Raw genomic sequence first — 50,216 nt, 5'->3', positions numbered from 1 at the left:
ATCTCGCTAGCCCAGCATGCCCCCACGAACTATCATTGACCCCGGAACCGTGATCGGGGGCTGGCCAGAGCCAAAGGCGCACTGGGCTGCGCGTTGGAAAGATCACAACAGCCATTTGTGAGGGGCACCTGGATATCCGAAGGCGCCAAAGCGTCGACGGCTACACGAGCTTTGTGATCTCCAAGTCCGCAGCCGACGAGGTCCGGCGGAACTCCAGCCAGCCGCTGCTCCTGGCGACGGAGTTCGGCCGAAGAGTTGGTCTACGAGATAACAAGCGGTTCTCAGCCTTCCTTACCGCTGGACACTGCCCGGCGCAATTTGTTCGGAATCCGAACACAGGCGTCGATCGGGCCTACATGACACACGCTGACATGGACGCCTTCCATCGGCGCTTCCTGACCCATGCCACCATCTCAACCCGGTTCGGCGAGCACAGGAACACGATCCTGGCGCGACTCAAGGTGGCGGGCGTGGCCCCGTTCCGACCGGGCCGCCAGGACTACGGTGCAATCTACCTGCGCCAGGACGTCGAGGCGCTGTACGCCCGAAACGGCCGGTGATGCGCGGCAACCTTGGTCGTCGAACGGCGCGACAGCCGTTTGGGCAGGTGCTTTCCCGAACTGATCCAGACACTTGCGCCAAAAAGGCTTGGCAGCACGTGCCCCTTGTCAGCATTTCGCTTGACAAGGGGTGTGCATGAGAACTGGCCAAACGTGCATACTTATGCCCCGTTGGCAAGCTGGGCGCTGCGGAATGGCGGTAGGCCGGGAGGGACTCGAACCCCCAACCAAAGCGTTATGAGCGCTCGGCTCTAACCATTGAGCTACCGGCCCGCCACGCCCTCCCGTCGCATCCGGCCGCCCGCGCGTCAAGCCGCTCTGGCCCCTCGCGCCGGCTTGGGCTAACGGAGGCGCACCAGATCGAGGGGGAACGGCATGAGCGGGCTGACCTACGCGCAGGCGGGCGTGAACATCGACGCGGGGAACGCGCTCGTGGAGCGGATCAAGCCCCATGCCCGGCGAACCGAACGGGCCGGGACCATGGCGGGCCTGGGCGGCTTCGGCGCGCTCTTCGATCTGCGGGCCGCAGGCTACCAGGACCCGATCCTCGTAGCCGCGACCGACGGCGTGGGCACCAAGCTGCGCATCGCCATCGAGACGGGACATCTCGACGGTGTGGGCATCGACCTCGTGGCCATGTGCGTGAACGACCTCGTCTGCCAGGGGGCCGAGCCGCTCCTCTTCCTCGACTACTTCGCCACCGGCAAGCTGGAGGTGGAGGAGGCCGCCCGGGTCATCGCCGGCATCGCCGAGGGCTGTGCGCGCTCGGGCTGCGCGCTCGTGGGCGGCGAGACGGCCGAGATGCCGGGCATGTATCACGGCGGCGACTTCGACCTCGCGGGCTTCGCCGTGGGCGCGATGGAGCGCGGGCAGGACCTGCCGCGCGGCGTGGCCGAGGGTGACATCCTGCTGGGCCTCGTCTCGGACGGCGTACATTCCAACGGCTTCTCGCTCGTGCGCCGCGTGGCCGAGGTCGCGGGCCTGGACTGGGACGCGGCCTCGCCCTTTGGCGGGGGCACGCTCGGTCAGGCGCTGCTGACGCCCACCCGCCTCTACGTGAAGCCTGCCTTGGCCGCGATCCGCGCGGGCGGCGTCCACGCGCTCGCCCACATCACCGGCGGCGGCCTGACCGAGAACCTGCCGCGCGTCCTGCCCGAAGGTCTGGGCGCCACCATAGACCTCGGCGCCTGGCGGCTGCCCCCGGTCTTTGCCTGGCTGGGCGAGGCGGGCGGCATCGCCGAGGCCGAGATGCTCAAGACCTTCAACTCCGGCATCGGGATGGTGCTGGTCGTGGCCCCCGACCGGGCCGAGGCGGTGGCGCGGCTCCTCATGGAGGCGGGCGAGACGGTCGTGCCCTTGGGCGCCGTGACAACGGGGCAGGGCGTGACCTACAAGGGCGCGCTCGCGTGAGCCACCGGCGTGTCGCCATCCTGATCTCGGGCGGCGGCTCCAACATGGTGGCCCTGCTGCGCTCCATGACAGGCGACCATCCGGCACGGCCCGTCGTCGTGCTGTCGAACGACCCCGAGGCCGGGGGGCTGGCCCGCGCCCGCGAATTGGGCGTGCTCGTGGCGGCCGTCGACCACCGGCCCTTCGGCCGCGACCGCGTCGCCTTCGAGGACGCGCTTCAGGCGGCGCTCGCGCCCCACGCGCCTGACCTCCTCTGCCTCGCGGGCTTCATGCGCATCCTCACGCCCGGCTTCGTCGGGCCATGGAAGGGCCGGATGCTCAACATCCACCCCTCTCTCCTGCCGCTCTATCCGGGGCTGCACACCCATGCCCGCGCGCTGGCCCATGGCGACCGCGAGCACGGCTGCACCGTCCACGAAGTGACCGAGGAACTGGACCACGGGCCCATTCTCGGACAGGCCCGCGTGCCGGTCCTCACCGACGACACCCCCGACACGCTCGCGGCCCGCGTGCTGGTGCAGGAGCACCGCCTTTATCCTGCCGTGATGCGCCGATACGTCACTGGCGACCGGACTCCCATCCTCCTGCCCTGACGGGCTTTGCAACCCGGGACCGATGGGCTAAGGCGGGGCGACATGCAGATCATCACCACGACCGATCAGCTCGCCGCCTTCTGCGAACGCGCCGCGCAGCACCCCTTCGTCACCGTCGACACCGAGTTCCTGCGCGAGCGGACCTACTACTCCAAGCTCTGCCTCGTGCAGATCGCCTATCCCGGCGAGGGCGAGGAGTCGGCGGCCGTCATCGACCCGATCGAGGGGGGCGACGGGCTCAGCCTCGCGCCGCTCTACGACCTGTTCAGGAACCCGGACGTGGTGAAGGTCTTCCACGCGGCGCGGCAGGACCTCGAGATCTTCTACGTCGATGCCGGGGTGATCCCCGCGCCGCTCTTCGACACGCAGGTCGCGGCCATGGTCTGCGGCTTCGGCGACCAGGTCTCCTACGAGACGCTGGTGCGTAAGATCGCCAAAGCCGAGGTCGACAAGTCTTCGCGTTTCACCGACTGGTCGCACCGCCCGCTGTCCGAGGCGCAGCTCCGCTACGCGCTGGCCGACGTGACCCACCTGCGCCCCGTCTACATCTACCTGTCCGAGCGGCTGAAGCGCACCGGGCGCGAGCCCTGGGTGGCCGAGGAGATGGCGATCCTCCTCGATCCCGCCACCTATCGCGTCGACCCCGCCGATGCCTGGGAGAGGGTGCGCACGCGACCGGGCTCCAACAAGATGCTGGCCGCCCTGATCGAGCTTGCGCGCTTCCGCGAGGAATATGCTCAAGGGCGCGACGTGCCTCGCAGCCGCGTCTTCAAGGACGACGCGCTGATCGAGCTGGCGACGACCCGGCCCACCTCCGAGGCCGACCTGTCCAAGGCCCGGCTCCTCCTGCGCGAGGGGCGGCGCGGCGACATCGCGGACGGCATCCTCGCCGCCGTCCGACGCGCCGCCGCCCGGCGGCCCGAGGACCTGCCGCGCCAGGGCGACGCGCGCGAGCAGCTTCAGGTCAACCCCGCGCTGGCCGACCTCCTGCGCGTCCTCCTCAAGGCCAAGTCCGAGCAGGAGGGCGTCGCCGCCCGCCTGATTGCCTCGTCCTCTGACCTCGACGCCATCGCGGCCGGAGACCGGAACCTCCCCGCGCTCCAGGGTTGGCGGCGCGAGGTCTTCGGCGAGGAGGCGATCCGCCTTTGCGAAGGCAAGGTCGGCCTTGCCGCCAAGGGTCAGAACGTCATCACGGTGCGGCTCTAGACTCGGGCGGGGCGGCACCTTACGTCCGCCCCACACGCCGGGAGACGATCATGGCCACCCAAGCTTTCGAAGACATCGCCGAAACCTTCGACTTCCTGGGCGACTGGGAGGAGCGCTACCGCGAGGTGATCTCGCTCGGCAAGGCCATGCCGCCGATGCCCGAGGCGCTGAAGGTGCCGGCGACCAAGGTCACGGGCTGCGCCTCGCAGGTCTGGATCCACCCCGAGATCCGCGACGGCCGCTTCGGCTTCCAGGGCGACAGCGACGCGAGCATCGTGCGCGGCCTCATCGCCATCCTCAAGGCGCTCTACACCGACCTGCCGGTGCAGGAGGTGCCCAAGGTGGACGCGGCGGCGGAGCTGGCCCGCCTCGGGCTCGACAGCCATCTGTCGGCCCAGCGATCGAACGGCCTCAAGTCCATGATCGTCCGAATTCGAGAGGCGGCACAGGAGGCCGCTTAAGGCGGACTTCTGTTAGAACTGTCCCTGTGCCGGACCCCGGTTCCGTCAACCGGATCTTAACCGAATTGCGCTACAAGCGTCCCAGGACCCCGCCAAGGTCTCCGTAGCCCGTGAACCGCCTCTCGAAGGCAAGGCCCAGCCGCTCCGCGCAGGCCTTCGCCTTTTCGGTGAGCAGAGGGTCGTCGGTCTGCGCCTGGTAGACCAGCGTCTCGTAGTTGCCGAAGTACATGTCCCGCAGCTCCGGATGCCGGTCGAGCCCCAGCGGCCGCCAGACAAAGGCATCGAACTGCCGGACGAGGAAGTCGGTCAGGTAGAAGGCCGTGACCTCGCCCCGCGCGGCGAACACGGCGTTGCCCTCGAAGAAGCTGTAGCAATGGGGCCCCTCGACCATGCCGACGCCCAGGCGATCGCAGGCCGCCTGCAGGAGTCCCCCGGTGCCGCAATCGGCGTAGACCACGAAGATCTCCGCGTAGCGCCCCCGCGCGGCCTCGACCGCGGTCTCAACCGCCGGAACAATCCGCTGCGGCGCGTTGTGCAGGATCGCGGGAAGGCACTGGAGGTCCAGGTGATCCCACCCGTTGGCCTCCTTCATCGCCAGGATCTCGCGCGCGAGCGCCCCGCAAGCGATCAGCAGCACGCGGCCCCGCCCCTCGGGGGCGAGGCCGTCGACCGTCAGCCGCTCGTCAGTGGGCGGCGGGTTGGTTGTGCTTGCGGGCGACAAGGGTCTTCGCGGTCTCCACGGCGACGGCGGCGTCGCGGCAATAGGCGTCGGCCCCGATGGCGCGGCCGAACTCCTCGTTGAGCGGCGCGCCGCCCACGAGCACGATGAAGTCGTCGCGGATGCCCTTCTCCTTCATCGTGTCGATCACGACTTTCATGTAAGGCATCGTCGTGGTCAGCAGCGCCGACATGCCCAGGATGTCGGGCTTCTCCGTCTCCAGCGCCTCAAGGTATTTCTCGACGGCGTTGTTGATGCCGATATCCACGACCTCGAAGCCCGCGCCTTCCATCATCATCGACACGAGGTTCTTGCCGATATCGTGGATGTCGCCCTTGACGGTGCCAATGACCATCTTGCCCACGCGCGGCGCGCCGGTCTCGGCCAGCAGCGGCTTGAGGATATGCATCCCGCCCTTCATCGCGTTGGCGGCCAGGAGCACCTCGGGGACGAAGAGGATGCCGTCCCGGAAGTCGGCGCCCACGACCGTCATGCCGCCCACGAGGGCCTTGGTCAGGATGTCGTAGGGGGTCCAGCCACGCTCCAGCAGGATGTTCACGCCCTCCTCGATCTCCTCCTTGAGGCCATCGTAGAGGTCGTCGAACATCTGGGCGACGAGCTCCTCGTCGTCGAGTTCGGACAGGATGATCTCGTCGTCGGCCATGGTGGCTCCTGCGGCTAGTTGGTTGGGGTCTGTGTGCGCCGAAGGGGTCCAGGGCGCACGGCGAATTGCGACAAGGCCTGCCCCGCAACCGACGAAAGGGCAAGGGTCCCTGCAGGACGCCACTTGCCATGTTCTTGCTATGTTCGCATCATCGGCCCATGGATGCTGATGGATCGCCCATTCCCGCCAGCCGCCGTCCCGGCCGCGCCGCCACCGGCAACGCCTCCGGACGGTACGAGCCCTATGTCCGCTCGGCGTTCGACGATGGCTGGGCTTCGGATGAGACGCTGCCGCCGCTGCGCACCGAAGTGACAGAGGAACGCCCGCGCAAGGTCATCACGTCCAACGAATCGCCCGACGTGCCCTTCGACCGTTCGCTCAACCCGTATCGCGGCTGCGAGCATGGCTGCATCTACTGCTACGCCCGGCCCATGCACGCCTGGCTTGGGCTGTCGCCCGGTCTGGACTTCGAGACCCGGCTCATCGCCAAGCCACAGGCGCCCGAGATTCTGGCGCGCGAGCTTGGGGCGAGGGGCTACGTGGCCCGTGTCATCGCGCTCGGGACGGCCACCGACCCCTACCAGCCCATCGAGCGCGACCGCCGGATCACCCGTCGCCTTCTCGAGGTCCTGGCCGCGCATCGGCATCCCTTCACGATCACGACCCGAGGGACGCTGGTCGAGCGCGACCTCGACCTTCTCGCGCCTCTCGCGGCACAGGGCCTCGTTCAGGTGGGCCTCTCGGTGACCACGCTCGATCCGGGCGTCGCGCGCGTCATGGAGCCTCGTGCGCCGTCGCCGCTTCGCCGGCTGGAGACAGTTCGGCGCCTCACCGAGGCCGGGGTGCCGGTTCGGGTGCAGGTCTCGCCCGTGATTCCGGGCCTGACCGACCACGAGATCGAAGCCATCCTGTCGGCCGCCGCCCAAGCTGGCGCGCGCGCGGCCAGCGCCACCGTCCTGCGCCTCCCGCGCGAGGTGGCCACGCTCTTTCGTACCTGGCTCGAAGAGCGTTTTCCTGACCGCGCCGCCCGCGTCATGGCCCGCCTGCGCGAGCTTCATGGCGGACGAGACTACGACCCCGACTGGGGAACGCGGATGACGGGCCAAGGCGCGTGGGCGCGGCTCCTCCGGTCGCGCTTCGACCTGGCCACGCGGCGGCTCGGCCTGAAAGAGCTTCCGCCGCCGAGATCCGATCTGTTCCGGGTCCCGCGCGAGCCGGACCCTCAGCTTTCGCTGTTCTGACGCGGTCCCAGCGCGAGCCGCATCAACTCGGGAAGCGCCTCGACCGGCAGGACGAAGCGCACGTCCGAGAACCCCTTGGACACGGGGATCGAGGACTCGAACAGAAGCTCTCGCCCATCGTCGCTGACCCGTGTCGTCACACCTGCGTCGACCGCCCCGTAGCGCCGCCGCGTATGGCCCTTCCGCAGGACCCGATGTCCGTCCAGTTGCATCCCATGATCTCCGTGCTGACCAGAAGGATATGGGAATCTGGAGGGGAAAATGTAAGTGCTTGAGGGGATTTAGATGGTAAACCGGCCGCGGCACATGAACATCCCGGACAGCGCCGGCGACCTTGGAGGCGAACTGTCGATGCCGGTTCACAGCGCCGGCCCTGCCGCTCGTGGATCGGCTTACCAAGGCCGGCTCGCTCAGACTCGTTTGGCGCGGTCCATGACCACACCAATCGTTCGGACGAGCGTACGGATCAGGTTCATTAGGTCTGATCGCCCGGAAAGCCAGCCGTTGCAATCATGGGGATCTAGGAAGGCCGGGCTCATGCCCGTCGACATCTGCCGGCCCAACCCACACCACACTGGCGGGTCCCAGGCCATGAAGGCCCTAGGACCCTTCCCGAACTCTGGCGCTTCAGCCGCGTCCGCGGCGGCTGCCGCGACGGGCGGCCGGCTCGTCTCCGGTGCCGTCGGTGGCCGAGGAGAAGCCGCCCAGCCGCTCGGCGATGATCTCCAGGGTCGGCCGCTCGCCCCGAGGGCGGCTCTCCAGCGCCTCGCGCATGGCGCGCAGGTGATCCGTCATCGTGCCGCAGCAGCCACCGATGATCGTGGCGCCCGCGTCGCGGGCCAGCACGGCGTATTCGCCCATCAGCTCGGGCGTGCCGTCGTAGTGGATGTGCCCCTCGTGGTAGCGAGGGACGCCGGCGTTGCCCTTGGCGACGATCGGACGCTCGGGCCCGGCAGCGGCGAAGCCCAGCACGGTGCGCAGCAGGTCCGAGGCGCCGACGCCGCAGTTGGCGCCGAAGGCCAGGGGCGGGTTGGGCAGCTTGCCCACCATCTTCACCATGTCGGCCGAGGTCAGGCCCATCATGGTCCGCCCGGCCGTGTCGAAGCTCATGGTCCCGCACCAGGGCATGTCCGCGCGGGCGAAGGCCTCGGCGGCGGCGCGGAACTCCTCGGCGGCGCTGATGGTCTCGACCCAGAGCACGTCGGCGCCGGCTTCCTTCAACGCCTCGGCCTGCTCCTGGAAGATCTCCACCGCCGTTTCGTGCGTCAGCGAGCCCATGGGCGCCATGATCTCGCCCGTGGGACCGACGTCGCCTGCGACGATCACCGGGCGACCGGCCTTGTCGGCCACGTCGCGCGCGATCTCGGTCGCGGCGCGGTTCAGCTCGCGCACCCGTCCCTCGGCGCTGTGCAGCTTCAGCCGCGCGGCATTGGCGCCGAAGGTGTTGGTGAGGAAGATGTCCGAGCCCGCATCCACCCAGCCCTGGTAAAGCGCGCGGATGCGCTCGGGGTGGTCGACGTTCCACAGCTCGGGCGCGTCGCCCGAGGCCAGGCCCATGTTGAAGAGGTTCGTGCCCGTCGCGCCATCGGTCAGGAGCCAATCACGGGTTTCGAGCAGGCGGGACAGGGCGTTGGTCATGCTGTGTCTCTCAGGGCGGCGGGCGCTGGCCCGAGAGGGCGCGGGGCGCAGGCCGCGGTTGCGCGGGCCGCGCATCGCATGGCACGGGCGCGGGTTCAAACCCAAAGTGGGGCGCCGGACGCCGAGTTTCCAGCCGCCGCGTGCGCCACGTCGTCGGCGGCACGGGCGACCTCAGTTCCGATGGGGGCAGGGGACCCGGCCGGCGGATGGCCCGGGCGACCGACGCGAGCCCCAGCGCCAGCGCCAGCCGTCCCGGCGCCGCCGCGTAGCGCGGCAGATGCCGCGGCCCGAAGGCCCCCTTGAACTGAGCGAGCCCGCAGGACCCGAGCCCCAGGGCCCGCAGCCAGCTCCGGCCTGGCGTCGGTTCGGGGATGGCGGCGAGGCTCAGCCGCGCGACGCCGGCCGCGCGGGCCCGGATGACGGCTTCGGCGATCAAGGCGTGCATGGTGCCGTCCGGCGCCCCGGAGTGGCGCATGAGGTCCAAGGTCCATTCGTTCCGGGCGGTGTGGAAGCTCGCGAAGGCGACCAGCCGACCGCCGGCCCAGGCCAGCAGCACCTGCTGCCGGCCGAGGAGCCGTGGGTCGAAGCGCCCCATGGAGAAGCCGCGTTCGCCCCCGTGGCAGGCGGCCCAGTCGCGGGCGACGGCCTCCATGCGGGCAAGGGGCAGCTCGGCCGCGGGGGTCACCTCCACCCCGGCCGCGCTGGCCGCGCGCAGCTTCCGGCGGAGCTGGCGACAGGCGGGCCTGTCGGCGCTCCAGGTGGCCAGATCGAGCACGGCCTCGTGCCCCACCCGTACGACCCGCCATCCCGCCGCGCGGGCGGCCGAGGCCGTCGGGGCATCGCACTTGTACAGAACGGGACGAAGCCCCTGCCGCCGAGCTGTCCGGGCGAAGGCCCCGAGGTCCGCGGCGCCCAGGGGGCGGCCCAGCGCCACGAGGCAGGCCCCCGCGCGGCGCACGAGCCAGCTTGTGGCCTGGTCGCGCGACAGGAGGATGCGGGCCCCCTGATGCGCGAGGCCCCATTCGGCCTGCGGCGCACGGGCCAAGGCCCGGTCGCGCGACGGGCCGGTCGCATCGAGAAGCGGGGAAAGGGGGAGCAGCCTCATCGAGCCTCCGGGTCGGGCGCAGGGCCGAATCCCTGCCAGCGCCCATCCTGCCGAAGGCCGATGAAGACGAGGTTAATTGGCCGGGCGAGGTCGCGCCCGGCCGCCGGGGCCTCAGCCCACCTCGTTCATGATCTGGACCTTGGCCTCGCTCAGGAAGGCCTGCATCCGGCCGCGGATCGCGGCGTCGTCGGCGCGGCCGCCCAGGTCGTCGCGGATCTTCTGGAACACGTCCTCCTCGCCGGCCGAGCGCAGGTCGGCGCGGATGATCTCCTGCGCGTAGGCCTCGGCCTCGGGGCCTGTCTTGCCCAGGAGGCCCGCGGCCCAGAGGCCCAGCAGCCGGTCGCGCCGCGCCTCGGCCTTGAACTGCATCTCGGCGTCGTGGGCGAACTTGGCTTCGAAGGCGCGCTCGCGATCGTCGAAGGTGGTCATGGACTCGGGTCCTCCTGGCATTTGCCGCGGGAGCCTGCCCGCGGCCACTCGGCTCCGGTATGGCCCCGGGGTGGCTTGCCCGCAAGGGGGCCTTGCCGTATGTGAGCGCCAACCTCACATGAGCGGGTCCCCGACCCGAGGAGCCCCCATGGCACCGCGCCGCAAGAAGATCTACGAAGGCAAGGCGAAGATCCTGTACGAAGGGCCGGAGCCCGGGACTCTCGTTCAGTACTTCAAGGACGACGCGACGGCCGGGAACGGCGCCAAGAAGGAGATCTTCGAGGGCAAGGGCGTCCTGAACAACCGCCTGTCCGAGTTCTTCATGAACGGCCTTAACCAGATCGGCGTGCCCACGCACTTCATCCGCCGCCTCAACATGCGCGAGCAGCTTGTCCGGCAGGTCGAGATCATCCCGCTCGAGGTGATCGTGCGCAACTTCGCCGCGGGCTCCATGGCGCAGCGGCTGGGCCTGCCCGAAGGGCAGCAGCTTCCCCGGCCCATCGTGGAGTTCTGCTATAAGGACGACCGCCTAGGCGACCCGCTGGTGCCCGAGGAATATGTCATCGCCTTCAACTGGGCCTCGCAGCAGGACCTCGACGACATCGTGGCGCTCGCGCTGCGGGTCAACGACTTCCTGTCGGGCGTCTTCATGGGCGTGGGCATCAAGCTCGTCGACTTTAAGATCGAGATCGGCCGCATCTGGGACGGCGACTACCCCCGCCTCGTCATCGCCGACGAGATCAGCCCCGATTCCTGCCGCCTCTGGGACATCGAGACCGGCCGCAAGCTCGACAAGGACGTGTTCCGCAAGGACCTCGGGTCGCTGACCGAGGCCTATACCGAGGTCGCGCGGCGGCTGGGCGTCCTGCCCTCGAACGTCACGCACCGCCCCAAGCCCACGCTCATCAACTGAAGGCTCGCTCGATGAAGGCCACCGTCACCGTGATGCTCAAGAATGGCGTGCTCGACCCGCAGGGCGAGGCCGTGCGCCGCGCCCTGGGCAGCCTGGGTTTCGAGGGCGTCCACGGCGTCCGCCAGGGCAAGGTGATCGAGCTCGACCTCACGGCGGCCGACCGCGCCGCAGCCGAGACCGAGGTCCGCGCCATGTGCGAGAAACTGCTCGCCAACACCGTGATCGAGAGCTACCGCATCGAGATCGCCTGATGCGCGCGGCGGTCCTTGCGGAATTCCGCGCGCCGCTCGTCATCGAGGACCGACCCGAGCCCGCCTGTCCCGAGGACGGGGTCGTGCTGCGGGTGCTGGCCTGCGGGGTCTGCCGCTCGGACTGGCACGGCTGGACGGGCGAGCACCGGCTGGTGAGGCCGGGGCACATCCTGGGCCACGAATACTGCGGCGAGGTCGTCGAGGCGGGGCTCCGCGCCCGCTGGGCCGTGGGCGACCGCGTGGTGGCGCCCTTCATCCTGTCCTGCGGCGACTGCCCGGCCTGCCGCGCGGGCGAGTCCACCACCTGCGCCGACCAGATCGTACCGGGCTTCTCGACCCAGGGCGCCTTCGCGGAATACGTCGCCGTGCCGCGCGGCCACAACCTCGCGCGGCTGCCTGAGGCGCTTTCGCCCACGCTCGCAGCGGGGCTGGGCTGCCGGGTGACGACCGTCTGGCAGGCGCTCACGGGGCGCGCGGCGCTGAAGCCGGGCGAATGGCTGGCGGTCCACGGCACGGGCGGGATCGGCCTTGCGGCGGTGATCCTGGGGCAGGCCATGGGCGCGCGTGTCGTGGCCGTGGACGTGGTGCCGGAGAAGCTGGAACTTGCCCTGCAACTCGGGGCCGAGGCGGTCGTGAACGCGCGCGACGGCGACGCGGCGCAGGCGGTCCGGGACCTCACGGGCGGCGGCGCGCATCTGAGCCTTGAGGCCTTGGGCGCCCCGGTCACCGTGGACGCCTCGATCCGCTGCCTGCGCCCCTTGGGCCGGCACGTTCAGGTTGGCCTGCCGGACCTCAAGGACGCGCGGATGGAGATCGACATGATGGCCGTCTATTCCGGCCAGCTTTCGCTCTTCGGGACGCGCGGGATGCCGGCCTGGCGCTACCCGTCGCTCCTCGGGCTGATCGAGGCGGGGCGGGTGGACCTTTCGCCGCTGGTGTCGCGCGAGGTGCCGCTCTCGGCCGTCTCCGGGGAGCTCGCGGCCATGGACGGCCCCACGTCGCCGGGCGCCGCGGTCGTCACCGACTTCCGCGCCTGATCCCCGGGGCTGCCTGCCGGGTTGACGGGGCAGGGGCCGCGGGTGTTAAGGGCGCAACCTGCCAGAGGAGTGCCGCCATGAAGGCCGCCGTCGTCGTCTTTCCGGGGTCCAACTGCGACCGCGACCTTGCCGTGGCGCTGCGCAACGCGGGCGCGGAGGTCACCATGGCGTGGCACAAGGACGACGCGCTGCCGCCGGGGACGGACCTCGTGGCGGTGCCGGGCGGCTTCTCGTTCGGCGACTACCTGCGCTGCGGGGCCATCGCGGCGCGCTCGCCCATCGGGACGGCCGTCCAGGCGCACGCCCGGCGCGGCGGCTACGTTCTGGGCGTCTGCAACGGCTTCCAGGTCCTGACCGAGATGGGGCTCCTGCCCGGCGCGCTGATGCGCAACGCCGGGCTGAAGTTCATCTGTCGGGAGGCCGCCCTGCGGGTGGCCACCACCAACAGCGCCTTCACCGAAGGCTACGAGGCCGGGCAGGAGGTGCGCTTCCCCGTCGCCCACCACGACGGCAACTACTTCGCCGACGACGAGACGCTGGCGCGGCTGCGGGACGAGGACCGGGTGGCCTTCACCTACGCATCCTCGCTCAACGGGTCGGTCGAGGATATCGCGGGCGTGCTGTCCGCCAACCGCCGCGTCCTGGGGCTGATGCCGCACCCCGAGCGGGCGGCGGATCCCGGCCACGGAGGAACGGATGGGCTGGCGCTTTTCCGCGGGCTCGTGGGCCAGCTCGCCGCCGCGTAAACAGGCTTTCTTGAGGCTTGCCGCCGCGCGGCGTAAGGCTCGGCGCATGAGCGCCGCCAGTGACATGCCGTCAGCCCGTCCCGCCCGATCCTGGTGGCCGCGCATCGCGCTGGTGCTCTTCTGCCTCGCCGCGATCGCCATCATCTGGGTCACGAACCAGATCCTGACCCAGCGCTTCACCGAGACGGTGAAGAACCGGGCCGAGGTGCGCTACACGCTCTACGTGGGCCAGCTCGTCTCCGAGCTGCAGCGCAACTCCATCGTGCCGCAGCTCCTCGTGCGCGACCCCGAGCTGATCGCCGCGCTCCAGACCGGCGACTACTCGGGCTCCAGCCAGCGGCTCCTGAGCCTCGTGGACGAGATCGGCGCCGCCTCGATCCTGCTCTACGACGGCCAAGGGCAGGTGGTCGCCGCGACCGACCGGGCGCGCCTGGGCGAATCGCACGCGGGGGCCGAGTACTTCGCCAGCGCCCGCCGCACGAGCGCGACGGTCTTCACGGTCGTCCCGAATCCGAACGGCAGCTACGCCTTCCTCTATTCGCGCCGCGTCGAGGAAGGGGGCGAGACCCTGGGCGTCATCTCGGTCGAGGTGGACCTCGCGCGGCTCGAGCAGACCTGGGCCGGCACGCAGGATGCGGTCATGGTCCTGGACGGCGGCGGGACCGTGCTCCTGGCCACCGAGCCGCGCTGGCGCGGACGCGAGGAGGAGGAGGCGCTGTTGCAGACCTCGGTCCCGTCCTCCATCGAGCGGGCGCTGCGCGTGACGCAGGACTGGGCGACGCTGCCCGTGGACGCCTACGTCTCGGGCGAGGCGGTCCTGCGGCGCGAGCTTCGCATCCCCTTCCAGGGCTGGCGGCTCGTGGGTTTCACCGCCTATGCCAGCGTGCGCGAGCAGGTGAACGGCGTCCTCGCGCTCGAGATCATGGGCTTTGCCATCGCGCTGGCACTGGCCTTCTGGCTGTCGAACCGCAAGACCGCCTCCCGGCTCCTGCGGACCCAACGCGAATCGGCCGAGCTGCGGCTATTGAACGCACGCCTGAGCCGCGAGATCGCCGAGCGCGAGCGGATGGAGAAGACGCTCCAGGTGGCCGAGCAGACGCTGGCGCAGTCCTCCAAGCTCGCCGTGCTGGGCGAGATGTCGGCGGCGGTCAGCCACGAGCTGAACCAGCCGCTCGCCGCCATGAAGACCTATCTGGCGGGCGCGCGGCTTCTCATCCAGCGGCGGCGGCACGACGAGGCGCTGGCCTCGTTCCAGCGGATCGACGATTTGATCGACCGCATGGGCGCCATCACGCGGCAGCTCAAGTCCTATGCCCGCAAGGGCGCCGACGCCTTCGAGCCCTTCGACGTCCGCGACGCGGCGAGCTCGGCGCTCGCCATGATGGAGCCGCAGCTCAAGGCGCGGCGCGTCGCCATCACCAGGACCATCCCGGATCAGCCGGCGATGGTCCTGGGCGACCGCCTGCGGCTCGAGCAGGTGCTGGTGAATCTTTTGCGCAACGCTTTGGACGCGACGCGCTCGATCCCCGAGCCGGCGGTGGACATCCTTCTCGCCGCCGGGCAGACGGTTAGTTTGACGGTTCGCGACAATGGTCCCGGAATCGAGGATCTGGACGCGCTGTTCGAGCCCTTCTATACCACCAAACAGCCCGGTGACGGGGTGGGCCTTGGTTTGGCCATCTCGTCGGGCATCGTGAATGACCTGGGCGGGCGACTGACCGCGCGCAACGGGGCTGATGGTGGTGCGGTTTTCGAGGTGGTCCTTCCCGCGCTCGACACCCCGGCCGCCGCCGCCGAGTAGAGGGACGGGACCGGAACTATGTCCAAGGCCATGAAGATCGCCATCATCGACGACGAAAAGGACATGCGCCAGTCCATCAGCCAGTGGCTGGCGCTGTCGGGCTTCGACACCGAGACCTACGCCTCGGCCGAGGATGCGCTCAAGGGGATCAACGCCGACTACCCCGGCATCATCGTGAGCGACGTGCGCATGCCCGGCATGGACGGGATGCAGCTCCTGAGAAAGCTCAAGAGCCTCGATTCGACGCTGCCCGTCATCATGATCACCGGCCACGGCGACGTGCCGATGGCGGTCGAGGCGATGCGGGTCGGCGCCTTCGATTTCCTGGAGAAGCCCTTCAACCCCGACCGCATGACCGACCTGGCCAAGAAGGCGACGCAGGCGCGGCGCCTCGCGCTCGACAGCCGGGCGCTCCGGCGCGAGCTGTCGGACCGCGACGCGCTGATGCGCAAGCTCATCGGCTCCTCGCCTGCCATGGAGCGGCTCAAGGAGGACATCCTCGACCTCGGCTCCGCCGAGGGCCACATCCTGATCGAGGGCGAGACCGGCACCGGCAAGACGCTCGTGGCCCACGCGCTCCATGCGGTCAGCGCGCGCGCCTCGCGCCGCTTCGTCCTCATGTCCTGCTCGGCCTACGACGACGAGACGCTGACCCGCCGCCTCTTCGGGCCGCCCCAGCAGGACGAGCCGCTGCCGGCCATGGAGGAGGCGAGGGGCGGCACCCTTGTGCTCGAGGACATCGAGGCGCTCGCGCCCTCGCTCCAAGCACGGCTTCTGACGGCCATCAACGAGCAGGGCACTCCGTCGGAGACGCGGATCATCGGCATCTGCAACCTCCAGGAGGAGGGCAAGTCCTGCGAGACGGTGCTGCGGCCCGACCTCTTCTACCGGCTGGCGGCCCTGCGCATCAACGTGCCGCCCTTGCGCCAGCGCGGCGAGGACATCCTGACGCTCTTCACGCGCCTGTCCGAGCAGTTCGCCGAGGAGTACGGCTGCGAGACGCCCGAGGTCTCGGCCCAGGAGGCGGCGCAGCTCCTCCAGGCGCCCTGGCCCGGCAACGTGCGCCAGCTCATCAACGTGGCCGAGCGGGCGGTGCTCCAGAACCGGCGGGGGACGGGCACCATCGCCTCGCTGCTGATGGCCGACACCGACGATTCCTCCAAGCCCGCGATGACGACCGAAGGCAAGCCGCTCAAGGAGTTCGTCGAGGCCTTCGAGCGGATGCTGATCGACAACACGATGCGCCGCCACAAGGGCAGCATCGTCGCGGTGATGGAGGAGCTCTGCCTGCCGCGCCGCACGCTCAACGAGAAGATGGCCAAGTACAACCTGAGCCGGTCCGACTATCTCTGAGGCCATGGCCCGGTTTGCCATTGTGCATCCCGTTCCCCCTTCGCTATGAAGGGGGGAACGGGTGCGTCGTTTTCCGCGCCGCCCGTCAAAGGATTTCCGCCCTTCCGTGTCATGGCCCCTGGCGGCCGCGGCGGGTGCGGACTGGACTGGGCCGTTCCGGCCTGATCGAACACCCCGGCCGCGCGGCTTCCGTGCCGCGCCAAGGGGTCCACAACGGGCGCCGCGGACTGAGCCGGGGCGTCGAGGACGAACCCGCGATGCTGCGCGCGCATGATGATGGATGGGAGGGTCGGGTCCCGAGGGACCCTGGCCCCGTGTCCGCGCGCGCCGTCGCCTTTCATGGACACGCCCGGCCCTCCAGCGCCCTCCAGGGGGCGCCACCGGCCGCGCGTGCAGGATCACATGACCAAGAAAATGCTCATCGACGCCACTCACCCGGAAGAGACCCGGGTCGTGGTGGTGGACGGTAACCGCGTTGACGACTTCGACTTCGAGTCGGCGTCCAAGCGCCAGCTTGCCGGCAACATCTACCTCGCCAAGGTCACGCGGGTAGAGCCCTCGCTCCAGGCCGCCTTCGTCGACTACGGCGGCAACCGGCACGGCTTCCTCGCCTTCGGCGAGATCCACCCGGACTACTACCAGATCCCGGTGGCTGACCGTCAGGCGCTGCTGGCCGAGGAGCGCGCCTACGCCCACCAGGCCGATGAGGAGGACTCCGACGAGGACGGCGGCGAGGAAACCGCCGCGCGGCCCGAGAACGGCGACCGGCGCGGCCGCCGCAGCCGCGTGCGCGGCCGGCAGCGCTCCAGGCCGCTGAGCCGCGAGGAAGGCGACGCCATCGCCAGCCGCGAGCCGGCCGGCATGGAGACCATCGATCTCGGCGACGAGGCCGAGGGCCTGTCGCCCATGGCCACGGTGGCCGAGACCCCGGTCGAGGAGCCCTCCGCCGAGGAGCCGTCCGAAGAGAGCGGCGTCGAGGTCCTCGAAAAGGACGAGACCATCGAGACCGTCGCCGAGGAGGAGGACCATCTGGACCTGCGGCCCGCGCGCAAGCCCCAGCGTGCCCGGCGCTACAAGATCCAGGAGGTCGTCAAGGTCCGGCAGATCATGCTGGTCCAGGTCGTCAAGGAAGAGCGCGGCAACAAGGGCGCGGCGCTGACCACCTATCTCTCGCTCGCCGGCCGCTACTGCGTGCTGATGCCCAACACCGCGCGCGGCGGCGGCATCTCCCGCAAGATCACCAACGCCGCCGACCGCAAGAAGCTCAAGGAGATCGCGGCCGAGATGGACGTGCCGGAAGGCGCGGGCCTCATCATCCGCACGGCCGGATCGCAGCGCAGCCTGTCCGAGATCAAGCGCGACTACGAATACCTCCAGCGCCTGTGGGAGCAGATCCGCGAGCTCACGCTCAAGTCGATCGCGCCCGCCAAGATCTACGAGGAAGGCGACATCATCAAGCGGTCGATCCGCGACCTCTACTCCAAGGAGATCGAGGAGGTCGTGGTCGAAGGAGCCGAGGGCTACCGCAACGCCCGCGACTTCATGAAGATGATCATGCCGGCCCACGTCCAGAACGTGGTCCACTACCATGACCCGCTGCCGCTCTTCGCCCGCCACGGCGTGGAGACCTACCTCGCCTCCATGTTCAACCCGGTCGTGCAGCTTCCCTCGGGTGGCTACATCGTCATCGGCGTGACCGAGGCGCTGGTGGCCATCGACGTCAACTCGGGCCGCTCCACCAAGGAAGGCTCCATCGAGCAGACGGCGCTGCGCACGAACCTTGAAGCCGCCGACGAGGTGGCGCGCCAGCTCCGGCTGCGCGACCTCGCGGGCCTCATTGTCGTCGACTTCATCGACATGGAGGAGCGCAAGAACAACGCCGCCGTCGAGAAGCGCTTCAAGGACAAGCTCAAGACCGACCGTGCCCGCATCCAGGTGGGCCGGATCTCGGGCTTCGGCCTCCTGGAGATGTCGCGTCAGCGGATGCGGCCCGGCATGATCGAATCGACCACGCAGCCCTGCCCGCATTGCCACGGCACGGGGCACCTGCGCTCGGACGACAGCGTGGCGCTGATGATCCTGCGCCAGCTCGACGAGGAAGGCGTGCGCGGCCGCACCAAGGAGGTGCTGCTCCGCGTTCCCGTGGGCGTCGCCAACTACCTGATGAACCACAAGCGCGAGCACATCGCCGGCATCGAGCAGCGCTACGGCATGGCCATCCGGCTCGAGGCCGACACGCGGCTGGTGTCCCCCGACTTCGCCATCGAGAAGTTCAAGACCGCCACCCGCGCCGTTCCCGACACCCGCGCCATCGTCATGGCGAGCCAGCCCGCGCTGATGCCCGAGGAGGAATTCGTCGCCGAGGAGGTGACGGAGGAAGCCGAGGTCTTCGCCGAGCCCGAGGCCGACGAGGACGAGACGGTCGAGGCCATGGCCGCTCCGACCGGCAACGGCGAGGAGGACGACCGTCCGCGCAAGAAGCGCCGTCGCCGTCGCCGTCGTCGCAATGGCGAGAACGGCGAGCGCAACGGCGTCCTGGCAGCCGAGGGTGACGTGGCCGACGACGGCGACGAGGCCGACGACGAGGCGCTGCCCGAACCTGTCGAGGCCGAGCCCGCGCAGTCCGAGCCCGTCGAGGTCCCCGTCGCCGCCGAGCCGACCCAGGCCGCGCCGGTCGAGCCTGCGCCGGTCGAACCGCCGGCGCCGGTCGAGGCTGCCCAGTCCGAGCCCGTGTCTGCCGAGGCTCCGGCCGCCGAGGAGGCCGCGCCCGCGCCCAAGAAGCGGACGCGTCGCAAGGCCGCCGAGGCTCCGGTCGAGCCCGCTCCCGTTGCCGAGGAGCCCGCGCCCGCGCCCAAGAAGAGGACGCGTCGCAAGGCCGCCGAGCCTGCGGTCGAGGCCGCGCCTGCCGAGGCGAAGCCGGCCAAGCCCGCCCGGACCCGCCGCACGCGCTCCGGCGCGGCTGCGTCCGGCGAGCCTGAGGTGGCGCTGCCCGCGCCTGCCAACCCCGACAACGGGGCCGAGGCGGCGCTGGTGCTCGATGACGAGCCGGCGGTGGACGTGCCGGCTCCGGCCGGCGATGCCCCCGCCACACCCGAGGCTGCCCGGGCCGAGGCCGAGCAGGTGTTCGAGCCCGCCCCCGAGCCGGCCGAGGCCGAGAAGCCCAAGCGCCGCGGCTGGTGGGCACGCTGACACAAAGGAAGGGCCCCGCCGATCCGGCGGGGCCCTTCGAACTTCGGGGAGCGACGGCCCGCTAGCCGGACGACCGCACGCCCCGCCGGATCAGGTGGACCTGCGCCCCGTCCTCGACCGTCTGGCCCAGATGCGTGTGACCGGCCTCGGCGCAGAAGTGGGGCAGGTCGATCGCCGCCATGGCATCCGTCGCCAGCACCCGCAGAACCTCGCCGGGCTTCATCCCTTCCAGCACCTTCCGGGCCTTCAGGACGGGCAGGGGGCAGATCAGCCCCCGGGCGTCCACCTCGCGATCAGGGGTCATGGCGTCCCCGCGATGTCGAAGCCGGGCGGCGCCAGCGTGAAGCCCTCGAAACGGAAGCCGGGGCTCACGGTGCAGCCGACCAGCGTCCATTCGCCCGTGCTTCGCGCCGACTGCCACCAGCCCTTCGGCACGATCCGTTGCGGCGCCTCGCCCGACCCGAGGTCGGGCCCGAGCCGATGCGCCGCCACAGGCCCCGCCTCGGTCTCAGAGAGCGACAGGACGAGCGGCGCCCCGGCGTAGAAATGCCAGATCTCCGCCGCGTCCACCCGGTGCCAGTGGCTCCGCTCGCCCGCGCGCAGCAGGAAGTAGATGCAGGTCCCCGCCGGTCGCTCGCCCGGTCCCGCCTCGGCGACCCAGGTCTGGCGGTAGAGCCCCCCCTCCGGGTGGGGCTCCAGGCCGAGAGTCGCGGCGATCTCCTCCGCCGTCACGCGCGCAGGATGCTGCGGCCCGCGTATTCGGCCACGTCGCCCAGCATCTCCTCGATGCGGATGAGCTGGTTGTACTTGGCCAGCCGGTCCGACCGCGACAGCGAGCCCGTCTTGATCTGCCCGCAGTTCGTCGCCACCGCGAGGTCTGCGATGGTGGCGTCCTCGGTCTCGCCCGACCGGTGCGACATCACGCAGGTGTAGCGGGCGCGGTGGGCCATGTCGACGGCGCGCAGAGTCTCGCTCAGCGTACCGATCTGGTTCACCTTGACGAGGAGCGAGTTCGCCACGCCCCGGTCGATCCCCTCGCGCAGCCGCCCCGGGTTCGTCACGAAGAGGTCGTCGCCCACGAGCTGGACCTTGCCGCCCAGCGCGTCGGTGAGCATCTTCCAGCCCTCCCAGTCGTCCTCCGAGCAGCCGTCCTCGATGGACACCAGCGGGTAGTCGGCCACGAGCCCTTCGAGGAAGCGCACGTTCTCCTCGGAGGTGAGCGACTTGCCCTCGCCCTCCATCTCGTACTTGCCGTTCTTGTAGTATTCGGTCGCCGCGCAATCGAGCGCGAGCACGATGTCCTCGCCGGGGGTGTAGCCCGCGCCCTCGATGGAGCGCAGGATCACGTCCAGCGCCTCGCGGGCCGAGTTGAGGCCCGGCGCGAAGCCGCCCTCGTCGCCCACGCCGGTGGCGAGACCCTGGTCGTGCAGTTCCTTCTTGAGCGTGTGGAACACCTCGGACCCCATGCGGACGGCGTCGCGGATGTTCGCGGCCGACACCGGCATGATCATGAATTCCTGGATGTCGATCGGGTTGTCGGCATGCTGCCCGCCGTTGATGATGTTCATCATCGGCACCGGCAGGATGCGCGCGGCGGTGCCGCCGACATAGCGGTAGAGAGGCTGCTGCGTGAACTCGGCCGCGGCCTTGGCGGCGGCGAGGCTCACGCCCAGGATGGCGTTCGCGCCGAGCCGGCCCTTGTTGGGCGTGCCGTCCAGCTCAATCATCAGCGCGTCGAGCCCGGCCTGCTCGGTCGCGTCCATGCCCAGGACGGCCTCGGCGATCTCGCCGTTGACGGCGGCCACGGCCTCCAGCACGCCCTTGCCCTTGTAGCGGGCCTTGTCGCCATCGCGCTTCTCGACCGCCTCGTGCGCGCCCGTGGAGGCGCCAGAGGGCACGGCCGCGCGGCCCTGCGCGCCGCTTTCCAGCGTCACGTCGACCTCGACGGTCGGGTTGCCGCGGCTGTCGAGGATCTCGCGGGCGTGGACGTCGATGATCGTGCTCATGGAGCCTCCTGGTCTGCGCCCCAGGATAAGGGGCGTGAGTAACGGATGCGTGTCCCTAGCGCGGGACCGTCACCGGGGAAAGGGTCGCGCGGGCGGCGGCACGGGCGCGGGCGCGTTCCCGCAGAAGGCTGTAGAGCCCCGAGCCCACGATCAGCGCCGCCCCCGCCAGCGTCCAGAGGTCCGGCCGCTCGTCAAAGATCGTGATCCCGATCCCCAGCGCGAACAGCAGCCGCGAATAGCGGAAGGGCGTGATGACCGAGATCTCGCCGGCGCGCATCGCCTCAGTCAGCGCCCAGTAGCCCGCCGCGCCGGTGAGGAGAGCGCCGATCAGCCAGACCCCCTCGACCCCGGTCGGCATGACTGCGCCGCCCGTGACGGCGATCTGCCCCAGGCCCACGATTCCCACGGCCCCGAAGCCCCAGGCCACGAGCAGCATCGAGTCGATGTCCTGCGGGACGCGCCGGGTGAAGAGATCCCGCCCGCCCAGGCCCACCACGGCCATGAGGGCGAAGAGCGAGGCGGGCGTGAAGGCCTCGGACCCCGGCCGCACGATCATCATGACGCCGAAGAAGCCCACGGCGATGGCGACCCAGCGCCGCCAGCCGACATGCTCGCCCAGGAACACCGCCGCGCCCATGGTCACGGCGAGAGGCGTCGCCTGGAAGATGGCGGTGGCGGTGGTCAGCGGCGACAGCGCGATGGCCAGCACGTAGCCGCAGGTGCCCAGCATCTCGCTCAGGTTGCGGCCCACGACCGCCCAGTGCAGCAGCCCCCGCGACCAGAACCTCCCACCGCGCCGCGCGGCCACGGCGCCGAAGATCAGCGCCCCGGCGAGGCCGATCACCATCAGGATCTCGCCCGTGGGCACATGGGCCGCGAGCAGCTTGATGAACATGTCCTCGAGCGCGAAGCCCGCCATGCCCGCGATCATCAGGACGATGCCGCGCTGGTTGGCGGTCAGTGGGGCCCGCACCGTCATCCGCGCGGCTTCCGCCCCAGGGGCACACCGTAAAGCTCCAGCCGATGGCCCATGAGGCGATAGCCCAGCCTTTCGGCGATCCGCTCCTGCAGCGCCTCGATCTCGGGATCGACGAACTCGATTACCTCGCCCGAGCTCATGTCGATCAGGTGGTCGTGGTGGTCGCGGTCGGCGTCCTCGTAGCGGGAGCGGTTCCCCGACGCGGCAATGCGGAACTCGTGCCGCTCCAGGATGCCGGCCTCCTCCAGCAGCTTCACGGTGCGATAGACCGTGGCGATGGAGATGCCGGGGTCCACCCGCGCCGCGCGGGCGTGCAGTTCCTCTACGTCGGGGTGGTCCTCGGACGCCTCCAGCACCCGCGCGATCACCCGCCGCTGCTCGGTCAGGCGAAGGCCCTGGGCCTCGCAGCGCTCGAGGATCGACTGGGGCATGGGCGGGGCCTCCGGGGCGCACGGGTCGGGTCATGGCGGCTTAGAGCCTCGGGCGGGCGAAGGGAAGCCGGACCCAGCTTCCCCCCAGGGCCCGGACCCGCGCGCCCGCGCCGATCTTGAACCGCGCGAGGCCCGGATTGGTTTCCGTGTCCACCGTCCCGAGATCGAGCCGGACGAAGCCCTCCTCCGCCAGCCGGTCGGCCGCCGCCATCAGCATCAGCCGATGCGCCTCCGTCGTGCGCCCCCGCTCGCCCGTCCAGCCGATCTGGTAGGTGGCCACGGGCGGATGCAGGAGGAACAGCATTCCCGCCACGGGCTCCGCGCCCACCCGCGCGACCAGCACCCGCGCCGCGTCCGGCCCCGTCCGGGCGAAGGCGCAGGCCAGCGCCGGGGGCAAAGCGCGATAGCCCCGCTCCCGCCGCATCCCGGCCTCGCGCGCCAGCAGCCAATGACCCGGCTCGCCCTCGAAGCGCCGCCAGTCGAGCCGGAGCCCCGCGCCCTCGGCCCGGCGCAGCGCGTTGCGCCAGGTGCCCGCGAGCGCCGCCCGTCGCGCCCGGGGCGTCCCGGTCAGGTCCAGCTCGGCCACGTGCGCGGGCGTGGCGACCGCCCGGAAGCCCGCACGGCGCAGCGAGGGGCAGGGCGCCTCCGCCTCCAGCAGCCGGACGCCCCGTGATGCGAGCCGGTCCAGCGCCTCGGCCCGAAGACCCGGCTCTTCGGTCGCCCAAGTCGGACCGCGCGGCAGGTAGGCCACCTCGCCCAGCAGCGGCAGCCGCCGCCGGATCGCCAACGCCCGCCCGGCGGGCCCGAGGTCCATCACTTCGGCGCGCCGGCCGAGCGCGCCCAGCGCCTGGGCGAAGAGGGGATGCTGGGACAAGGGCACGGCGTCCATGCCGGCCATTAAGCTGATGGAAACCTAAGACGCGGTTAATGGTCCTATGGATTCGCGCAGCACCATCCGAGGCATCCACGCCCCATCCGTCCGCCTCACGCCGCTCGGTGCGGCGCTCCTCGCCTTGGCCGTCGCCCTGCCAGGCGGCGCCTTGGTCGGCCTGGCCGCATGGCTGCTGTAGGGCGCGGCCGGAGCCGCGCCCCAGGCGATCAGCCCATCCGCACCAGCGCGTGGCGCTTCTTGCCTGCGGTCAGCTTCAGCCCACCCTGCACCTCGTCGAGCGTCAGCAGCCGCGGCTCGGTCACGACCTCGTCGTTGATCCGCGCGCCGCCTTCCGCGAACAGCCGCTTCGCCTCCTTGCCGCTTGCCGCCAGCCCCGCCTGCACGAACAGCGCCGTGTTGGCCAAGCCCGCCTCGACCTGAGCCGAGGTCACGGTGATGGTGGGCAGGTCCTCGCCCACGCCGCCCGCCTCGAAGACCTCGCGCGCGGTGCGCTCGGCCGCCTGCGCGGCCTCAAGCCCATGGAGAAGCGTCGTCACCTCGTTGGCCAGCACCACCTTGGCGTGGTTGATCTCGGCCCCGCCGAGATTGCCCAGCCGGTCGCACTCCTTCACCGGCAACTCGGTGTAGAGCTTGAGGAACCGTCCTACGTCGGCGTCGGTGGTGTTGCGCCAGAACTGCCAGAACTCGTAAGGCGAGAGCATGTCGCCGTTGAGCCAGACGGCCCCGCCCTGGCTCTTGCCCATCTTCCGTCCGTCCGAGGTCGTCAGCAGCGGCGTCGTCAGCCCGTAGATCTCCGTCCCGTCCACGCGGCGCGTCAGGTCGATGCCGTTGACGATGTTGCCCCACTGGTCCGACCCGCCCATCTGGAGCAGGCAGCCGTAGCGGCGGTTCAGCTCCAGGAAGTCGTAGGCCTGCAGGATCATGTAGTTGAACTCCAGGAACGACAGCGACTGCTCGCGGTCGAGCCGGGACTTCACGCTCTCGAAGCTCAGCATCCGGTTGACGCTGAAATGCCGCCCGATGTCGCGCAGGAACTCCAGGTAGTTGAGCCCGTCCAGCCATTCGGCGTTGTTGAGCATGACGGCGTCCGTCGGCCCCTCGCCATAGGCGATGAGCTGGCCGAAGACGTTCTTGAAGCCCTCGATGTTGCGGTCGATCTGCTCGTTCGTCAGCAGCGGCCGCTCCTCCGATCGGAAGGAGGGGTCGCCCACCTTGGTCGTGCCGCCGCCCATCAGCGTGATGGGCTTGCCGCCGGTCTTCTGGAGCCAGCGCAGCACCATGATGTTCATCAGATGCCCAACATGCAGCGACGGCGCGGTGGCATCGTAGCCGATGTAGGCCGGGACCACGCCCGCGCTCAGCCGGGCGTCCAGCGCCTCCAGGTCGGTGCAGTCGGCGTAATAGCCACGCTCGATCAGCACGTTCAGGAAGTCGGACTTGGGCTGATAGGTCATGGCTTGTTCCCTTCGATCGGTGGCGGCAGTCTATAGGCCCTGGAACCTCGGAGCGGAAGATGACGGAACCCGTGACCGCGCTGGGCGCCATGTCCGGCACCTCGCTCGATGGGGTGGATGCGGCGGTGCTGGTCACGGACGGCGAGAGCATCGCGTCGTTCGGCCCCACCGCCTACCGCCCCTATGCACCGGAGGAGCGCGCCATCCTGCGCGCCGCCCTGGGCCGCTGGGAGGGCCCCGAGGTCGAGGCCGCCGTCCGCGTGGTGGAAGTGGCGCATGCCGAGGCGCTGGGCCCGCTCGCCTCCGACCTCGTGGGCTTCCACGGCCAGACGCTGGCGCACGACCCGCGTGGGCGGGGGACGTTGCAGGTGGGCGACGGCGACCGGCTCGCGCAGGCCCTGGGCCGCCCCGTCGTCTGGGACTTCCGCTCCGAGGACGTGCGGCAGGGCGGCGAGGGCGCGCCGCTAGCCCCCTTCTTCCACTGGGCGCTCGCTCGCCACGTCGGCGCGACCGAGCCCCTGGCCATGCTCAACCTCGGCGGGGTCGGCAACCTGACCTGGATCGACCCCCGGCACGACCGGCCCGAGGCTCCGGGCGCGCTCCTCGCCTTCGACACCGGCCCCGCCAACGCGCCGGTGGACGACCTCCTGCTGCGCCGCCGGGGCCAGCCCCGCGACGAGGACGGCCGGCTGGCCGCCGAGGGGACACCCTGGGCGGACGTCCTCGAACGCTTCCTCGCGCATCCGTTCTTCGGCCGCCCGCCGCCCAAGTCGCTCGACCGCGACGCCTGGGCGGACCTCGCTGCGGCCGTGGAGCCCTTGTCCGACGCCGATGCCGCCGCGACGCTGACGGCCTGCGCGGCAGTGGCGGTCGGGCAGGGGCTCGCGCTCTGTCCTTCGCCGCCCCGCCGACTCCTCGTGACCGGGGGCGGGCGGCGCAACCCGGCCCTGATGGCGATGATCGCCGCCCGCGCCGACTGTCCCGTGGAGCCGGTCGAATCGGTCGGCCTCGACGGCGACATGCTGGAGGCGCAGGCCTTTGCTTTCCTGGCCGTGCGCGTCCGGCGCGGCCTGCCCACCTCCGCGCCCGGCACGACCGGCGTCGCCCGGCCCACCTGCGGCGGACGGATCGGCCGGCCCCGCGCCTGACCCCGGCCGGACCGCCTCACGCGTCCCGTCGAACTATGGCTGAAATGCCACAAACGGGTAGGGTTTTCGCCACTTTCTTCCGTCGGGCCGATCCGTGCATATGTCCGCGACGACCCCGGAGCGGACTGTGCCGGCCGGGGGCGCCAGTTTGGCATGGTAAGGTAGAATCATGATGTTTCTTCGCAGTTCCCTCGTCGCCCTGACCGCCCTCGCGGCCGGTCCCGCCCTCGCCGCCGGCTTCGAGCCCGTCGCCGAGACGCCCGTCCCCGTCGTGACGCCGGTGACCGTCACCCCCGCCGCGCCGGTCTCGAACGACTGGTCCGGCTTCTACGTCGGTGGCGACCTGTCCTTCGGCAGCGTCGAAGCCGACGACATCGACATCGAGGGCGACGGGCACCTGACCGGCGTCCATGTCGGCTACCAGCGCGACTTCGGCCGCTTCGTCCTGGGCGGCGAGCTTGAGCACGACTGGGGCGACCTGTCGCTCGAGGACAACGACCCGGCCACCGCCGACGACCTGTCGGTCGAGCGGGTGGCCCGCGCCAAGCTGCGCCTGGGCTACGACGCGGGCCGCTTCCTGCCCTACGTCACCGCCGGCGTGGCCCGCGCCAGCTTCTCGGACGTGCTGGACGACGCCGACGGCCGCTTCCTGGGCCTGGGCGTGTCCTACCAGCTCAACGACCGCTTCGACGTCGGCGCCGAGGTCATGCGTCACCGCTTCGACCTGGAGGACGTCGCGGGCGAGCCCGAGGCCGACGTGACCACCATCGGCCTGCGCGGCTCCCTCCGCTTCTGACCCCGACGTGGCCGGTCCTCCGGGGCCGGCCCTTTCCTCAGCCGATCTCGGCCGGGAAGTGCGCCCGCTGCGCCGCGATCCGCTGCGCCAGCACCATGATCCGGGCCAGCGCGTCCTCGTAGGCGCGATCCTCGACCGTCATGGCGATGCGAACATGCCCCGCCGAGGCCTGCCCGAAGCTCTCGCCCGGCAGCACCGCGATCCGCTCCTCGTCCAGAAGCCGCATCGCGAAGCCCTCGCCGGTCAGCCCCGTCGCCCGCACGTCCAGCATGGCGTACATCGCCCCCCGCTGCGGCGCGGCGCGCACCACGTCCTGCCCCGACAGCAGCCGCTGCGTGATTTCCCGCCGCCGCCGGAACGGCTCGGCGATGCCCGTCTCGTAGCCCGGCCCCTGGGCCAGCGCGAAGACGCCCGCCTCCTGGATGAAGCCGGGAATGCCGTAGTTCGACACCGTGCTCAGGTCCCACAGCAGGTCCGCGGCCTCGGGCGGTCCGATGATCCAGCCCAGCCGGCTCCCCGTCATCGCGTGGCTCTTGGACAGCGACCCCACGACCAGCGTCCGCTCGGCCATGCCCGGCAGCGCGCGGGGAGACAGGTGCCGCCCCTCCCAGACCTGGCTGTCATAGACCTCGTCCGAGATCACCCACAGGTCGTGCTCGGCCGCGACCCGCGCGATCGCCTCCAGCGTCCGGTCGGAGTAGATCACCCCCGTCGGGTTGTTGGGCGAGTTCACCAGCAGCGACCGCGCCCCCGGCCCGACGGCCCTGAGGTCCTCCTCGGTCGGCTCGAAGCCTGCCTCGGCCCGCGCCGTCACGGCCACCGGCACCAGCCCCGCCGCCCGGATCGTGCCCGGATAGGTCGGGTAGTAGGGATCGACATGCAGCGCCCGCTCCCCCGGATCGCCCACGAACTGGTGCGCCGCGAACAGCGCCGCCTGCCCGCCGGGCGTGACGATGACGTTCTCCGGCCCCGTGGGCACGCCCGTCAGGCGCTGCGCCCGCTCGGCCACCGCCGCGCGCAGCTCGGGGATGCCGGGGATCGAGGCGTAGCCCGTCGCCCCCGCCTTCGCCGCGCCGTGCATGGCATCGAGGATGGCGGGATCGGTCTTCACGTCATGCTCGCCGATGGTCAGCTCGGTGACGGCGACGCCCTGCCGGATGAGGTCCTTGGCGCGGTAGAACAGGTCCCACCCGTCCGAGCCGTCGCCGGTGATGTTGCGGATGCGATGCGAGGGATGTGCCATGGCGGGTTGAGTGCGGAACGCCCCGGCCGAAGTCAACCGCTGGTCCGGTCCAGCGACGCCTGCACGTCCCCCGGCAGAGCGTGACGCAGCGCCTCGTAGGCGACGACGATCCGCTCGCGCAGGTCATGGTCGGACATGGGGGGCAGGGCGACCCAGCCGCCGCCCTCGCGCACCTGAACCTCCGGGCCGATCCGCACCAGCGGCTCGTGCGCCAGCGTCCACAGGTCATCCCCCTCGGGCCCGGCGACCCGTTCGGTCCCTGGCAGCTCGGCGCAGATCAGGTTCACGGTCTCGCGGCTCATGCTCCTCCACATGGCCCGCCCCCCGCGCGCGTCCAGTGGAATCCCGTGGACGCGGGGGCAGGGGCCTGCTAGACGGGCCGCCATGACGACCCGTGGCATCCTCATCCGCTGCCTCATTTCCTGCTGACATCCGTCACGCGGGCCATCGTCGCACTTCCCGGTGAGATCGAGACCAGCCCGCGGGCCCACCCTGCGCGAGGCGACCCATGACGACGATCCGCCTGACCAACACCAAGACCCGCCGCAAGGAGGTCTTCGAGCCGTTGGACCCCAAGAACGTGCGGATGTATGTCTGCGGCCCCACCGTCTACGACCGGGCGCACTTGGGCAACGCGCGGCCCGTGGTCGTCTTCGACACGCTCTTCCGCCTCCTGCGCCACGTCTACGGGCCGGATCACGTCACCTACGTCCGCAACTTCACGGACGTGGACGACAAGATCAACGCCCGCGCCGCCGAGACGGGCCGCCCCATCGGAGACATCACCGACGAGACGATCCGCTGGTATCACGAGGACATGGACGCCCTGGGCGCCCTGCGCCCGCAGTCGCGCGGTGTGGTCGATCCAAAGTGGGAGCCCCGCGCTACCGCCTATATCGGCGCCATGATCGCGATGATCGAGGACCTGATCGCCAAGGGCCACGCCTACGAGGCCTCGGGCCACGTCCTCTTCCGCGTCCGCTCCTACAAGGACTACGGCGCACTTTCGGGCCGCTCGGTGGACGACATGATCGCGGGGGCCCGCGTCGAGGTCGCCCCCTTCAAGGAGGACCCGCTCGACTTCGTCCTCTGGAAGCCCTCCGACGCCTCGCTGCCCGGCTGGGACTCGCCCTGGGGCCGGGGCCGTCCCGGCTGGCATATCGAATGCTCCGCCATGTCGCGCGAGCTTCTGGGCGAGAGCTTCGACATCCACGGCGGCGGCCTCGACCTCCAGTTCCCGCACCACGAGAACGAGATCGCCCAAAGCCGCTGCGCCCATCCCGAGGGCGACTTCGCCAAGGTCTGGATGCACAACGAGATGCTCCAGGTCGAGGGGAAGAAGATGTCGAAATCGCTCGGCAACTTCTTCACCGTCCGCGATCTGCTGGGCCTCGGCATTCCGGGCGAGGTGATCCGCCTCGTTCTCCTGGGCACGCATTACGGCAAGCCGATGGACTGGACCGACCAGAAGAAGCGCGAGGCCGAGGCCACGCTGCGCAAGTGGCGCGAGATCGCCGAGGGCGCGCCCGAGGCCGAGCCCCTGTCCGAGATGGTCGAGCTTCTGGCCGACGACCTGAACACCGCAGGCGCCGTCGCGCTCCTCCACCGCCTCGCGGCGGAAGGGAACGGTATGGCGCTCAAGGCCTCTGCCAGACTCATTGGCCTCCTGCAGGACGGCATGGGCGACTGGACGCGCAGCGGCACCGACGAGGCGCTGATCGCCCGCCTGACCGATGCGCTCGTCCGCGCCCGCGAGGAGGCGATGGTCTCCAAGGACTTCTCAGCCGTGGATCGCCTCAAGCGGGACCTGATCGCGGCGGGCGTCGAGGTCCGCATGTCCAAGGCCGCCATCTCGCTCCACCCTGGCCCGCAAGCTGACGCGGGTCGCCTCGCCGCTCTCGAGGCGGAGGTGGCCTCGTGATCGACTCGTTAACCTCCCGTTCAACCGACCGCGCGGTGCTGTCAGACTTCGTTAACCTCACCCTGTCAGCCTCCTCGGCAGACAAAGGACTCCTGCCGTGACAACCGACCGCCTCTATCTTTATGACACCACGCTCCGCGACGGCGCCCAGACGCAGGGCGTCCAGTTCACCACGGCCGAGAAGATCCGCATCGCGCAGGTCCTCGACGCACTGGGCGTCGATTACATCGAAGGCGGCTGGCCCGGCGCGAACCCCACCGACTCCGAGTTCTTCGAGGCCGCCCCCAAGACCCGCGCCACGATGGCCGCCTTCGGCATGACCAAGCGCTCGGGCCGCTCGGCGCAGAACGACGACGTGCTGGCCGCCGTCCTGAACGCCGGCACCCCCGCCGTGACGCTGGTGGGCAAGAGCCACGAGTTCCATGTCCGCACCGCGCTCGGCATCCCGCTCGACGAGAACCTCGACAACATCCGCCAGAGTTTCGCCCATGTGACCGCGCAGGGCCGGGAGGCGATGTTCGACGCCGAGCACTTCTTCGACGGCTACAAGTCCGACCCGTCCTATGCGCTGACCTGCCTCCACGCCGCCTTCACCGAAGGCGCCCGCTGGATCGTCCTCTGCGACACCAACGGCGGCACGCTCCCCGGCGAGGTCGCCCGCACGGTGGAGCGGGTGATCGCCTCCGGCATCCCCGGTGATCGGCTCGGCATCCACACCCACGACGACACGGGCCACGCCGTCGCCAACTCGCTCGCCGCCGTCGAGGCCGGGGCCCGCCAGATCCAGGGCACGCTGAACGGCTTGGGTGAGCGCTGCGGCAACGCCAACCTCGTGACGCTGATCCCGACGCTGCTCCTCAAGGAGCCCTTCGCGAGTCGCCTCCAGACCGGCGTGACCGAGGAGGCGCTGAAGGGCCTCCTCAAGGCGTCCCGCACCCTCGACGACATCCTGAACCGCGTCCCCGCCAAGCAGGCGCCCTACGTGGGCGGCGCGGCCTTCGCCCACAAGGCCGGGCTCCACGCCAGCGCCATCGCCAAGGACCCCACGACCTACGAGCACATCAACCCCGCCGCCGTCGGCAACGCCCGCATCATCCCGATGTCGAACCAGGCCGGCCAGTCCAACCTGCGAAGCCGCCTGCGCGAGGCCGGGATCGAGGTGGAGCTGTCCGACCCGCGCCTTCCCCGCATCCTCGACGCGGTGAAGGAGCGGGAGTCGCGCGGCTACGCCTACGACACCGCGCAGGCCAGCTTCGAGCTTCTCGCCCGCCGCGAACTGAGCCTCCTGCCGCGCTTCTTCGACGTGGAGCGCTACCGCGTCATCTCCGAGCGCCGCCGCAACGCCAAGGGCCAGATCGTCACCGTCTCCGAGGCGGTCGTCACCGTCGAGATCGGCCGCAAGCGCATCACCAGCTTCCACGAGAACCACCACAGCCCCGAGGAAGGCGACACCGGCCCCGTCCACGCACTTTCCAAGGCGCTGGCCGCCGACCTGGGCATTCTGCAGGACTTCATCGCGGACATGCGGCTCGCCGACTTCGCGGTGCGCATCGTGGGCTCGGGCACCGAGGCCGTGACTCGCGTCGTCATCGACAGCGAGGACGGGCAGGGCCGCCAGTGGACCACCGTCGGCGTGTCGGGCAACATCATCGATGCGAGCTTCGACGCGCTGGTGGACGCGATCACCTGGAAGCTCGTCCGCGACGGCGCCCCGGTGCCGGCATGACGCTGGAGGCCTGCGCCGCCTTGGTCGAGCGTGGCGACCCCGACCGCTTCCGTGTCGCCATGGCCGCGCCGCCGCCCGCGCGCGAGATCTTGTTCCCGCTCTACGCCTTCAACCTGGAGGTCGCCCGCGCGCCCTGGGTCACCAAGGAGCCGATGCTGGCCGAGATGCGCCTCCAGTGGTGGCGCGACGTTGTCGAGACCGCGGCCACGGGCGGCACCCCGCCCGCCCACGAGGTCGCCCGCCCCCTGGGCGATCTGATCCGCGAGGGCCGCCTGTCCGCCGAGCCGCTCGACGCCCTGATAGAGGCCCGCCGCCGCGATATCGAAGCCGAGCCCTTCACCGCCGCCGAGCTGCGCCCCCATCTGGAGGGTACCGCCGGCAACCTCCTCTGGGCCGGCGCGCAGGCTTTGGGCGAGGCCGATCGGAACGCCGTGGTCAAGGCCGGCTTCGCCGCAGGGCTCGCCTCCTGGCTCCTCGCGCTGCCCGACCTCGCAGCCGCGAATCGCGGCCTCGCGGACCCGAGCAACGCCACGGTCCGCGCGCTGGCCGAGGAGGGCCTGACCGCCTTGGCCCAGGCCCGCCGGACCCGCTTCGGCCCCGGCGTCCCGGCACTCCGCGCGGCGACGCTCGCCCGTCCCGTCCTGAAGGCGGTGCAGGCCGATCCCGAGGCCGCGCTCCAGGGTGGCCTGGCCCCGCCCGAGGGCCGCAAGCGCCTGCGTCTGCTCTGGGCCGCGCTGCGGGGCGGCTGGTAGCTCAGCGCGCCTCGCGGCGTTGGAAGGCCAGCCAGATCAGCGCTCCGCCCGCCAGCGTCAGGAAGGGCACCATGGCGATGTTGACCAGCTGCCAGCCCTCGACCGCCGACCCGCCTGCGCAATTCATGAGCCCGCCCGAGGCGAGCGACGCCAGCGTCACGCAGCCCATCACGATGGAGTCGTTCATCCCCTGCACGCGCCCCCGTTCCGCAGGAGAGTGCGCCGCCGTCAGCATCGCCGTCGCCCCGATGAAGCCGAAGTTCCAACCCAGGCCCAGCAGCACCAGCGTCACGAAGAAGTGCCCGAGCTGCACGCCCGAGAGCCCCACGAGCCCGGCCACCGCAAGGATCGCGAGGCCCGCCATGACGATCCGCTGCGCCCCGAAGCGGGCGATCAGGTGCCCGGTGAAGAACGACGGCACGAACATCGCCAGCACATGCGCCGAGATCACATCCGCCGCGTTCCCGGCCGTGAAGCCGCAGCCCACGACCGCGAGCGGGGTCGAGGTCATCACGAGGTTCATCAGCGAATAGGCCACCATCGCGCAGATCACGGCGACGAGGATGGGCGGCCGCCGCAGCAGCTCGCCCCAGGACGGCCCCTTGGCGGCCCCGGCCGACGCCTTGGGTGGCGCGGGCAGGTCGAGCAGCAGGAACAGCCAGACCCCCGCCGCCGTCACGGCCATGGCGGCAAGATAGGTCCCCAGGAAGGGCACCGCGAACCAGTCGTTGGTGAACTTCACGAGTTGCGGCCCCGTCAGCGCCGAGATGAGCCCGCCCGCCATGACCCAGGAGATGGCCTTGGGCTTGAACACGTCCGAGGCCGCGTCGGTCGCCGCGAAGCGATAAAACCCCTGCGCCGCCATGTAGGTGCCGGTGAGGAAGCTTCCCACGAGGAACAGCCAGAAGCTCGCGATCGACAGCGCGTAGGCCGCCAAGGCCGAACCGAGGAACCCCCCGAGCGCGCCCAGCAGGAACCCCGCCTTACGCCCATGGTCCTGCATGAAGCCCGACAGCCAAGGCGCGGTCAGCATCGCGCCGAAAACGATCATCGATATGGGCAGCGTCGCCAGGCACTGGATCGGCGCCAGCATGTTGCCCGCAAGGCCTCCCACCACGAAGACCATGGTGACCTGGCTCCCCAGCACCGCCTGTGCGGCGACCAGGACGAGGACGTTGCGCCGGGCGCGGCGGTCGTCCGGCAACGAAAGGTCGGAGTCAGGCAGGGCGGTCACGACCCGTTCCCTAGACCCGCCCCAGCGTCAAGTCCATCCGCCCGGTCGATCAGATGCGCGAAGGAGCCTGCGACACGTCCCCGCCTCAGTCCCATCGGCGTCAATTCCACGCCCTCGGCATCCCACGCGCGGAACAGCGGTTCGCCCTCGGCCCGCAGCGTGGTCGCGTAATGGAATTCATGCGCCGCCCAGCGCCCCGGAAAGGGCCCACTCCCGGCTTCGACATGCCGGTAGCCCAGATGCAGCCGCCGCGTGGCGAAGGAGGTCTCCAGCCCCAGCAGCCCCGTCATCTGGTGCGCGGTGCCATTGGCGTCCACGATCACCTCGCCCAGAACCATGTAGCCGCCGCATTCTCCATATATATTAGTAAATTGCGCCGCATGGATAAGAGACTTCATGAACGTTTCGGCCGCCGCGAGCCGCCCTGCGTGCAGCTCCGGGTAGCCCCCCGGCAGGACCACGAGCCCCGCATCCGGCACCGCTTCGTCCCCGAGCGGCGAGAAGGTCGCGATCTCCGCCCCCTGCGCGCGCCAGTCGGCCAGCAGATGCGGATAGGCGAAGGCGAAGGCCGCATCCCGCGCCACCGCGATCCGCTGCGCAGGTGGAGGCAATCGGAGAGCCTGCTCTGACCACGGCCCGCCCGCCATAACATGCGCCAACGCATCCAGATCAACGTATTGCTCGACGAAGCTCGCAGCTCGGTCGAGGAACTCCTCCAGATCCGGCCGCTCCTCCGCCTGCACCAGCCCGAGGTGCCGGGACGGATGCGCCAGCCCCACGGCGCGCGGCAGGGCTCCCAGCACGGGCAGCCCCACAGCCTCCACTGCGCGGGTCAGCATCGCTCGGTGGCGCTCCGATCCCACGCGATTCAGGATCACGCCCGCGACCCGCAGCCGGGGATCGTGCCGCGCGAACCCCGCCACCAGCGGCCCCACCGACTGCGCCATCCTGCCGGCGTCCACTAGCAGCACCACCGGCAGCCCCAGCACGCGTGCGAGGTCCGCCGTCGAACCGCGCCCCTCGGGCGGCGCTCCGTCGAACAGCCCCATGGCCCCTTCGACCACCAGCGGCCCGTCGCCCGCCGCCAGCGACCGAAGCCGCGCCTTGCCCATGGCCCAGGCGTCGAGGTTCACGCAAGGCGCCCCGCAGGCCGCCTCGTGGAAGCGCGGGTCGATGTAGTCCGGTCCCGACTTGGCCGCCCGCACCGCCACGCCTTTCCGTCGCCACGCCCGCAGGAGACCCAGCGTCACCGTGGTCTTGCCCGACCCCGAAGCGGGCGCCGCGAGGACGATCCCCGTCACGCGCTTTGGGGCCGCACCCGCGTGCCCAGCGGATCGACCGCGCGTGGCCCCGCCTGCCAGTCGAGCGCCTGCCGCAGCAGCACGTTGCGCCCGATGCAGATGATCGCCGGAGGCTCCACGCCCGCCGCAACCTCGGGCAGTCCGGCCAGCGTCGTCTCCAGCACCGACATTCGGGGCGTCGTCGCGTCCCGGACGATGGCCACGGGCTCGGAGGGCACGCGCCCGGCCGCCAGCAACTCGCCCGCGATCTGCGCCGCGTGCTTGAGGCCCATGTAGATGACGATCACCTCCGAAGCCCTTGCGATGGCTCGCCAATCCAAGGCCGAAGGCGCCTGTCCCGTCTGGTCGTGCCCGGTCACGAAGGTCACCGACTGGTTCACGTCGCGGTGCGTCACGGGGATGCCCGCATAGGCCAGCCCCCCGATCCCGGCCGAGATCCCCGGCACCACCCGGATCGGCACGCCATGGGCGACCAGCGTCTGCCCTTCCTCGCCGCCGCGCCCGAAGACGAACGGATCGCCGCCCTTGAGCCGCAGCACCCGCTTGCCCTCCCGCGCCAGCTCCACGAGCCGCAAGGAGATGTCGCGCTGCTTCGGCGAGGGCTTGCCCCCGCGCTTGCCGGCGTAGATGCGCTCGGCCCCCGGCGCCCAGTCGAGGATCGCGGTCTCCACCAGCGCGTCGTAGACCACGACGTCGGCCTGCCGCAGCGCGTTCAGTGCATGCAGCGTCAGAAGGCCCGGATCACCGGGACCGGCCCCCACGAGCCAGACCCAACCGGGCTGGAAGACAGGCCATTCGAAGGAGGGAAGCTCGGGCATGGCGCCCTCATAGGCTTCAACTTGCCCGTCGAAAAGTCGGAACCCGACGCCCGGACCACGGGACGCGACCGTGCCCCATCAACTTGGCCCAAATACGCCTGCGACGCCCCGGCTCTACGCGCCGCTCCCCTTGCGGGCGCCGTGGCCGACCCCCATCATGCCCCACCGTGACCGACAGCGCTCCCACTCCCCTCCGCCGCGGCTGGACCACCGGCGCCTGTGCCACCGCCGCCACGCGGGCCGCGCTCCTGCGGCTCTGGGGCGGAGCCTTCCCGGATTCCGTGACCATCACCCTCCCGCGCGGCGAGATGCCGACCTTCGTCCTGGCCCACTGCGACGCGGGCGAGGGCTGGGCCGAGGCCGGCATCGTCAAGGATGCGGGCGACGACCCCGACGTGACCCATGGCGCGCTGATCGTCGCCCGCGTCGCGCCGTCGGCGGGCGGCGTCACCTTCTGCGCCGGCCCCGGCGTCGGCACCGTCACGCGCCCCGGCCTGCCGATCCCCCCCGGAGAGCCCGCCATCAACCCCGTTCCCCGCGCCATGATGGACGAACAGGTTGCCGACCTCGCCGCCGAGTTCGGCCGCGCGCCCGACATCGAGATCACCGTGTCCATCCCCGGCGGCGAGGAGATCGCCCAGCGGACCTGGAACCCCCGTCTCGGCATCGAGGGTGGCCTTTCGGTCCTCGGCACCACCGGAATCGTGCGCCCCTTCTCCTGCGCCGCCTGGATCGCCTCGATCCACCGTGGCATCGACGTGGCCCGCGCGAGCGGCATCCCCCATGTGGCGGGCTGCACCGGCGCGACCTCCGAGGCCGCCGTCCGCGCGCTCCACGGCCTCCCCGAGATCGCCATGATCGACATGGGCGACTTCGCGGGCGGGATGCTGAAATATCTGCGCCGCCATCCGGTCCCGCGCGTGACCTTGGGCGGCGGCTTCGCCAAGATCGCCAAGTTCGCGCAAGGCGCGCAGGACCTCCATTCGGGCCGCAGCCAGCTCGACATGGGGGCGCTGGCCCGGCTCGCGGGCGACCCCCGCGTGGCCGAGGCGCCCACCGGCATGGCCGCACTCACGCTGCTCGGACCGCCCTTGGCGGACCGGGTCGCAAGGGCCGCCCGCGACCGGCTCGACGCCATGCTCGACGGGACCGGCACCGTGTCGGACGTGGTCATCACCGACCGCGCGGGCTCGGTGGTCGGGCGGGCCGGCCCGTGATCCTGCTCCTCTCCGGCACCTCTGATGCCCGCCGCCTTGCCGCGCGGCTGGCCCGGGAGGGTGTCCCCGCCATCGCCTCGCTGGCCGGCGCGACCAAGGAACCGTTCCCGCTCGGGCTGCCCACCCGCCACGGCGGCTTCGGAGGGGCCGAGGGCTTCGCGGCCTATCTCGACCGCGAGCGCATCACGGCCGTCATCGACGCCACGCACCCCTTCGCCGCCCGCATCACGGCCCGCACCCACGCCGTCTGCCGCGCAAGGGGCGTCCCGCTCCTCCGCCTCGAACGCGCGGGCTGGACGCCCGAGCCCGCTTGGACCTGGGTCGCGGACGAGGCCGAGGCCATGCGCCTCCTCCCGCCCGACTCGGTGGTCTTCCTCGCCACCGGCCGCCAGAGCCTGCCCGCCTGGGCCGGCCTGCGCGCCGCCCGCGTCCACCTGCGCGTCATCGATCCGCCCGCCGAGTCCTTCCCGTTCCCCGGTGGGCCGATCGTCGCCCGCCCGCCTTTTGATCGCGCAGCGGAGTCCGCGCTCTTCCGCGACCTGGGGGTCACCCATCTCGTCGCCAAGGACTCGGGCGCTGCGGACGCCCGCCCCAAGCTCGACGCCGCGCGCGACCTCGGGATCGAGGTGATCCTCCTGCGCCGCCCGCTGCCGCCCGAAGGCCTGCACACCGTCGCCACCGTCGAGGAGGCGCTCGCCTGGGCGTTGCCGTTTCGTTCCGCCACCCCTACCTTCCGGGCATGAGGATCATCCAGTCCAACGACTGCATCGAGGAAGGCGCCGCATGGCTCGGGACCCGCGAGCCGCGCTTCGCCCTGGCCTACGAGATGTCGCGCCCGCTCAAGCTCCGCCGCTACCCCGACGGCTTCGACCGGCTCTTCTCGGCCATCGTGAGCCAGCAGGTTTCCACCGCCGCCGCCGAATCGATCTGGCGACGGCTGGAGGGGCAGGGGCTCACCACGCCCGAGGCGGTGCTGGCGGCCGACGACGACACGCTTCGCGCCCAGGGCCTGTCGCGCCAGAAGGTCCGCTACGCCAAGGCGCTCGCGGCCGAGGGCATCGACTACGAATCCCTGCGTCACCTGCCCACCGAGGAGGTCATCCAGAAGCTCGTCCATGTCCCCGGCATCGGCCGCTGGACCGCCGAGATGTATGCGATGTTCGCGCTGGGCCATGCCGACGTCTTCGCCCCCGCCGACCTCGCCCTGCAAGAGGGCGTACGCCTCCTCTTCGACCTGCCCGACCGCCCCAAGGAGAAGGTCCTCAAGGAGATGGCCGCCGACTGGTCCCCCTGGCGGGCCGTCGCCGCGCGCATCCTCTGGGGCTACTACCACGTCGTGAAATCGCGCGAGGGGGTGCGCTAGCCCGCGCCCCGCGCTATCTCCGGCCCCGGACCAGACAGGGGAAACAGGACATGGCCAAGAGCACTCGCGCCCTTCGCGCCGAACGGGTGGAGCCCATCTCGGGCGAGACGCGCTCCTGCGTGGTCTTCCTCCATGGCTACGGCGCCAACGGCAAGGACCTGATCGGCCTGGCCGAGCCGCTGTCGGAATACATGCCCGACACTCTGTTCCTGTCGCCCGACGCGCCCGAGGCCTGCATCGGCGCTCCCATGGGCCTCCAGTGGTTCCCGATCCCCTGGCTCGACGGCTCCTCCGAGGAGATGGCCCGCAACGGCGTCCTTCGCGCGGTGGACGACCTCCAGTCCTTCCTCGACGGCGTTATGGTGGACGAGGACCTCCTGCCCGAGCAGGTCGCGCTCGTGGGCTTCTCGCAAGGCACCATGATGGCGCTCCACGCCGCGCCCCGGCGCGAGGACCCCGTCGCGGGCGTCGTCGCCTTCTCCGGCCGCCTGCTGGAGCCCGAGACCCTGGCCGACGAGGTCCAGTCCCGCCCGCCCGTGCTCCTGATCCACGGCGACCGCGACGACGTGGTGCCCGTTCAGGCGCTTCCCGAGGCTGCCCGCGCGCTCGAATCGGCCGGCTGGACCGAGGTCTACGCCCACGTCATGAAGGGCACCGCCCACGGCATCGCACCCGACGGCCTGTCGGTGGCGCTGGCCTTCCTGCGCGAGCGTCTGGGGATCGGCTGAGCGTCACCGCACCGTTACCCAACGGAAACACCGGCGTCACCTTCGCGAGATATCCCCAAGCAGCAGCTTGCGAATCTTGCCGCACGCTTAACCGGGCATATAGTCACGGGTGACGGGCATGCGGGGACAGGGAGTCGGAAAGGCATGACGGCACTGGCAATGGACGATGATTTTCGTACCAGCTTCGTGCGGGACCCCGCATCGCTCCGCCATTTTCCCGCACTCGTCCTGAACGCCGACTACCGCCCTCTCTCCTACTATCCGCTCTCGCTCTGGCCCTGGCAGGAGGCGGTGAAGGCCGCCTTCCTCGACCGCGTGCAGATCGTGGCGACCTACGACGAATGCGTGCATTCGCCCTCGACCTCGATCCGCATCCCTTCGGTCGTGGTGCTCAAGGACTACGTCAAGCCGCAGAAGCAGGTGGCCTTCACCCGCTTCAACCTGTTCCTGCGGGACGAGTTCTGCTGCCAGTACTGCGGCGCCAAGGGCGACCTGACCTTCGACCACGTGATTCCCCGCGCACGCGGCGGCATCACGAGCTGGGAGAACGTCGTCGCCGCCTGCTCGACCTGCAACCTTCGCAAGGGGTCCAAGTCGCTGCGCCAGTCGGGCATGTCGCTGCGCCGCCCGCCCCGCCAGCCGGGGTCCGAGGAGCTGCGCAACACCGGCCGCAAGTTCCCGCCCAACCACCTCCACCAGTCCTGGATGGACTACCTCTACTGGGACGCCGAGCTGGAGGCCTGAGGCCCCCGGCCCGGCGCGCCCCTCACTTGTTTGTCCGCCCCGTCTGGTTCGGGTCCACGCCACCCTGCGGCGTGGCGTCGCTCAGCACGTCGCCCTCGAAGGTGGTCTCCCCGTCCTGCAGGTCCTCGTCCTCCTGGCCCGTGGTCCCGGCGCTGCTGCCGATTCCGGGATTGCCCTTCAGGTCCGCGTCGCTGGGGTCGTGGGTCTTGGGATGCTTGCTCGTGCTCATCGCCGGGCCTCCTTGCGGTGTCCGGGAGGAACGCCCGGACCCGCGCCCGGGTTCGCCCGTTCTTGACAGCGCCGCTCCGCGGACCGGACAAACCTCTGATGGACATCCCCTTCCTGCCCCTGCCGTTCCTGCCGGCCGATCTCCAGCGGGCCGCGCTCAACCTCTTCGTGGCGCTGTCCTGCGGTGCGCTCATCGGCTCGGAGCGCCAGATCCGCCAGCGCATGGCGGGGCTGCGCACCAACGCCCTCGTGGCCCTGGGCGCGGCCGCCTTCGTCACCTTCTCGGGCCTCTACCCGGACGAGGTGAGCCCCACCCGAGTCGCCGCGCAGATCGTTTCGGGCATCGGTTTCCTGGGGGCGGGGATCATCTTCCGCGACGGCTTCACCGTCCACGGCATCAACTCGGCCGCGACGCTCTGGTGCGCGGCCGGGGTCGGCATGATAGCGGGGGCGGGGGCCTGGCCCTACGCGCTGCTCCTCACCGGCCTCATCGTCTTCGTGAACCTCGGCCTGCGCCCGCTGGTGAAGTGGATCAAGCGCCACACGCTGGCCGGCCGCCCGGTCCTGCGGCAGTTCGAGGTCGCCGTCACCTGCGCCCCGTCGCGCGAAGCCGAGGTGCGCGCCATCCTGCTCGGCGTCGTTCAGGTCGCCGGCCTGCACCTGACCGAGATCGCCGTGCGGCCCTCGGGCGACGGCGCCGCGCTTGACATCGCCGCGACCGTGACCGGAGAAGGGGTCACGCAGACGGCCATCGACGCCGCGTTCGCGCGGCTCGCGGCCGAGCCGGGCCTGTCCCGCGTGGGCTGGCAGGCTGTCGAGGACACCTGACGGCGTCCGCTGGACGTCGCGACCGGAAGGGGGTAGACCGGCCGCCGTTAGCGCTAACGGCACCGGAAAGGAGCCATGGACATGGTCTCGCGCGTCATCCCGGTCGATGTCTTCGACCTCGTGATCTTCGGCGGCACGGGCGACCTTGCGCGGCGCAAGATCCTGCCCGGTCTCTTCCGCCGCTTCCTGGCGGGGCAGATGCCGCCTGACTCCCGCATCATCGGCGCCGCCCGCGCCGATCTCGACGCCGACGCCTGGCGCGACATGGTGCGAGAAGGCATCGACAGCTTCGGCGGGCCCGAGCTGAGGGGCCACGACAGCCTCCCGGCCTTCCTCCGGCAGCTCGACTACGTCTCGGTCGACGCCACGGTCGAGGAGGGCTGGCCCAAGCTCGCCGCCCTGATGCGGCCGGACGTGGTGCGCGCCTTCTACTTCTCGGTCGCGCCCGGCCTCTTCGGCGCCCTGGCCGAGCGGCTGCACCAGCACGCCATCGCCGACCAGGGGTCGCGCATCGTGGTGGAGAAGCCCTTCGGCCGCGACCTCGATTCGGCCCGCGCGCTCAACCGGACGCTGGCCGAGCACTTCCGCGAAGACCAGATCTACCGGATCGACCATTACCTCGGGAAGGAGACGGTCCAGAACCTCATGGCCGTCCGCTTCGGCAACATCCTCTTCGAGCCGCTGTGGAACAACCACTACGTCGACCACATCCAGATCACCGTGGCCGAGACGGTCGGCGTCGAAGGGCGGGGCGGCTACTACGACAAGTCCGGCGCCATGCGGGACATGGTCCAGAACCACCTGATGCAGCTTCTCTGCCTCATCGCCATGGAGCCTCCCGCCCAGTTCGAGGCCGGGGCCGTGCGCGACGAGAAGCTCAAGGTGATCCGCGCGCTCAAGCCCGTGCCCGCCCACCACATCGTGCGCGGCCAGTACGACGCGAATCACGAGGCGCCCTCCTACCGGGACGAGGCCGGCAACCCCCGCAGCTTCACCGAGTCCTTCATCGCCATCCGCGCCGAGATCGCCAACTGGCGCTGGTCGGGCGTGCCCTTCTACCTGCGCACCGGCAAGAAGCTGCGCGCGCGGCACTCCGAGATCGCGGTGGTCTTCAAGGACCTGCCGCACTCGATCTTCGAGGGTGACGAGCGGCGGCACCGCAACATCCTGTCGATCCGCCTCCAGCCCAACGAGGGCATCGACCTCACCGTGACGATCAAGGAGCCGGGGCCGGGGGGCATGCGCCTCATAGACCGCCCGCTCGACATGACCTTCGCCAAGGCCCTGGGCGAGGAGGCCGCCGAGGCCCCGGATGCCTACGAACGCCTCATCATGGACGTGATCCGGGGCAACCAGACGCTCTTCATGCGCGGCGACGAGGTGGAGGCGGCCTGGGCCTGGACCGACCCGATCATCGAAGGCTGGGAAAAGCGCAACGACGTCCCCAAGCTCTACGACTCCGGCTCCTCGGGCCCCGACGACGCGCTGATGCTCCTGCACCGCGAGGGGCGCCGCTGGCGCGATATCCGGGCCTGAACCCGGGGGCCTAGGCGCGGGCGCGCCGGCCTCTATGCTCTGCCCGGTGCGAAAAGGGACACGCCGAATGGAACTCGTCACCTACCCCGACTCCGAGATGATGATGATCGAGCTCGCCCAGCGCCTCGCGGGCGAGCTGCGCCAGGCGCTCCAGGGCAGCGACACGGCCTCGATCGCGGTGCCCGGCGGCACCACGCCGGGGCCGATCTTCGATTCGCTCTGCGCGGCCGACCTTGACTGGGAGCGTGTCTCGGTCATGCTCACCGACGAGCGCTGGGTGCCCGAGGAGTCACCACGCTCCAACACCCGCCTCCTGCGCCAGCGGCTCCTCGTGAACAACGCCGCCGCCGCGCGCTACCTGCCGCTCCACGCTCCGACCGAGACGCCCGAGGACGGCATCCCCCAGCTCGCCGAGACCATCGCCGAGGTGCTGCCGCTCACCGTCTGCCTTCTCGGCATGGGCACCGACATGCACACCGCCTCGATCTTCCCTGGCGCCGACCGGCTGGAGGAGGCGCTGACCGGCGACGTCATTCTCGTCCCCATGCGCGCGCCCGGCGCGCCCGAGCCGCGCGTGACGCTTTCGGCCAGCGTGCTGTCGGGCGCGATCTCGCGTCACATCGTCATCGTAGGCCCCGAGAAGCGCGAGGCGCTCGACCGCGCCCGCAGCCTCACGCCCGAGGAGGCCCCGGTCGTCGCCGTCCTCAAGGGCGCGACCGTCCACTGGGCCGAGAGCTGACCGCGATGGCCGCGGAGATCACCGGCCGCTGCCTTTGCGGCGACATCCGCTTCGCGGTCGCGGGGCCTATGCGCTCGCGCAACCACTGCCACTGCGAAAGCTGCCGCCGCGCCACCTCCTCGCCCTTCACCACCTGGTTCACGGTGGCGCGCGGGGACCTGCGCTGGACGGGCACGCCGCGCCTCCACGAATCCTCGCCGGGCGTCCGGCGCGGCTTCTGCCCGCGCTGCGGCTCGCCCCTGTCCTACCAGACGGACCGGCGCCCCGACGACGTGGACCTCTACGCCGCGAGCCTCGACGACCCCGCCGGGTTCGAGCCGCAATACCACAGCCACTGGGACGAGCGCGTGACCTGGGTCGCGCTGGCCGACCACCTGCCAAGGGAGTGACGAGACGATGTGGGACGACCTGAAGCGCCACCATCAGACGGTCAAGGACCGCCCCATCCTGTCGCTGTTCGACGACCCCGGCCGGGCCGAATCCTTCTCGGTCCGCGTGGGCGACCTGCTCCTCGACTACTCCAAGACCAACATCGACCGGGACGGCCTGCGCCACCTCACGGGCCTCCTCGACGCGGCCGGGGTGGCCGCCAAGCGCGACGCCATGTTCGCGGGCGCCAGGATCAACGAGACCGAAGGCCGCGCCGTCCTGCACACGGCGCTCCGGAACCTCGACGGCGGCCCGGTGATCGTGGACGGGCAGGACGTCATGCCGGGCGTCCTCGACACGCTCCAGCGCATGGAGGCCTTCGCCACCGCGATCCGCGAGGGGCAGGAGGCGGGGCAGGGCGGCCGCTACACCGACGTCATCAACATCGGCATCGGCGGCAGCGACCTCGGCCCCAAGATGGGGGCCATCGCGCTCGCGCCTTACCACGACGGCCCGCGCACCCACTTCGTCTCCAACGTGGACCCCGCCGACATCGCGGACGTCCTGCGCGCCTGCGACCCGGCCACGACGCTGGTGATCGTCGCCTCCAAGACCTTCACCACGCAGGAGACGATGGCCAACGCCCGCACGGCCAAGGCCTGGATGTCCCAGTCGGTCCCCGACGCCGCACGCCAGTTTGCCGCGCTCTCCACCGACCTCGCCAAGACCGGCGCCTTCGGCATCGACCCGTCGCGCGTCTTCGGCTTCGAGGACTGGGTGGGCGGGCGCTACTCCATGTGGGGGCCCATCGGCCTGTCGCTCATGATCGCCATCGGGCCCGAGGCGTTCCGCGCCTTCCTGCGCGGCGGGCAGGCGATGGACCTCCACTTCCGCAGCGCGGAGTGGCACGAGAACATGCCCGCGCTCCTCGCGCTGGTGGGGATCTGGCACAATCAGGTCTGCGACCACGCGACCCGCGCCGTGCTCCCTTACGACAACCGCCTGATGCGGCTCCCGGCCTACCTCCAGCAGCTCGAGATGGAGTCGAACGGCAAGCGCGTCAGCATGGACGGCGCGCCGCTCGCGGTCCATTCCGGCTCCGTCGTCTGGGGCGAGCCCGGCACCAACGGCCAGCACGCCTTCTACCAGCTCATCCACCAGGGCACCCGCGTCATCCCCTGCGAGTTCCTGGTCGCCGCCCGAGGCTCCGAGGACGACCTCCACCACCAGCACCAGCTCCTGATCGCCAACGGACTCGCGCAGTCCGAGGCCCTGATGCGCGGCCGCACCATGGACGAGGCCCGCGCCCTGATGGCCGCCAAGGGCCTTTCGGGCGACGAACTCGAACGACAGGCGTCGCACCGCGTCTTCCCCGGCAACCGCCCCTCCACGACGCTGGCCTATCCGCGCCTCGACCCCTTCACGCTGGGCCAGATCGTCGCCCTCTACGAGCACCGCGTCTTCGTCGAGGGCGCCGTCCTCGGCATCAACAGCTACGACCAGTGGGGCGTGGAGCTGGGCAAGGAACTGGCGAACACCCTCGCCCCGATGGTCACGGGCGAACAGGGGACCAGCGGCAAGGACGCCTCCACCGCCGGGCTGGTCGAGTTCCTGCGGGCGAACGGGGCCTAGGTCGACGCGTCCAACCCATCGCCCCGGTCTCCAAGGGACCTGCCATGCCCGACATTCCCGTCCGCTGCTTCGCCGTGTCCGTCATCGTGATCCGCGAAGGGGCGGGGATCTGGCAGGTCCTGCTCCTCCGGCGCACCGGTTCGCTCCGGGGCGAATGGTGCCAGGTCGCGGGCGCGATCGAGTCCGGCGAGACCGCGTGGCAGGCCGCCCTGCGCGAGATCCGCGAGGAGACCGGCCTGACGCCCCTGACGCTCCACTCCGCCGACATCTGCGAGCAGTTCTACGAACCCGCCCGCGACTCGATCAGCCTGCTGCCCGTCTTCGTCGCCATCGTGGCCCCCGACGGCCCAGTCGTGCTCAACCATGAGCACAGTGAGTTTCGCTGGCTTGGCTTCGAGGACGCGGCCGCACTGGTGCCGTTCTCTGGTCAGCGTCGCGTTCTCCGGCACGTCGAGCGGGAGTTCGCTCTCGCCCGGCCCAGCGATCATCTCAGGATCTGGCCGCCGTCCTCTGCTCCGTAGCAGGTCATGGAAGCCTCCCGGTCTGGCCAAGGTGTTGCGCGAATCGGGGGAGGACCGTTCGGTGCCCCAACCTTTCGTTAATCTCTCCCTGCGACGCTCCCCGTGAGAGACCCGGAGCCCGCCTCCTCGGCCGCTCCCCTCCGGCCCGCCCGTCACGATGACAGGAAAGGGGCCTGCGTCGGGGGGGGGCCACGGACACTGCGGCGCGCCCGCCCCAAGGTGGCTTCGACGGCCGGCCGCCTTGGTCCCGCTCCCGCCCGACCGTCTGCGACCCGGCCGAGGCCGCCGGGCAAGAGCTCTTTGAGGGTCCGCGGCCCGGACCCGCTGGGAGGGCGGTACACCGCCCGCAAAGACCCAGCCGCCGCGCGTCGAGCACGCGCCCCCTGCCGGCCCGGAGTGGCGTCCCGCCGGCAGCCCCGGAGAACGTCCGCCGCGTGCCCCCAGACGCGGCGGAAACCCTCCGTCTTTTACACTGCTGCCGTGACAATAATCTCGACCAGATACTCCGGCGTCGCGAGCTTCGCCTCGCCCGTCCAGCGCGCGGGCGGGTTCTCGCGGTCCACCCACTGGTCCCAGACGGCGTTCATCTCGCCGAAGGTCGCGATATCCGCGAGCCAGATCTGCGTCGTCAGGATGCGCGCCTTGCTCGTGCCCGCCTCGGCCAGAATCCGGTCGATCTCGGCCAGCACGCCTTGCGTCTGCTCGGTGACGGTCGCGCCCTTGGCGATCTGCCCGGCGAGGTGGACGACCCCGTTATGGACGACGGCCTCGCTCATGCGCGGGCCGGGGCCGATGCGGCGGATGTCGGACATGGTTCTCTCCTTCGGTTCGATGCCGCGCCTGCCTAAGCCGCGCGCGCCCGAAGGAAAAGGGCGGCCGATCCCAGGAACGGAGGCCGCCCTCCGCCGTCACTGCGCCAGAAGGGCCAGCGCCTCGTTCAGCTTCGCCTCCGAGGTCGCGTGGTCGCCCGCATCATGCGCGGCGCGGCCTTCCTCTAGCAGCGTCGCGGCCTGCGCCTTGGTCGCCTCGTCCGCAGTCGAGGCCGACATCCGCTCCTCGACCTGGCCCATCAGCATGGGGCACTGGTTCGCCCAGGCCGGCGCGGCCAGCGCCGTGACGGCCACCAGCGAAAGCAGCATCGTTCTCATGATTTTTTCCTCCCTTACCTTGCGGCAAGCCGACACTAGCACGGAGTTCCCGAGCGCGTGACAGATCTTTGGGAGGACTGGAGCGGGTAACGGGAATAAAAAAACTAGATACATCCGCATGTTAAGAAATACCTTATCGATGCGTACAGCAATTGTACCAACAAGTTGGCCGACGAGGCGGTATGCTCACTCTATCGCCTGCTTGAAGAGGTATGTGACAAAGTTTCGCATTCAGCTCCGAAGTACGTGTCTCCGACGCAGCCCCAAGACGATGGACATCGTCCCCAACGCCGCCCAACGGACCTCAGCATGACGTAAGTAGTCTGGTGACTCACAATTGGTCATCCACAGCTTTCTGGAGTTGCCACACTGGTCATCTGCCTAGATCCGCAATAGATTGCTGACGACCAAGGAAGTCCGTGCTTCTTTCGGCAGCAGGTAGGCGAGCGATCCACGCCGTTGTGGAGTCCATTCTTAGCCCTTCCCGCTCACCCTCACCCCCAACCTTCAAGGCCCTGGAGCAATTCTGCGACGGGGTAGTCAAGAAACGCGATGACGCTTTAGTGCAGCACCGTCGCGCTTCCGCCGAAGGAGTTTGGAAGTGACGTCTGAACGGATCGCTCGCCTCCCCGAAGTCCTAGCTCGTACGGGGCTGGGCCGCAGCACCATCTACGCACTTATGGCGTCAGCCCGCTTCCCGCGCGCAGTGCGTTTGGGCACCCGTGCCGTTGGCTGGAAGGAGAGTGACCTCTCCGACTGGCTCAACTCGCGCCAGAGCAATAGCGACTAGTGGAAACCCCGCCGAGGCGGGGTCTCCAGGCGCTTATAGATCATCGCCTGTTTAGGCTCGACCGCCTCCGGCGTCAAACCGGAGAACGAAATGACTCGTCCCTATCCGAGCATTCCATATGAAGCATCGCAGCTAGATCGCGGCGATGAACGTCGGGCCGCCGCTCCTACGCAGCTTCGTGTCGCTCGCTTGCGCCATCGCTATGGTCTCAGCGGCGTCACCGCCCACCTGATCGCTTCGCTCGCTTATCGGGAGGCCCGCCAGTGACCGCCTCTCAGGACAACGACACTCCGCCCGTCCGCCGCTCACGCACGCCCTCCACCGTCTACCGCCGTCAGGCCGCTTGGCGCGAGCGCAACCCGCTCAAGGTCTGGGCGCACGCGTCCCTCCGCTCCGGTCTGAAGCGCGGCCTTGTCCAGCAGCAGCCCTGTGAGGTGTGCGGCGACCCAAAAAGCGAAGCGCACCACGATCAGCATGACCAGCCTCTCAATGTGCGTTGGCTCTGCCGCACGCACCACAGGCAGCTGCACGCCCGCAAGGTGAAGGCATGACCGGGCCGGCTCTCGACACCGGCGCGGGCGCCCTCGGCACGCTGACTGCCGAGATCGCGCGCCTCCACCACACCGGCTTCAGCCTCCTACCCCTCGGGCGGGGGGCGGACGGCAAGTCGCCCTTGGTAAGCTTCCAAGGCGTCGACCGCCTGCCGCTCCGGCGGGTGCTGGCCCCCATGCACCGGACGGGCTCGACTTGCTACGGCGTCCGCCTGATCGGCCTTGTGGTCGTCGACTGCGACACGGACGACCCGGCCCTGGTCTCGGCCATGGAGACGCGCTTCGGCGCGTCTCCGATCCACGTCCGCACCCCACGCGGCCGGCACCTCTACTATCGCGCCCCGGAGGGCGGGCGACCCATCTATCCCAACCTGCGGGACGAGGGGTTGGCCGTCGATCTCAAGCGTGGCGCCAACGCTTACGTCATGGGGCCAGGCTCGCTCCGGCCGGACGGGGGCGCCTACGTCGCGACTCAGGGCCTGCTCGGCCTCGACGAGTTGCCCGTCATCCGGCTCGAAGGGTCCTTGGCGCCGTGCGCCGGCAGACGGCCGAGTAAGCGGGACGAGAGCGCATCCCAGATCGTGTCCCGGCCTATCGCCGCAGGCGCGCGGCATGATGCCCTCAAGCACGCAGCCATCGGCATGGTGGAGGCGGTGACAGACCCCGACGCTCTCTTCGATGCGCTGCTCCTGATCCGTGACCGCGAGTGCGAGAACCCCGAGGCGGTATCGGAGGAAGAGGTGCGGGACTTGGCCGAGTGGGCTTGGCGGTGCCGGCTGGAGGGCCGGGTGTATGCCGGCCGTCACAGCGACTTCCGGGTCAACCGACTTGCGCTCGACCTGATCGGCGCCGCGACAGGCGGCACGTCGGGGGAGTCCGATGCCGTCGCGCTCTACGTCCGCCTCATCGCTGTCCACGGGCACCGGCCGGGCTACGCCTTCGCGCTCCACCACGAGGGCATGCGGGCAGCCGGGCACACCACCCTGTCGCGGGAGCGCTTCACGGCTGCACGAAGCACTCTCCTGAGCTGCGGTCTGTTGCGGGTGGCAACCAACCACTCGGCCGGTCGCCGGGCACGAACTTATCAACTCTGCCGTCCGCAGTCCGTCATGGTGAACGTCACGCCGCTGCACGGCCGCACGGAGGCGGCGGAAGGGGAGGGGGCAGAGAGCAGGGGAGCGGGGGTCTAAGGCTTATATATGTTGACGGGATCCCGTATCGCTTGCGCTGCCTTCGGAGGGTCGTCCCTAAGAGCAGATACAGCGGTGGCAAGACAGGGGCGGACGTCGACATCGCGGCTAAAGGCATCGTAGATAATATCGCTTAAGGGACTCGCCAGCGCATTATAGCCGCTTCCCGCAACCCCGATGGCACCTTCGCGCCGGGCAACCTCGGCAAACCGCCGGGCAGCCGTCACAGGGCCACGCAGGCCGTGCTGGCGCTCCTTGACGGTGAAGCGGAGGCGCTGACCCGCAAGGCCGTGGAGCGCGCGCTGGAAGGTGACACCACCGCGCTCAGACTCTGCCTGGAGCGCCTCGCGCCACCCCGCAAGGACAGCCCCGTCACCTTTGCCCTGCCAGCCATGCAGAGCGCCACCGACGCGGCGCAGGCGGCCCGGGCGGTGCTGGCCGCCGTCGCGGGGGGCGACCTCACCCCAACGGAAGGAGCGCACGTCATGGCGCTGATCGACACCTACCGGCGCACGCTGGAGACCACGGAGCTGGAGCGCCGCCTCGCGGCCCTGGAAGGAGGACGGGCATGAGCTTGAAGCGCCGCATGGATCAACTGGAGGAACAACGCGCGCGC

At 70.5% G+C, this 50,216-nt stretch carries 54 protein-coding genes and 1 tRNA gene; 32 read left to right on the top strand and 23 right to left on the bottom strand.

From position 1 onward, the window contains the following. Window positions 1-356: 356 nt before the first annotated feature. Window positions 357-560, top strand: a complete 204-nt coding sequence (locus tag FHG71_RS15220) for a hypothetical protein (RefSeq protein ID WP_218014108.1) — start codon at window positions 357-359, stop codon at window positions 558-560. Between the two features lie 200 nt (window positions 561-760). Here the strand turns inward: FHG71_RS15220 and FHG71_RS15215 are convergent. Next, window positions 761-833 (bottom strand) — tRNA-Ile (locus FHG71_RS15215). Window positions 834-935: 102 nt separating this feature from the next. On the opposite strand from FHG71_RS15215, the gene purM reads away from it, so the two are divergent. From purM to FHG71_RS15195, 4 genes are read left to right on the top strand one after another with little or no spacing between them, the layout of a single operon-like run. Next, complete coding sequence (gene purM, locus FHG71_RS15210) at window positions 936-1,970, top strand: phosphoribosylformylglycinamidine cyclo-ligase (RefSeq protein WP_139082554.1); 1,035 nt, start codon at window positions 936-938, stop codon at window positions 1,968-1,970. Next, on the top strand, window positions 1,967-2,563 hold the full coding sequence (gene purN, locus FHG71_RS15205) for a phosphoribosylglycinamide formyltransferase (protein WP_139082553.1): 597 nt from the start codon (window positions 1,967-1,969) through the stop codon (window positions 2,561-2,563). Before purM ends, purN begins: the two co-directional genes overlap by 4 nt. 42 nt (window positions 2,564-2,605) lie before the next feature. Next, window positions 2,606-3,769 (top strand): ribonuclease D, encoded by a 1,164-nt coding sequence (rnd, locus tag FHG71_RS15200; RefSeq protein WP_139082552.1) that lies wholly within the window; start codon window positions 2,606-2,608, stop codon window positions 3,767-3,769. A gap of 50 nt (window positions 3,770-3,819) precedes the next feature. Then, window positions 3,820-4,230, top strand: coding sequence for a SufE family protein (locus FHG71_RS15195; RefSeq protein WP_139082551.1), 411 nt, complete (start codon window positions 3,820-3,822; stop codon window positions 4,228-4,230). A 70-nt stretch (window positions 4,231-4,300) separates the two neighbouring features. On the opposite strand, the gene FHG71_RS15190 is transcribed toward FHG71_RS15195, so the two are convergent. Together FHG71_RS15190 and FHG71_RS15185 are read right to left on the bottom strand one after the other, a co-directional pair. After that, the gene (locus tag FHG71_RS15190) at window positions 4,301-4,951 is read right to left on the bottom strand and encodes a DUF1638 domain-containing protein (protein WP_139082550.1); all 651 of its coding nucleotides are present in this window, start codon (window positions 4,949-4,951) and stop codon (window positions 4,301-4,303) included. Further along, window positions 4,914-5,612 (bottom strand): corrinoid protein, encoded by a 699-nt coding sequence (locus tag FHG71_RS15185; protein WP_139082549.1) that lies wholly within the window; start codon window positions 5,610-5,612, stop codon window positions 4,914-4,916. The genes FHG71_RS15190 and FHG71_RS15185 overlap by 38 nt, the downstream gene beginning before the upstream one ends. Window positions 5,613-5,770: 158 nt before the next feature. Here FHG71_RS15185 and FHG71_RS15180 point away from each other — a divergent pair, with 158 nt between their 5' ends. Beyond that, window positions 5,771-6,853, top strand: coding sequence for a PA0069 family radical SAM protein (locus tag FHG71_RS15180; protein WP_139082548.1), 1,083 nt, complete (start codon window positions 5,771-5,773; stop codon window positions 6,851-6,853). Here the strand turns inward: FHG71_RS15180 and FHG71_RS15175 are convergent. From FHG71_RS15175 to FHG71_RS15160, 4 genes are all read right to left on the bottom strand, one after another. Further along, a complete protein-coding gene (locus FHG71_RS15175; protein WP_139082547.1) occupies window positions 6,835-7,065 on the bottom strand; it encodes a hypothetical protein in 231 nt (76 codons plus the stop codon). The two genes, FHG71_RS15180 and FHG71_RS15175, sit on opposite strands and share 19 nt — an antisense overlap. A 415-nt stretch (window positions 7,066-7,480) precedes the next feature. Then, window positions 7,481-8,491 carry a betaine--homocysteine S-methyltransferase gene (bmt, locus tag FHG71_RS15170; protein ID WP_139082546.1) on the bottom strand — a complete coding sequence of 337 codons (1,011 nt, stop codon included), beginning with the start codon at window positions 8,489-8,491 and terminating at the stop codon, window positions 7,481-7,483. A 10-nt stretch (window positions 8,492-8,501) separates the two neighbouring features. Next, window positions 8,502-9,596 carry a phosphatidylglycerol lysyltransferase domain-containing protein gene (locus FHG71_RS15165; RefSeq protein WP_139082545.1) on the bottom strand — a complete coding sequence of 365 codons (1,095 nt, stop codon included), beginning with the start codon at window positions 9,594-9,596 and terminating at the stop codon, window positions 8,502-8,504. 111 nt (window positions 9,597-9,707) lie between these two features. Beyond that, a complete protein-coding gene (locus tag FHG71_RS15160) occupies window positions 9,708-10,025 on the bottom strand; it encodes a DUF1476 domain-containing protein (protein ID WP_139082544.1) in 318 nt (105 codons plus the stop codon). Between the two features lie 148 nt (window positions 10,026-10,173). On the opposite strand from FHG71_RS15160, the gene purC reads away from it, so the two are divergent. The 7 genes from purC to FHG71_RS15125 all read left to right on the top strand — a co-directional run bounded on the left by purC (window position 10,174) and on the right by FHG71_RS15125 (window position 19,315). After that, on the top strand, window positions 10,174-10,938 hold the full coding sequence (gene purC / locus FHG71_RS15155; protein WP_139082543.1) for a phosphoribosylaminoimidazolesuccinocarboxamide synthase: 765 nt from the start codon (window positions 10,174-10,176) through the stop codon (window positions 10,936-10,938). Between the two features lie 11 nt (window positions 10,939-10,949). After that, window positions 10,950-11,189: a phosphoribosylformylglycinamidine synthase subunit PurS gene (gene purS, locus FHG71_RS15150; protein WP_139082542.1), complete on the top strand. Its 240-nt coding sequence runs from the start codon at window positions 10,950-10,952 to the stop codon at window positions 11,187-11,189. Beyond that, on the top strand, window positions 11,189-12,226 hold the full coding sequence (locus FHG71_RS15145; protein WP_139082541.1) for a zinc-binding dehydrogenase: 1,038 nt from the start codon (window positions 11,189-11,191) through the stop codon (window positions 12,224-12,226). The genes purS and FHG71_RS15145 overlap by 1 nt, the downstream gene beginning before the upstream one ends. A 77-nt stretch (window positions 12,227-12,303) precedes the next feature. Then, a complete protein-coding gene (purQ, locus tag FHG71_RS15140; protein ID WP_139082540.1) occupies window positions 12,304-12,972 on the top strand; it encodes a phosphoribosylformylglycinamidine synthase subunit PurQ in 669 nt (222 codons plus the stop codon). A 46-nt stretch (window positions 12,973-13,018) separates the two neighbouring features. Then, window positions 13,019-14,773: a sensor histidine kinase gene (locus tag FHG71_RS15135; RefSeq protein WP_139082539.1), complete on the top strand. Its 1,755-nt coding sequence runs from the start codon at window positions 13,019-13,021 to the stop codon at window positions 14,771-14,773. 18 nt (window positions 14,774-14,791) lie between these two features. Continuing rightward, entirely contained in the window at window positions 14,792-16,126 is a 1,335-nt protein-coding gene (locus FHG71_RS15130) for a sigma-54-dependent transcriptional regulator (protein ID WP_139082538.1), read from the top strand. A gap of 402 nt (window positions 16,127-16,528) precedes the next feature. Further along, on the top strand, window positions 16,529-19,315 hold the full coding sequence (locus FHG71_RS15125) for a ribonuclease E/G (protein ID WP_139082537.1): 2,787 nt from the start codon (window positions 16,529-16,531) through the stop codon (window positions 19,313-19,315). 61 nt (window positions 19,316-19,376) lie between these two features. On the opposite strand, the gene FHG71_RS15120 is transcribed toward FHG71_RS15125, so the two are convergent. The 7 genes from FHG71_RS15120 to tyrS all read right to left on the bottom strand — a co-directional run bounded on the left by FHG71_RS15120 (window position 19,377) and on the right by tyrS (window position 25,077). Next, window positions 19,377-19,619, bottom strand: coding sequence for a sulfurtransferase TusA family protein (locus FHG71_RS15120; protein WP_139082536.1), 243 nt, complete (start codon window positions 19,617-19,619; stop codon window positions 19,377-19,379). Beyond that, complete coding sequence (locus FHG71_RS15115; RefSeq protein ID WP_139082535.1) at window positions 19,616-20,047, bottom strand: cupin domain-containing protein; 432 nt, start codon at window positions 20,045-20,047, stop codon at window positions 19,616-19,618. Before FHG71_RS15115 ends, FHG71_RS15120 begins: the two co-directional genes overlap by 4 nt. Beyond that, window positions 20,044-21,321: a phosphopyruvate hydratase gene (gene eno, locus FHG71_RS15110; protein WP_139082534.1), complete on the bottom strand. Its 1,278-nt coding sequence runs from the start codon at window positions 21,319-21,321 to the stop codon at window positions 20,044-20,046. Before eno ends, FHG71_RS15115 begins: the two co-directional genes overlap by 4 nt. A 55-nt stretch (window positions 21,322-21,376) precedes the next feature. Beyond that, complete coding sequence (locus FHG71_RS15105) at window positions 21,377-22,300, bottom strand: DMT family transporter (RefSeq protein WP_139082533.1); 924 nt, start codon at window positions 22,298-22,300, stop codon at window positions 21,377-21,379. Next, on the bottom strand, window positions 22,297-22,731 hold the full coding sequence (locus FHG71_RS15100) for a Fur family transcriptional regulator (RefSeq protein WP_139082532.1): 435 nt from the start codon (window positions 22,729-22,731) through the stop codon (window positions 22,297-22,299). The genes FHG71_RS15105 and FHG71_RS15100 overlap by 4 nt, the downstream gene beginning before the upstream one ends. 40 nt (window positions 22,732-22,771) lie before the next feature. Continuing rightward, the gene (locus tag FHG71_RS15095; RefSeq protein ID WP_218014107.1) at window positions 22,772-23,605 is read right to left on the bottom strand and encodes a GNAT family N-acetyltransferase; all 834 of its coding nucleotides are present in this window, start codon (window positions 23,603-23,605) and stop codon (window positions 22,772-22,774) included. 224 nt (window positions 23,606-23,829) lie between these two features. Beyond that, window positions 23,830-25,077, bottom strand: a complete 1,248-nt coding sequence (tyrS, locus tag FHG71_RS15090) for a tyrosine--tRNA ligase (RefSeq protein ID WP_139082530.1) — start codon at window positions 25,075-25,077, stop codon at window positions 23,830-23,832. 59 nt (window positions 25,078-25,136) lie between these two features. Between tyrS and FHG71_RS15085 the strand changes: the two genes are divergently transcribed. Beyond that, window positions 25,137-26,225, top strand: coding sequence for an anhydro-N-acetylmuramic acid kinase (locus FHG71_RS15085; RefSeq protein ID WP_139082529.1), 1,089 nt, complete (start codon window positions 25,137-25,139; stop codon window positions 26,223-26,225). Window positions 26,226-26,394: 169 nt separating this feature from the next. After that, the gene (locus FHG71_RS15080; RefSeq protein WP_139082528.1) at window positions 26,395-27,021 is read left to right on the top strand and encodes an outer membrane protein; all 627 of its coding nucleotides are present in this window, start codon (window positions 26,395-26,397) and stop codon (window positions 27,019-27,021) included. 37 nt (window positions 27,022-27,058) lie between these two features. On the opposite strand, the gene FHG71_RS15075 is transcribed toward FHG71_RS15080, so the two are convergent. Together FHG71_RS15075 and FHG71_RS15070 are read right to left on the bottom strand one after the other, a co-directional pair. Continuing rightward, entirely contained in the window at window positions 27,059-28,264 is a 1,206-nt protein-coding gene (locus FHG71_RS15075) for a pyridoxal phosphate-dependent aminotransferase (RefSeq protein WP_139082527.1), read from the bottom strand. A gap of 32 nt (window positions 28,265-28,296) precedes the next feature. After that, the gene (locus FHG71_RS15070; RefSeq protein ID WP_139082526.1) at window positions 28,297-28,566 is read right to left on the bottom strand and encodes a hypothetical protein; all 270 of its coding nucleotides are present in this window, start codon (window positions 28,564-28,566) and stop codon (window positions 28,297-28,299) included. 206 nt (window positions 28,567-28,772) lie between these two features. Between FHG71_RS15070 and cysS the strand changes: the two genes are divergently transcribed. The 3 genes from cysS to FHG71_RS15055 all read left to right on the top strand — a co-directional run bounded on the left by cysS (window position 28,773) and on the right by FHG71_RS15055 (window position 32,663). Next, the gene (gene cysS, locus FHG71_RS15065) at window positions 28,773-30,185 is read left to right on the top strand and encodes a cysteine--tRNA ligase (protein ID WP_139082525.1); all 1,413 of its coding nucleotides are present in this window, start codon (window positions 28,773-28,775) and stop codon (window positions 30,183-30,185) included. A 97-nt stretch (window positions 30,186-30,282) separates the two neighbouring features. After that, window positions 30,283-31,911, top strand: coding sequence for a citramalate synthase (gene cimA / locus FHG71_RS15060; protein ID WP_139082524.1), 1,629 nt, complete (start codon window positions 30,283-30,285; stop codon window positions 31,909-31,911). Further along, entirely contained in the window at window positions 31,908-32,663 is a 756-nt protein-coding gene (locus FHG71_RS15055) for a squalene/phytoene synthase family protein (RefSeq protein ID WP_139082523.1), read from the top strand. Before cimA ends, FHG71_RS15055 begins: the two co-directional genes overlap by 4 nt. Before the next feature lies 1 nt (window position 32,664). Here the strand turns inward: FHG71_RS15055 and FHG71_RS15050 are convergent, their stop codons facing one another. The 3 genes from FHG71_RS15050 to cobA are packed head-to-tail and all read right to left on the bottom strand — an operon-like array spanning window position 32,665 to window position 36,016. Then, window positions 32,665-33,888 (bottom strand): MFS transporter, encoded by a 1,224-nt coding sequence (locus tag FHG71_RS15050; RefSeq protein WP_246045470.1) that lies wholly within the window; start codon window positions 33,886-33,888, stop codon window positions 32,665-32,667. A 5-nt stretch (window positions 33,889-33,893) separates the two neighbouring features. Then, window positions 33,894-35,198, bottom strand: coding sequence for a cobyrinic acid a,c-diamide synthase CobB (locus FHG71_RS15045; RefSeq protein WP_139082522.1), 1,305 nt, complete (start codon window positions 35,196-35,198; stop codon window positions 33,894-33,896). Beyond that, entirely contained in the window at window positions 35,195-36,016 is an 822-nt protein-coding gene (gene cobA / locus FHG71_RS15040; protein WP_139082521.1) for a uroporphyrinogen-III C-methyltransferase, read from the bottom strand. The genes FHG71_RS15045 and cobA overlap by 4 nt, the downstream gene beginning before the upstream one ends. Before the next feature lie 167 nt (window positions 36,017-36,183). Here cobA and FHG71_RS15035 point away from each other — a divergent pair, with 167 nt between their 5' ends. The 5 genes from FHG71_RS15035 (at window position 36,184) to FHG71_RS15015 (ending at window position 40,068) form a co-directional block, all read left to right on the top strand. Then, a complete protein-coding gene (locus FHG71_RS15035; protein WP_139082520.1) occupies window positions 36,184-37,233 on the top strand; it encodes a cobalt-precorrin-5B (C(1))-methyltransferase in 1,050 nt (349 codons plus the stop codon). Then, complete coding sequence (locus tag FHG71_RS15030) at window positions 37,230-37,976, top strand: cobalt-precorrin-6A reductase (RefSeq protein ID WP_139082519.1); 747 nt, start codon at window positions 37,230-37,232, stop codon at window positions 37,974-37,976. The genes FHG71_RS15035 and FHG71_RS15030 overlap by 4 nt, the downstream gene beginning before the upstream one ends. Continuing rightward, window positions 37,973-38,596, top strand: coding sequence for a DNA-3-methyladenine glycosylase family protein (locus FHG71_RS15025; RefSeq protein ID WP_139082518.1), 624 nt, complete (start codon window positions 37,973-37,975; stop codon window positions 38,594-38,596). Before FHG71_RS15030 ends, FHG71_RS15025 begins: the two co-directional genes overlap by 4 nt. A gap of 50 nt (window positions 38,597-38,646) precedes the next feature. Continuing rightward, window positions 38,647-39,324 carry an alpha/beta hydrolase gene (locus FHG71_RS15020; protein WP_139082517.1) on the top strand — a complete coding sequence of 226 codons (678 nt, stop codon included), beginning with the start codon at window positions 38,647-38,649 and terminating at the stop codon, window positions 39,322-39,324. 159 nt (window positions 39,325-39,483) lie between these two features. Beyond that, window positions 39,484-40,068, top strand: coding sequence for an HNH endonuclease (locus FHG71_RS15015; protein ID WP_139082556.1), 585 nt, complete (start codon window positions 39,484-39,486; stop codon window positions 40,066-40,068). 22 nt (window positions 40,069-40,090) lie between these two features. On the opposite strand, the gene FHG71_RS15010 is transcribed toward FHG71_RS15015, so the two are convergent. Then, window positions 40,091-40,297, bottom strand: a complete 207-nt coding sequence (locus FHG71_RS15010; RefSeq protein WP_139082516.1) for a hypothetical protein — start codon at window positions 40,295-40,297, stop codon at window positions 40,091-40,093. Window positions 40,298-40,395: 98 nt separating this feature from the next. On the opposite strand from FHG71_RS15010, the gene FHG71_RS15005 reads away from it, so the two are divergent. The 6 genes from FHG71_RS15005 to FHG71_RS14980 all read left to right on the top strand — a co-directional run bounded on the left by FHG71_RS15005 (window position 40,396) and on the right by FHG71_RS14980 (window position 45,921). Beyond that, window positions 40,396-41,124 carry an MgtC/SapB family protein gene (locus FHG71_RS15005; RefSeq protein WP_139082515.1) on the top strand — a complete coding sequence of 243 codons (729 nt, stop codon included), beginning with the start codon at window positions 40,396-40,398 and terminating at the stop codon, window positions 41,122-41,124. 81 nt (window positions 41,125-41,205) lie between these two features. Then, entirely contained in the window at window positions 41,206-42,660 is a 1,455-nt protein-coding gene (gene zwf / locus FHG71_RS15000) for a glucose-6-phosphate dehydrogenase (RefSeq protein ID WP_139082514.1), read from the top strand. A gap of 67 nt (window positions 42,661-42,727) precedes the next feature. After that, a complete protein-coding gene (gene pgl, locus FHG71_RS14995; protein ID WP_139082513.1) occupies window positions 42,728-43,399 on the top strand; it encodes a 6-phosphogluconolactonase in 672 nt (223 codons plus the stop codon). A gap of 5 nt (window positions 43,400-43,404) precedes the next feature. Continuing rightward, the gene (locus FHG71_RS14990) at window positions 43,405-43,788 is read left to right on the top strand and encodes a GFA family protein (protein WP_139082512.1); all 384 of its coding nucleotides are present in this window, start codon (window positions 43,405-43,407) and stop codon (window positions 43,786-43,788) included. Between the two features lie 7 nt (window positions 43,789-43,795). Then, entirely contained in the window at window positions 43,796-45,400 is a 1,605-nt protein-coding gene (gene pgi, locus FHG71_RS14985; protein WP_139082511.1) for a glucose-6-phosphate isomerase, read from the top strand. Window positions 45,401-45,444: 44 nt separating this feature from the next. Beyond that, complete coding sequence (locus tag FHG71_RS14980; protein ID WP_139082510.1) at window positions 45,445-45,921, top strand: NUDIX hydrolase; 477 nt, start codon at window positions 45,445-45,447, stop codon at window positions 45,919-45,921. Between the two features lie 467 nt (window positions 45,922-46,388). Here the strand turns inward: FHG71_RS14980 and FHG71_RS14975 are convergent, their stop codons facing one another. Continuing rightward, window positions 46,389-46,733 carry a RidA family protein gene (locus FHG71_RS14975; protein ID WP_139082509.1) on the bottom strand — a complete coding sequence of 115 codons (345 nt, stop codon included), beginning with the start codon at window positions 46,731-46,733 and terminating at the stop codon, window positions 46,389-46,391. 96 nt (window positions 46,734-46,829) lie between these two features. Then, window positions 46,830-47,069, bottom strand: coding sequence for a hypothetical protein (locus FHG71_RS14970; protein WP_139082508.1), 240 nt, complete (start codon window positions 47,067-47,069; stop codon window positions 46,830-46,832). A gap of 601 nt (window positions 47,070-47,670) precedes the next feature. Between FHG71_RS14970 and FHG71_RS14965 the strand changes: the two genes are divergently transcribed. Continuing rightward, the gene (locus FHG71_RS14965) at window positions 47,671-47,859 is read left to right on the top strand and encodes a helix-turn-helix transcriptional regulator (RefSeq protein WP_342777516.1); all 189 of its coding nucleotides are present in this window, start codon (window positions 47,671-47,673) and stop codon (window positions 47,857-47,859) included. A 305-nt stretch (window positions 47,860-48,164) separates the two neighbouring features. On the opposite strand, the gene FHG71_RS23615 is transcribed toward FHG71_RS14965, so the two are convergent. Next, window positions 48,165-48,335: a hypothetical protein gene (locus tag FHG71_RS23615; RefSeq protein WP_176559441.1), complete on the bottom strand. Its 171-nt coding sequence runs from the start codon at window positions 48,333-48,335 to the stop codon at window positions 48,165-48,167. 71 nt (window positions 48,336-48,406) lie between these two features. Here FHG71_RS23615 and FHG71_RS14955 point away from each other — a divergent pair, with 71 nt between their 5' ends. Continuing rightward, window positions 48,407-49,600, top strand: a complete 1,194-nt coding sequence (locus FHG71_RS14955; protein ID WP_139082506.1) for a bifunctional DNA primase/polymerase — start codon at window positions 48,407-48,409, stop codon at window positions 49,598-49,600. A gap of 242 nt (window positions 49,601-49,842) precedes the next feature. After that, window positions 49,843-50,172, top strand: a complete 330-nt coding sequence (locus FHG71_RS14950; protein WP_246045469.1) for a hypothetical protein — start codon at window positions 49,843-49,845, stop codon at window positions 50,170-50,172. Window positions 50,173-50,216: the final 44 nt, after the last annotated feature.

The sequence above is a fragment of the Rubellimicrobium roseum genome (assembly GCF_006152145.1).
GTDB lineage: Bacteria > Pseudomonadota > Alphaproteobacteria > Rhodobacterales > Rhodobacteraceae > Rubellimicrobium > Rubellimicrobium roseum.
Note: the sequence above shows the minus strand (reverse complement) of the source record. Positions and strands in the feature narration are given on the sequence as shown.

What these genes read in the sequence shown, in the direction of transcription:
- FHG71_RS15125 (WP_139082537.1), top strand. Translation starts at nt 16,529, where the DNA reads ATGACCAAGAAAATGCTCATCGACGCCACTCACCCGGAAGAGACCCGG.
- FHG71_RS15185 (WP_139082549.1), bottom strand. Translation starts at nt 5,612, where the DNA reads ATGGCCGACGACGAGATCATCCTGTCCGAACTCGACGACGAGGAGCTC.
- eno (WP_139082534.1), bottom strand. Translation starts at nt 21,321, where the DNA reads ATGAGCACGATCATCGACGTCCACGCCCGCGAGATCCTCGACAGCCGC.
- FHG71_RS23615 (WP_176559441.1), bottom strand. Translation starts at nt 48,335, where the DNA reads ATGCTGATCGTGGTGCGCTTCGCTTTTTGGGTCGCCGCACACCTCACA.
- FHG71_RS15220 (WP_218014108.1), top strand. Translation starts at nt 357, where the DNA reads ATGACACACGCTGACATGGACGCCTTCCATCGGCGCTTCCTGACCCAT.
- FHG71_RS15175 (WP_139082547.1), bottom strand. Translation starts at nt 7,065, where the DNA reads ATGCAACTGGACGGACATCGGGTCCTGCGGAAGGGCCATACGCGGCGG.
- purM (WP_139082554.1), top strand. Translation starts at nt 936, where the DNA reads ATGAGCGGGCTGACCTACGCGCAGGCGGGCGTGAACATCGACGCGGGG.
- FHG71_RS15005 (WP_139082515.1), top strand. Translation starts at nt 40,396, where the DNA reads ATGGACATCCCCTTCCTGCCCCTGCCGTTCCTGCCGGCCGATCTCCAG.
- cobA (WP_139082521.1), bottom strand. Translation starts at nt 36,016, where the DNA reads ATGCCCGAGCTTCCCTCCTTCGAATGGCCTGTCTTCCAGCCCGGTTGG.
- FHG71_RS14970 (WP_139082508.1), bottom strand. Translation starts at nt 47,069, where the DNA reads ATGAGAACGATGCTGCTTTCGCTGGTGGCCGTCACGGCGCTGGCCGCG.
- FHG71_RS15180 (WP_139082548.1), top strand. Translation starts at nt 5,771, where the DNA reads ATGGATGCTGATGGATCGCCCATTCCCGCCAGCCGCCGTCCCGGCCGC.
- zwf (WP_139082514.1), top strand. Translation starts at nt 41,206, where the DNA reads ATGGTCTCGCGCGTCATCCCGGTCGATGTCTTCGACCTCGTGATCTTC.
- FHG71_RS15160 (WP_139082544.1), bottom strand. Translation starts at nt 10,025, where the DNA reads ATGACCACCTTCGACGATCGCGAGCGCGCCTTCGAAGCCAAGTTCGCC.
- purC (WP_139082543.1), top strand. Translation starts at nt 10,174, where the DNA reads ATGGCACCGCGCCGCAAGAAGATCTACGAAGGCAAGGCGAAGATCCTG.
- pgi (WP_139082511.1), top strand. Translation starts at nt 43,796, where the DNA reads ATGTGGGACGACCTGAAGCGCCACCATCAGACGGTCAAGGACCGCCCC.
- FHG71_RS15020 (WP_139082517.1), top strand. Translation starts at nt 38,647, where the DNA reads ATGGCCAAGAGCACTCGCGCCCTTCGCGCCGAACGGGTGGAGCCCATC.
- purQ (WP_139082540.1), top strand. Translation starts at nt 12,304, where the DNA reads ATGAAGGCCGCCGTCGTCGTCTTTCCGGGGTCCAACTGCGACCGCGAC.
- FHG71_RS14990 (WP_139082512.1), top strand. Translation starts at nt 43,405, where the DNA reads ATGGCCGCGGAGATCACCGGCCGCTGCCTTTGCGGCGACATCCGCTTC.
- FHG71_RS14975 (WP_139082509.1), bottom strand. Translation starts at nt 46,733, where the DNA reads ATGTCCGACATCCGCCGCATCGGCCCCGGCCCGCGCATGAGCGAGGCC.
- cysS (WP_139082525.1), top strand. Translation starts at nt 28,773, where the DNA reads ATGACGACGATCCGCCTGACCAACACCAAGACCCGCCGCAAGGAGGTC.
- FHG71_RS15100 (WP_139082532.1), bottom strand. Translation starts at nt 22,731, where the DNA reads ATGCCCCAGTCGATCCTCGAGCGCTGCGAGGCCCAGGGCCTTCGCCTG.
- FHG71_RS14955 (WP_139082506.1), top strand. Translation starts at nt 48,407, where the DNA reads ATGACCGGGCCGGCTCTCGACACCGGCGCGGGCGCCCTCGGCACGCTG.
- FHG71_RS15075 (WP_139082527.1), bottom strand. Translation starts at nt 28,264, where the DNA reads ATGGCACATCCCTCGCATCGCATCCGCAACATCACCGGCGACGGCTCG.
- FHG71_RS15145 (WP_139082541.1), top strand. Translation starts at nt 11,189, where the DNA reads ATGCGCGCGGCGGTCCTTGCGGAATTCCGCGCGCCGCTCGTCATCGAG.
- FHG71_RS15120 (WP_139082536.1), bottom strand. Translation starts at nt 19,619, where the DNA reads ATGACCCCTGATCGCGAGGTGGACGCCCGGGGGCTGATCTGCCCCCTG.
- FHG71_RS15070 (WP_139082526.1), bottom strand. Translation starts at nt 28,566, where the DNA reads ATGAGCCGCGAGACCGTGAACCTGATCTGCGCCGAGCTGCCAGGGACC.
- pgl (WP_139082513.1), top strand. Translation starts at nt 42,728, where the DNA reads ATGGAACTCGTCACCTACCCCGACTCCGAGATGATGATGATCGAGCTC.
- FHG71_RS15015 (WP_139082556.1), top strand. Translation starts at nt 39,484, where the DNA reads ATGGACGATGATTTTCGTACCAGCTTCGTGCGGGACCCCGCATCGCTC.
- FHG71_RS15055 (WP_139082523.1), top strand. Translation starts at nt 31,908, where the DNA reads ATGACGCTGGAGGCCTGCGCCGCCTTGGTCGAGCGTGGCGACCCCGAC.
- FHG71_RS15010 (WP_139082516.1), bottom strand. Translation starts at nt 40,297, where the DNA reads ATGAGCACGAGCAAGCATCCCAAGACCCACGACCCCAGCGACGCGGAC.
- FHG71_RS15130 (WP_139082538.1), top strand. Translation starts at nt 14,792, where the DNA reads ATGTCCAAGGCCATGAAGATCGCCATCATCGACGACGAAAAGGACATG.
- bmt (WP_139082546.1), bottom strand. Translation starts at nt 8,491, where the DNA reads ATGACCAACGCCCTGTCCCGCCTGCTCGAAACCCGTGATTGGCTCCTG.
- rnd (WP_139082552.1), top strand. Translation starts at nt 2,606, where the DNA reads ATGCAGATCATCACCACGACCGATCAGCTCGCCGCCTTCTGCGAACGC.
- FHG71_RS14980 (WP_139082510.1), top strand. Translation starts at nt 45,445, where the DNA reads ATGCCCGACATTCCCGTCCGCTGCTTCGCCGTGTCCGTCATCGTGATC.
- FHG71_RS15085 (WP_139082529.1), top strand. Translation starts at nt 25,137, where the DNA reads ATGACGGAACCCGTGACCGCGCTGGGCGCCATGTCCGGCACCTCGCTC.
- FHG71_RS15025 (WP_139082518.1), top strand. Translation starts at nt 37,973, where the DNA reads ATGAGGATCATCCAGTCCAACGACTGCATCGAGGAAGGCGCCGCATGG.
- purS (WP_139082542.1), top strand. Translation starts at nt 10,950, where the DNA reads ATGAAGGCCACCGTCACCGTGATGCTCAAGAATGGCGTGCTCGACCCG.
- FHG71_RS15135 (WP_139082539.1), top strand. Translation starts at nt 13,019, where the DNA reads ATGAGCGCCGCCAGTGACATGCCGTCAGCCCGTCCCGCCCGATCCTGG.
- FHG71_RS15105 (WP_139082533.1), bottom strand. Translation starts at nt 22,300, where the DNA reads ATGACGGTGCGGGCCCCACTGACCGCCAACCAGCGCGGCATCGTCCTG.
- FHG71_RS15080 (WP_139082528.1), top strand. Translation starts at nt 26,395, where the DNA reads ATGATGTTTCTTCGCAGTTCCCTCGTCGCCCTGACCGCCCTCGCGGCC.
- FHG71_RS15165 (WP_139082545.1), bottom strand. Translation starts at nt 9,596, where the DNA reads ATGAGGCTGCTCCCCCTTTCCCCGCTTCTCGATGCGACCGGCCCGTCG.
- tyrS (WP_139082530.1), bottom strand. Translation starts at nt 25,077, where the DNA reads ATGACCTATCAGCCCAAGTCCGACTTCCTGAACGTGCTGATCGAGCGT.
- FHG71_RS15195 (WP_139082551.1), top strand. Translation starts at nt 3,820, where the DNA reads ATGGCCACCCAAGCTTTCGAAGACATCGCCGAAACCTTCGACTTCCTG.